The following is a 47,335-nucleotide window of genomic DNA, read 5'->3' as shown; positions in this document are numbered from 1 at the left end:
AAAGTACCATTTTTTTGTCGGGTGGTTTATTTTTACCAGTAAAAAGCTCGATCGCTATAATATAGATACGACCTTCCCAGCAGCCAAACTCCTGATTAACTATGACACTAAAAGAATTAGAACCGCAACTGCTTTCCCTGACTCCGCCCGAGAAAGCTCAAGCAATACAGATATTAGCTCAAAGTTTAGCCAACACCTGGCAGGGAATTGAAAAAACTTCCGGTATAGTCGGCGGTAATGCCAGGATTGCAGGGACTAGAATTTCTGTTTGGGGATTGGTAGAGTCTCGTCGATTAGGTGCAACTGATGCTCAACTTTTAGAAGATTATCCGCATCTTAGTGCTAGCGACTTGAAAAATGCCTGGGCTTATGCTGAAGCATTTCCTGACGAGATTGAAGCAGCGATTAAGTTGAACAATATAGACTAATATCATGGCAGGTTTGTATGCAGATTAACAATCTTCCTGCTAACTTTTGCCTAACGCTCGATAATTAATCCGTGTATCCGTGTCAAAATCCGTGTCGTGCCTTCTTCCTTCTGCTAGATAATTTCATTGCAGCCGATCGCACCAGTAACGTAAAATGTCTAACAGCGGTCTTTGTAAAATAAATTTAGCCCCATGAGCGACGAACAGGAAAAAAAACAAGTTTTGACTCAGCAACCGGAAACAATTTCCACTGCCAGCGATGAGTTCGATCGCAGTGAAATTGCCAGTAACGATTCAACTTCCGCATCAGCAGAAACTCCCGCAGAAATTGCCGCCCCCGAAGATATTTCAGCGCCAATCGACGAAGCCGAAACAATTCCAGTGGCAGCCGATATCGCGCCGGAAACAACACAACTTGCAAGTTACCCGCCTCCAACAATTCCAACTGCCCACCCCGAACCAAAACCAGCTCGCTCGTGGCAAATCTTAGCAGTTTTTCTCAGCGGAATCTTAGTCGGTTCCGTCCTTAGTCTCGGCAGTTTGCTAGCGTGGAGAATGTATCAGGAAAGAGCGAACCTTCAAATCAAACTACCCGCTGACGTACCCCTCCCCGAAAGCCCTTCGCCTGTCACAACAGCGCCCGTCAACCGTCGGCCCGGACTTCCCCCAGCCCCTGGAAATGGACAGCCTGCCACATTCCCTCCGTCGCCCCGTCCCACTCAAATCCCCTCTCTGTCTGCCGTTCCGCAACAAGCTTCCCCCTCGCCGTCGCCGTTGTCGTTGCCTTCTCCTTCTCCTTCTCCCGCTGCGGTTGAAACCCCTGTAACCGAGCGAGTTTACTTTCAAGCTGGTGCTACGGGAACTACTCTGAGCAATAGTTTGCGAGCCAACATATCCAGGCGCTACTTACTGGAGTGCAATAGCGGCCAAAGCATGACAATAAATGTTCAAGAAGGTCAAGTTAGCGCAGCAATTATTGCTCCTAACGGTGAAAATTTAGGTACTGCTGATAGCACAGGTCAGTGGCAAGGTCAACTAGCCAGTAGCGGCGATTATACTATTGAAATTTCAGGCGATCGCCAAGCAAACTACCAAGTTAAAATTGAAGTCAAATAGCAACTATAATTGTATCAGGGGGTAGTTACAAAATACATAACCCCCCCCTGTTGCTAATTACAAATTACCAATTACTTATTACCAATGATCGCACAAGTATCTGAAAACATCTACGAAGCAAAAACCCAGGAAATTGCCAAAGAAATCCTGAAGGCAACTCAAGACAAAAAGCGCTCTTTTTTCGGTCAACTGCAAGACCAAATGCGGTGGGACGACAAACTGATGGATTGGGCAATGGCTAGCCCCGGACTGCGGGTGCAATTGTTTCGATTCATCGACTGTTTGCCGGCACTCCGCAGCAAGCCGGAAATTGCCCGCCACTTGCAAGAATACCTGACGGCCCAAGAGGTAGAATTGCCCGAAGCTTTGAAAAAATTGCTCAATTTTACTAACGCTGAGTCGATTCCTGGACAATTGGCTGCGACGACGGTTGCGCCTGCGGTGGAAACTTTGGCGCACAAGTATATTTCTGGGGAAAATATCAAGCAGGTAGTTAAAACTTTAGAGCGGCTTCGCAAAGATAAAATGGGTTTTACAGTTGACCTTTTGGGGGAAGCTGTTATCACTGAAACTGAGGCGCAAATTTATCTTAACCGCTATTTGGAATTGATGGAGGAACTAGCGAAGGCAGCGAAGAATTGGCCGCAGGTAGATGCAATTGACAAAGCTGACGGCGAAACTCTGCCGCGAGTGCAAGTATCCGTAAAGTTAACGGCTTTTTATTCTCAGTTTGACCCTTTGGATGCTAAAGGTAGTGAGGAGAAAGTAAGCGAGAGAATTCGCATTTTACTGCGTCGCGCGAAGGAGTTGGGCGCTGCTGTTCATTTTGACATGGAACAGTATGCTTACAAAAGTTTAACTCTGACAATTCTCAAAGACTTATTGTTAGAGGAAGAGTTTCGCAGTCGCACGGATATTGGAATTACATTGCAAGCATATTTGCGCGACAGTGCCCAAGATTTGCGAAACCTGATTTCCTGGGCAAAAAAACGCGGAAATCCGGTAACTGTGCGGCTGGTAAAAGGTGCTTACTGGGATCAGGAAACTATCAAAGCCATGCAGAAAGATTGGCCGCAGCCGGTCTACAATGACAAAGTTGCTACCGATGCCAATTTCGAGCAGATGACGCAGTTGCTGTTAGAAAATCACGAATATTTGTATGCAGCTATTGGCAGTCATAATGTACGATCGCAAGCGAGGGCGATCGCCATTGCCGAGACTCTCAATATACCGCGCCGCCGCTTTGAAATGCAAGTGCTGTACGGCATGGGCGACAAATTGGCTAAGCTTTTGGTCGATCGGGGTTATCGCGTCCGAGTCTACTGCCCCTACGGCGATTTGCTGCCGGGAATGGCTTATTTGATCCGCCGTTTGCTGGAAAATACCGCCAACAGTTCTTTCATCCGGCAAAGTTCCGAAGAAATGCCGATCGAACAATTGTTAGCCGCACCAGTTGCTAGTGGAAATGACCAGCTAGTTTACAGCAAAGTATTTCCCAACGTTGCCGATACCGACTACGCCAATACCAAATTGCGGCAACAAGCAGAAACAGCCATCAAATCAGTGCGCGCCAACTTAGGTAAAACCTATTTACCGCTAATCAATGGCGAGTACCAAAATACTGAAGCAACAGTTAACTCACTCAACCCTTCCAATCCCACAGAAGTAGTCGGCACCATCGGATTGATTTCCGAAGAACAGGCCAAACAAGCCCTTGAAGCAGCAAAAGCAGCCTTCACCAGTTGGCGAAAAACCCCCGTCCGACAGCGCGCCGGCGTCCTCCGCAAAGCCGCAGAATTGATGGAACAGCGGCGGCACGAACTATCAGCTTGGATGGTGTTTGAAGTCGGCAAACCAGTCAGAGAATGCGATGCAGAAGTCTCCGAAGCTATTGATTTTTGTCGCTACTACGCCGATGAAATGGAACGGTTGGAACAAGGGAAAAATTACGATATTCCCGGAGAAACTAACCGCTACAGCTATCAGCCGCGCGGCATTTCTTTAATCATTTCACCTTGGAATTTCCCCCTCGCAATTCCCGTCGGCATGACAGTTGCATCGCTGGTTGCAGGTAATTGTACTTTGCTCAAACCTGCGGAAGTTTCCTCAGTAATTGCAGCGAAAATAGCTGAAATATTGCTAGAAGCCGGAATCCCCAAAGGCGTATTTCAATACGTGCCTTGCAAAGGTTCAACGGTGGGCGCTTACATGGTGAAACATCCTGACGTTCACATGATTACTTTCACGGGTTCTCAGGAAGTTGGCTGTCGGATTTATGCCGATGCTGCGATTTTGCAGCCTGGACAAAAACACCTGAAACGAGTAATTGCGGAAATGGGCGGCAAGAATGCAATTATTGTCGATGAAAGTGCGGATTTAGACCAAGCAGTTGCAGGCGTAGTTTATTCGGCATTTGGATACAGTGGCCAAAAATGTTCCGCTTGTTCGCGAGTAATTGTGGTCGAATCGGTGTACGATAATTTTGTGGCAAGATTGGTAGAAGCGACGCGATCGCTCAATGTCGGCCCTGCAGAAAATCCCGGCACTCAAGTCGGCCCTGTGATCGATGCAAATGCCCATTCGCGCATCCGCGAATACATCGAAACAGGTCGCGCCGAAGCTAAAATAGCTTTAGAAATGTCGGCACCAGAAACCGGTTATTTTGTCGGCCCAGTCATTGTTACCGAAGTATCGCCCACAGCCACTATCGCCCAAGAAGAAATTTTCGGCCCGGTTTTGTCGGTGATTCGGGCTCATAATTTCAGCGAAGCGATTGCGATTGCTAACGGCACGAATTTTGCTTTAACCGGCGGATTGTATTCTCGCACGCCTTCGCATATCGATCGAGCCGCATCCGATTTTGAAGTCGGAAACCTGTACATCAATCGCGGAATTACCGGCGCTGTGGTATCGCGGCAACCCTTCGGAGGATTCAAACTTTCGGGAGTTGGTTCTAAAGCTGGTGGCCCGGATTATTTGCTGCAATTCCTCGAACCCCGCACCATAACCGAAAATATTCAGCGGCAGGGTTTTGCACCGATTGAAGGAGTGGATGATTAATCTCAAATTCGTTTGATTAAGATTTGATACCCGACTTCTTAAAGAAGTCGGGTATATGCTATCATGGTTCCAAAAAGTCGGGGGCACCTATTCTGTTGTTCTAATTGAATTTACTTAAAATGGAATATAGAAAAAATGGTACTCGTCTAAATTCTCACAATCCTTCACTTGACAAGTGGGTGAGATTTTTAATGATAGTTATATTAGTCATGGGTATATTTTTTCGTTTCGCCAATCTCGACAAAAAAGTTTACTGGCTAGACGAAGGTTACACTTCTCTGCGGATTTCGGGTTATACAGAATCGGAATTTGTTCAAGAGTTTGGTGACGGTCAAATCAAGGAAATAAAAAGTCTACAAAAGTATCAGCGGATAAATGCAGATAAAAGCGTTTTTGACACCGTAAAAGGATTGGCAATAGAAGAATCTCAACTTACTCCCCTGTACTTTGTAGCAGTGAGATTTTGGGTGCAACTGTTTGGAGATTCAATCGCAGTAACTAGAAGTTTGTCGGCGGTTTTTAGCGTGCTGGCATTACCTTGTATGTATTGGCTATGCTTAGAATTATTTGAGTCATCGGTGACAGCTTGGTTAGCAGTTGTCATAATAGCTGTATCGCCTTTTCAGGTAGTTTATGCTCAGGAAGCTCGACCTTACAGTTTGTTTGTCATGTTAATTTTACTGTCAAGCGCGGTCTTGCTACGAGGAATGCGCCTAAAAACTAATAGTAGTTGGGCAATTTATGCTGTAACATTAGTAGTTGGGTTTTATTCTCACCTCTTATTTGGAATAGTTGCAATAGGACATGGAATCTATGTATTAATTATCGAAAAATTCCGGTTTAACAAGACGGTAATTGGCTATTTGCTAGCATCAATAGCAGGATTGATTGCTCTGTGTCCTTGGATGATAGCTTTTATAAAAAATTCGGGCAATGCCACTGATAAAACATCTTGGCTGTCTCTGAGAAGACCTGTTTCCGACTTGATGAAAAGTTGGGTATTGAACATTAGCAATCAATTTTTTGATGTGGGATTTTACTGGGAGTTGCCACGACCCTATTTGATATCTACTCTGCCAGTTATTTTAATGATTTTAATAATGGTCGGGTATTCTTTTTATTTACTTGTCAGTAAAACAGAAAGGCGAGTTTGGTTGTTTGTTGTGACCTTAACGTTCGTGATAGTAGGGATTTTATTACCAGCGGACTTAATTAGGGGAGGGATTCGCTCGGTCAACACTCGTTACATGATTCCCTGTTATTTAGGAATCCAGATATCTGTTGCTTATCTTTTTACTCAAGTTCAAGTTACAGCCCAATTACAAAAGCTGTGGAGATTAGCTCTAGTTGTTCTGCTCTCAATTGGAATTGCGTCTTGCTGCCTCTATGTGTCTGCAGATAATTGGTGGAATAAATCTGGCTCTCTTCTTAACGTTTCGATCGCCCGCACAATCAACTCAGCTTCTAAGCCATTAATCATAACAGACTTTTCAGAGTATATTGTATGGGATATCGGCAATTTACTCAGTCTGAGTCACAAACTCGATCCCAAAGCTAAATTATTACTAATGTCACCTACAAATAATCTTGACATACCGGAAAATTTTGACGAGATATTTTTGTACAGTCTTTCTCCCGAATTAAAGACCAAAATTGCCCAAAGTAATCAATATAAAATACAAACAATTTATGCAGAAAATGACGAAATTATCCTAGGCAAAATAGTCACTAAATGATGTTTTATATAGTAACAGCACTTGAGTTTGTTTAAAATGGAATCTACCAAAGATCGCGATCGACTCAATTCTCACAACCCTTCACTTGACCAGTGGCTGCGATTTTTAATTATAGCCGTATTAGTCATAGGTGTTTTATTTCGCTTCGCCAATCTAGATCGCAAATTTTACTGGCTCGACGAAACATATACTTCTTTGAGAGTTTCTGGCTACACCGAAGCCGAAATAATCACAGAAATTTCGTACCAGAAAATAACCTCGCCCTCGGATTTACAAAAATATCAGCAGATAAATTCAGAACACAATTTAACTGACACGCTACATTCTTTAGCAACAGAAGACCCCCAACACCCGCCGCTGTATTACATACTAGCGCGACATTGGGCGCAATGGTTCGGCAGTTCTGTTACAGCAATGAGAAGTTTGGCCGCCGTGATTAGCCTGCTAGTATTTCCCGCAATTTATTGGCTGGCTTGGGAGTTATTTGAATCTTCAGCCGTAGCGTGGATGGCGATCGCACTTTTCGCAATTTCTCCCTACCACATCTTGTTTGCCCAAGAAGCGAGACAGTACAGTTTGTGGACATTAACTACTATTTTATCCAGTGCAGCCCTACTGCGAGCCACGCGCCCTGACAAAAATCAAAATGCTCTCGCCCTTGTGTCTCACTGGGCACTGTACGCAGTCACAGCAGCAATGGGATTTTACACCCACTTGTTATTTGTCTGCGTCGCCGCCGCCCATGCAATCTACATCGCAATCATTGCCAACTGGCGCGATATTAAAACATTTATTGCCTATTATGTAGCAGTTGTAGTAGCATTAATTGCCTCCATCCCTCCCCTGATAAATTCTTTAGAAAACTTCAATCAAATTAGAAGCACAACAGCATGGACCGAACAAACAAATTTCTTAAGATTAGTCAGCAGGTGGGTTGGTTCCGTCACCATAGCATTTTTTGATCTTGGCATCGATGGAACTGCCAACGCCACCCAACTAGCCTTGGTAATTCCAGTTGGGATCATAATTCTAGCTTTAGTCGGCTATGCCCTTTATTATCTATGCCGACAAACACCAAAGCGAGTGTGGTTGATTGTATTGTTATTAATTGCAACCACTGCTTTATTTTTGGCAGTCCCTGATATAATCAAGGGTGGAAGGCGATCGGCAAATCCGCGCTATTTAGTTCCTTGTTATGTGGGAATTCAGCTAGCAGTGGCTTACCTGCTGTCTGCGAAAATTAGTAGCAATTTGGAGAACTTCAAACAGCAAAAACTGTGGAAAATAGTTATAGTTGCCGTTTTTTCCGCAGGTATTATATCCGGTGGAGTTAGTTCTCAAGCAGATATTTGGTGGAATAAAGGCAGCGGTTGGTTGCGTACCTTGGAAGTAGCTGGGACTGTCAATCAAGCCAGCAATCCCCTAATTATCAGCGATGCCAATATCGCACATATCATGCCTTTAAGTTATTACCTAGAACCAAAAGTCAAACTGCTAATAGAACCCCGCTGTTACACTTCTTGCTACAAAAATCGAGAATTGGCAAAGAAAAAACCCCAACCCCCGCAAATTCCCGGCGGTTTCAGCGAGTTGTTTTTATACAGACCGTCCTCTACTTTGCGATCGGCAATTCAGCAACAAAACTATCAAATAGATCCGGCTGACACTGATGTCGATCTTAATTTGTGGAAACTTACCCAAAAATAATCTAAAACATTAAGGCAAAAAACACGGGTTTGGTGCAAAAAAATGTCTTGTTCACTGCGACATATTAACCATAAACGGCCTTTGTGGAAGTATGTCGCAAGTAGAGTTCGATAGGTTGGCTTTTCGTGGTAAGCTAAAAGTTAAGAATAAAAAAATAACATCAAAAATCTCAAATGACAGTCACTGAAACCTCCAACATTCGTAAGCTGCTGTGCGATCCAGACTTAGGGCTGATTCCTCACCTAGAAAAGTGCCTGAAAGATTTGCACTCATCTGCGATCGCCAGTGGAGAGAAATTCAAGGTAGAACCTTACGATATAGAACTCAAAAGCTGCCACACCCAGAAGCATCCCAACGACCAAAAACCCCTCGTCACCCAGTCAGTGTTAATAAAAGTTCCCCTGACTGGGAAAGTTCAAGACAAGATGCACCTATATCTGATCGCAACTGAGTTGCAGAACCAAATCGACGTTAAAATTATCGACTGGAGTGCCTTAGAACGCCGCCAATACGACATTCAGGGCATCCCCTTAAAGCAGCCGATCACCAAAATTGACGGGCAGATGAATTACGAGTTAGTATTCGATCGACCAACCTACTGCTGCATCACCCTGTGTCGCCAATTTGACTTAACTTACGCCGCCAATTTTTAATTTGGCTTGTAGGGGCGGGTTTCACCAACAATATTTAGGTTAATTAACAATCTATAAAACCCGCCCCTATCCCACGGTAAACCCCTTGTACATTTTTCGCATTCAATACAAATCAATGTTGATGTAAATTGTTAGTTGTGTGGCGGCGGGTTTATGTATATTGTTAGTAGAAATTCGATATTGTTGGTGAAACCCGCCCCTACGAAATCTGGTAACAGTATGTCAATCCCATTACCAATTCCCAATTACTAATTACCAATTATCAATTAATTCAAACCGCTCGATTCGCAGTTTCCGCAAGAATCCTCTTAATATCAGCAGGAGTCAGACTCGGATTAGCTTGCAACATCAAAGCTATCACGCCGGATACTTGTGGCACTGCCATTGAAGTACCTGCAAAATATCGATAGGGAATCCCCGGTTGAGAAAGCGGCACAGTTGAATAAACATCACCAGAATCCGCCCTGCCGCCATCGCCGCCCGGAGCAACAAAATAATTAATAGTCTCCGTACCCGCCCGGTTAGAATACTCCCCAAACAAGCCATTTCGGGTAACACCACCGACAGCAATTCCTACCTCATTGGCAAACCGAGCCGGATAATCTACTTGTGGGCGAGCATCATTTCCCGCCGCCGAAATCACGATCGCGCCTTGAGCTTCAGCCGCTCGAATCGCATCCAATTCTTGAGCATTCAACTGTTGACCGCCCAAACTCACATTTATTATCTTCGCTCCATTTGCCACCGCATAATTAATCGCATTAATTTCATCCCGAATTTTACCTACCCCTGCCCGATCGAGTATTTTCAAAGGCATAATCTTCGCAGTCGGAGCCGTTCCAGTAATCCCAACCCCATCTTTTTTCGCAGCAACTAAACCCGATATATGAGTGCCGTGATTGTTATCATCCATCGGGTCATTATCGTTATTGACAAAATCCCATCCTCGGAAATCGTCAACAAACCCATTGTTGTCATCATCAACCCCGTTGCTAGCTTTATTGCGACCGATCGCATCAACGCCGGTTTCCCCCGCATTGCTCCAAATATTCCCCGTCAAATCCGGGTGATTGTAGTCAACTCCGCTGTCGATAACTGCCACCACAATTCCGTCTCCAGTCAACCCCTGGGCCCAAACTTCTGGAGCTTTAATTAAATCTCTGCCCCACTCGTCGCCGCCCAAATCGGGAACATCAGGAAAAGTTGCAGTACCTTGAGCTTTAGCAACTGCCGCCGCTGCATTCACCAAACCGAACCCAAAACGAGAGTCAAAACCTTGCAAGTTGCTCGCATTGTTAGGAGAAACAGTTGCAGGGGTTGCAGACAGATTGAGGGTGAAATCTGTACTGCCTTGGTATTGATAAACTCGAACAAAGTAAGTTCCTGCGTCTAAACCATTGATATCGATCGACTCCGGCGATAAATCCAATTCTTGAGAAGAACCAATAATGTCGGTGAAGTCAATAGAATTGTCGCCGTTAAGATCTTTAATTAGAGCAACATCAACATCCGCCGTCAAACCGCTAACAGTTAATTTAAAGTCGCTAGTTGCAGGCAAAGTAAAGCGGTAAAGGCCGTCTGGCCGGGCCTTGCTAAGCGAGTCTGCGATTGTTTGAGTGCCGCCCAAAACGCCTAAATCGCGAGCTTGATCCAGTTGGTTGCCCAATACGGTAGTTGCAGAGATGAATGTATCGGCGAGGTCTTGTGGAGATGCGTTGGCTACCAAGCCTAAAATAGCATTGGATTGGCGAATTTTAATTAATGTATTGGAAATACCCGGGGCGATCGATATTTCTTCGAGAATTAAGTCAGCTTCGGTAAGATTGTCAGTCAGTCCGATCGAATCCACAAAACTGTTAAAGTCAGTAATAACGTCTGCAGCAGCCGGATCGGAGACTGCGGAGTTGCTGCGGAGGACAAAGGTATCTGGGCCCAAACCCCCTGTCAGCGTATCTTTGCCGCCATCGCCCACTAAAACGTCGCTGCCAGAGTCACCGTTGAGGGCGTCATCTCCCTTACCTCCCTGCAAGGTATCGCTGCCGGCATCGCCAAACAAGATGTCGCTGCTGACACCACCGTTAAGTACATCGTTGTCTGCACCCCCTAACAGCGTATCGGAATTGCCACCGCCGAGAATGCGATCGTTACCATTATCACCGCTAATTATTTCGGCATCCGACGAACCGACAATAAAATCGTTGCCGCCGAGGGCAAAAAATCCGTTAGGATAAGGAGTCACAAAGCCCGGGGTCAAGGCGAAACTATTGGGGCTATCATCTAAAAGATAGGAAAGACCGTCAGGGCTCGGGCCGGGCATAGAAATGTACTCCTAGTGAGGTATATCGATCTAAATTTTAGATTTTAAATTTAAGTTTGTGGTTGAAAATGCCCTAAATACTCTGTAATGCGGGCATTACAGACAGTCTGTAGAGGTCTGCATAGGTTAGGTTAAACTGAGATGTTCCACCCTTCTCAATTACTTGTTTAGGAACAGGCAAGATGCCTGTTCCACAAGAATGTTGAGTTATTGTGGAACGGGCCGGAGAGCCCGTTTAGGAACAGGCAAGATGCCTGTTCCACAAAAATGTTGAGTTATTGTGGAACGAACAGGCAAGATGCCTGTTCCACAAAAATGTTGAGTTATTGTGGAACGGGCCGGAGAGCCCGTTCTTGACAATGGTGCAACATCTCAGGTTAAACCGATTTATTCCGTCATATCATGCCGTGTAAATCAACCACAATTCCGCCTTAGCCCCTCTAAAATATAAAATCTAAAACAGTATAACTTAATCCCAAATTCAAAATCGGGATCAGAAAATGGGAAAACAACACTTGCATCGAATTCAGAATTTTTTCAACATCGCAAAATCGCATTTAAAGCCTTATTTGCGCTATTTGATTTTAGGCGGGACGTTTTTATTTATTGCCAAAGCTTTTTTAACTCACTGGCGAGAAGTCGCGAATATCCAAATTCGAGCCGAAAGTTTTCCTTTGCTGGCGATCGCCCTTGGCGTCACTTTACTTTCTCTAATTTTCGTGGGCTGGGTGTGGATGTTGATTTTGCGGGAATTCCGCCAACCTGTAACTGCCGCCTGGGCAATTCAAGTTTTTCTCAAAACTAATATTGCCAAGTATTTGCCGGGGAATATTTGGCATTTTTGGGGTCGAATATTGGAAGCCAAAAAGGCAGGCATTTTCCCGAAAGCTGCTACTCTCAGCGTGTTGCTGGAACCGCTGCTGATGGCTTCGGCGGGCGTTTTGATTGGGTTGATTTGTTTTGACAAATTCAATTGGTGGTTGCGGATTGTCGGTTGTGCTGCTATTTTAACGGCGATTCATCCCCGCATTTTAAATCCGATCGTTCTCTTTGTAGAGCGGTTAAAGTTATCCAAGAACAATGGGGAAAATTCCCAGGCTGGGGAGGCTGCGGGCGAGAAACTGAATTTTCGTGTAGAGTCTACCTCCAATATAGCTAAAAAAACATCGAATGTCAAGTCCCGACGCAAAATTAATTTGCCAATTAAACGCTATCCTTTAGTGCCGTTAATTGGACAAATGTGTTTTATCGGATTGCGGGGCGGCGGTTTTTTGCTAACGGTAATGGCTTTAACTCCGGTGAACTTTAGCAATATTCCCAACTTATTCGGTGCTTTTTGTTTGGCGTTTGTTGTCGGTTTAGTCGTACCGGGAGCACCGGGGGGAATGGGAGTATTTGAAGCAACGGCGATCGCCCTGCTGTCCGATCGCTTTTCTACGGGTATAATTTTGAGTGCCGTGGCTTTGTATCGGATAATTAGCATTCTGGCGGATGTTTCCGGTGCATTTTTAGCTAAACTCGATCGCCAGCGCGATCGGCACAGTAAGTGAGTGGGAAAATATATGAGGCTAGCGGACTAGCCCCGATTAGGAGGAGTCCAAAATATGTATTTTTATTAAGATTTTTTGCATACGTACGTATGCTGGTATAGTTGAGCTTAGACAGAATGTTTTCAAATAATCTGTTTGAGTTCATCAAGAACAAAGCCACAAACAATATAGTCGGAATCAATAAATTTAAGACTGGCAAGCAAACCGAGTTGCTCTCATAAAAATTACAATTTTAGGTAGTTGTACCTCAAAGAAACGGGTTTTTTGAGTTCGGGTGTGGTAGTCCGGGATTTATGAAAAATTGTTAACTTTAGGATATAGGGTACACAGCCATGATGCCAGTTTTATCAGCAGGTGCGATCGAACTTCCGAATCAAATCAACGCGGGCAATGGGAGTTTTGGGGAAAAGAGCGATCGCCCCTATAACCCCAGTACAATAGTATTTATCGATACGGCAGTAGCAGACTATCAAACACTCCTAGATGGAGTGAAATTGGGAGTAGAAGCAATAGTTATCGACTCGCACAGAGATGGAGTCGAACAAATTAGCGAAGTGTTAGCGAATCGCACTAATATTGACAGCATTCATCTAGTTTCCCACGGCGAACCGGGAAGCTTGCAACTCGGTAAAACCAGACTGTGTGTGGATAACCTAGAAGCTTATAGCCAGCAATTGCAGCAATGGCGACGCGCTTTAACAATTGATGCAGACATTCTGATTTACGGCTGCAATGTAGCAGCAGCATCCCGCGCTTGTCAGAAAGTCCGCCAGGGAATAAATTCCCTGTCTCAAAGCGAAAGTCGGTTGAAACCGACTAAAAACAATTTCATTAAACAGTCCTATTTAGAGGACTTTTGCTATGAGACGGGGGTTGAAACCCCCGGCGGAATCGAGGGCGAACTAGCCTTAGAATACTTTGGTGAAACGAGAATTGAAACCTCCAGCGGACTCGATGAACAAGCCGTAGATGGTAAGCACTTCCTCCACCGCATTGCATCCCTCACTGGTGCAAATATCGCCGCATCCAAGCATCTCACAGGGAGTGCAAAATTAGGTGGCAACTGGGAACTCGAAACACAAATCGGCCACATCAAATCGCCCCTAGCATTCGACTCAAAGGCGATGCAAAACTATGCGTCGGTTTTGAATACCTATACCGTTAAAAATACTTTCGATAGCGGTACAGATTCTCTGAGAGATGCGATCGAAAAAGCTAATTTTAATCCCGGATTAGACACAATTAACTTTAACATTCCCGGCACTGGCCCTTATACCATTACCCTTAATCAAGCCTTACCTGTCATCACCAGCCCAGTTAGTATCGATGGGACATTTCAACCTGGATATGCTGGTAAACCGATAATTGAACTAAATGGCAGTTTAGTACAACAACCAGCATCTTTTTCAAACTCTTTTTATATCAATGGTTTAGAGTTAGGCAAGAATCCTTTGGGCGGCGCAGAAGATTCCAGTGGAAGTACCATTCAAGGATTGGTTATTAACGGATTCGGAAAGGGTGGAAATTCTATAGGTCACGGCATTGGGGTACAGACTAACAACAATATCATCCAAGACAACTACATTGGTACTGATATTAGCGGTACGACTGCTGTAGGCAACACTTTCACTGGGATCAGAATCCAAAGTTACACTCAAAACAATCCTCCTAACGTTGTCCCTCCCGTAACAGGTAATATTATCTCCCGCAACGTCATCTCTGGCAACGGCTTGACAGGCATATTTGTGGCGAGGGAAGGAGTCACAAATACCAAAATTACTGGCAATTACATCGGGACTGATGCCACGGGAACAATAGCTTTAGGTACCGAGGGCGATGGCATTTTGATCTTAGGCAAAAACGGGAATAATACTATCGGGGGCCCAGCACCTGGAGAAGGTAATATCATTGCTAACAATAAAGGGAGTGGCATTGAAATTAATGCACGTTCCGGCAGTAACACTATACAAGGCAATCGTATCTTTAATAACAAACGATTAGGAATTGACTTGATCGGTAATACTGGCATCACTCCCAACGATTTGGGCGATGCGGATACAGGCAGCAACAATCTGCAAAATTACCCGGTTCTGACCTCAGTTAGCGGCAACACAGTCAGCGGCATTCTCAACAGCACTCCTAACGCTAACTTCCGCGTCGAATTCTTTGCAAATAGCAGTTATGACCAGGCAGGGGCAGGTCAAGGTGAAGCTTTTCTAGGTTTCCAAGACGTTACTACAGATAGTGCGGGCAATGCTAATATCAACTTCGCCTACACTCCAGTAGCAGGGAAACCGGTTCTCGCTGCTACTGCTACTAACAAAACTACAGGCGATACCTCGGAATTTTCCCGTCGCAATCAATCTCCTATTAATTCAATACCGGGAAGAAAAACCACCACCACAACTAACCCGAATAACATTACCCTCAACAGCGGAGACTTCGTATATAACGTTTTAGCGACACCCTATCCGTCTGCTATTGACGTTTCAGGTGTAACAGGAAAAGTAGACAGCGTTACGATCGCTCTCAACAATGTTAAAACCTATGGTCAAGCCGATGCATCGCAGACAATCAACCTCTTGCTAGTTGGACCAGAGGGACAAAATGTGGTGTTAATGTCTCACGTTCCATCTGCACCACTCAACAACGTCACGCTGAAGTTGGATGATAATGCAGCCTCTTTTCTTTATGATTTTTCTAGTTCTACAGTCCCAACTATCGCTTCAGGCAACTACAAACCGAGTAACTATTCGTTAAACAATGCTCGCGATATTTATCCCTTAGCTTTACCACCCGGTACGCCGACAGGGGCACCAGAAGGGCCTTACGGTTCGACTCTTTCTGTTTTCAATAAAACTAACCCCAACGGCACTTGGAAATTGTATGCAGTTGATGCTAACCAATATAATTCTAAAGCTTCCAATGCTACTACTCCAGGAAATATTGCCAGTTGGAGTGTCAACATTACTACTGATATCGGCAAAGAAACGACGACTCAAAATACTCCTCGCATCTTCTCGGCTAGCAACGGCAATAGTATCTCTGTATCGGATTCAGATAGCGAGTCGGTGGAAGTTAATCTCAGCGTTACCAGCGGCACTCTTACACTCAAGTCGCTGACGGGAGTTACCGGATCGGGGAATGGCAGCAACAGCCTGATTTATACGGGAAAACAGGCTGATATTAATGCTGCTTTAGATGGTTTAACTTATACGCCGAATCCGAATTTTAGCGGAACAGATACGCTGACTTTGACGACAAACGATCGCGGAGCTCCAGAATTAGGCGGTGCTCAAACCGATAGCGATCGTGTGGATATTACCGTCAATCCCACAACTCCGACTCCGACAACTCCGACTCCGACAACTCCGACTCCGACAACTCCGACTCCAACAACTCCGACTCCGACAACTCCGACTCCAACCACTCCGACTCCAACCACTCCGACTCCGACAACTCCGACTCCAACCACTCCGACTCCGACAACTCCGACTCCGACAACTCCGACTCCGACAACTCCGACTCCGACAACTCCGACTCCGACAACTCCGACTCCAACAACTCCGACTCCAACCACTCCGACTCCGACAACTCCGACTCCGACCCCAACACCAACGCCTGCGGAAACTTCTACTCCGACGCCGACTCCTGCTGAAAATCCGACGCCAACACCAACGCCAACGCCTGCGGAAACTCCGACACCGACTCCGACGCCAACGCCGACGCCTGCGGAAACTCCGACACCGACTCCGACTCCAACGCCAACTCCGACGCCTGCGGAAACTCCGACCCCAACACCGACCCCAACACCATCAGTACCTGTTGTTACAACAGGAAGTGATACTGATTGCATTTGCAATACTATTGAGTATCCAACAGTCGATCGCCAAAACCAAGCTGACAACATTATCAACGGCAATGGTAGCGGTGCAATTCTGTTTGGTACACCAGAAAATGATGCTTTTTACGGCAGTCCAACTCCGAATATTTTCGATGCGGATTTAGGCGATGACAACCTCTACGGCGGTGAAGAAGACGACATCCTTTACGGCAACCGAGGCAATGATTTTATTGACGGCAAAAAGGGAGATGATATCCTTTTTGGCGGCAAGGGCAATGATATCATTGTTGGCGGTGAAGGCGAAGATATAATTTTTGGCAATAGCGGCAATGATTCAATAAATGGTAAACAAGACAACGACTTAATTTTGGGCGGTGAAGGTGATGATTTTATCGACGGTGGCAAAGGCAGCGATATCGCATTGGGAGGCAAGGGAAATGATATAATCTTCGGCAGCGAAGGCGAGGATTCTCTCTACGGCGATTATGGTAATGATACCCTCTGCGGAGGTGCTGGCAATAATTATCTGAGTGGAGGTGCTGGCAATGATTTGCTAGACGGGTGCGAAGGAAATGATACTTTGGTTGGTGGCAAAGGTAATGATACTTTGATTGGCGGTTTGGGGGATGATTGTTTAATTGGAGGTGCTGGGAGCGATCGCTTTTTACTCTCTGCTAATTCTGGTATCGATATTATTGCCGATTTTGAAGATGGAAAAGATTTGCTGATGCTAGCTAATGGCTTGACATTCGAGCAATTAACTCTTACTGAAAATAGCGGTGCAACCTTGATTCAGTTTGGGGAAACCGGAGAAATTATAGCTACTTTAAACGGAGTTTCTGCTAGCAGAATAAGCGCCAGTGATTTCACTTTCATTTAAACAGGCTCACCACTGATGCAGGTCGGGCACAAACGGTGTCCCGGAACTCAAATTTTTGTGCCGATCGAGCCTCTCCAACCTGACGCACCCTACCGCAACTTTCTCTTTCCCCTCTAACTCTCTCTGTGTCCTCTGTGTCCTCTGCGGTTAAAAACTCTAATTCTTATATGAATTAAAGCATTTTTTCCAGAAATTGCTTGGCGCGATCGCACTGAGGGTTGCTAAAAAACTCCTGCGGTGGCACATCTTCCGCCACCTTTGTGCCATCGAGAAACAATATCCGGTGGACGGCTGCCCGCGCAAAACCCATTTCGTGAGTTACAATCGCCATCGTAATTCCCGTTTTCGTCAAAGCTTTCATCACATCTAACACTTCTTTAACCATTTCTGGATCGAGTGCAGAAGTCGGTTCGTCCATCAACAAAATTTCCGGTTCCATAGCCAAACAGCGGGCGATCGCCACCCGCTGTTTTTGTCCCCCCGAAAGCTTAGAAGGATAAACCTCGGCTTTATCTGACAAACCTACTTTTTCCAGCAATTCTAACCCCTTCAGACGCGCCTCATCCGATTCAATTTGCTTCACCTTTACAGGCGCATACATCACATTTTGCAGCACAGTCATGTGCGGAAGTGGAAATGCTGAAAAACCATCCCTACTTTCTGGCGGATTTTCAGAATATCTGCCTTCGGCAAAGTAATATCCACCTGTTGTCGGTTTAGGCGTACCGGGTGCACCGGGGGGAATGGGAGTATTTGAAGCAACCGCGATCGCCCTGCTGTCCGATCGCTTTTCTACGGGTATAATTTTGAGTGCCGTGGCTTTGTATCGGATAATTAGCATTCTGGCGGATGTTTCCGGTGCATTTTTAGCTAAACTCGATCGCCAGCGCGATCGGCACAGTAAAAAAAGGTGAATTTGAAATAAAATATTTGAGGAATATAATTTGCTGCGATCGAGGAATCCCTGAATCGGGCAATTTAGTAAAAGCTATAATCAAAGTCGTGAGTGCCAACTCACAGACTTAGGTAAATTACTTGAACTTTGGTTGACCGTGTAAATCCAATCATCTCAGTGGCAGCAAATTCATTACATTACAGGTTCCTTGAAATAATGACTCTAACCTGCGGTTAGCCATGACTCATAACAACAATCGAACGACAACAATTCGTTACCTTCTAATTACATCAGGTGTACTGGCGATCGGTGGATTAGGCTATCTTGCTTATACCATGTTGCGCCAACCCAAGGAAGTACGCTACTACGCATCCGAACAGCAATGTATTGTAGATGCGATGAACCAAAGCAACGGGTTCACCAAAGAGCAGTGTCAGGCCCAGTTCCGATACGCAATGCAGGAATACGAACGCATTACGCCCGTGTATCGCACGCAGCCAGAATGCCAAGAAGACACAGCAAGCATTTGCTCGCAGGTATCGAATTCCAGCGTTGCTACCCCCGGATGGCGACCAGAGTTCGGCGGCTTCTATTTCACCGATGATGTCGATGATGATGCCCCTCCAACAGTGGTCAACGGCGGCTCCAGCGGCTCCTACACGATTTATCCAGTGCAACCCGTTTACCGCTCCAACATCGGAATTGTAACTCCAGATAGAACCCAGATTACTCGTCCCCTACCGGGCATACCGCTAGATTCTCCCTACTTTTCCTCCAGTCGCGACACCCCAAATCGCCCCCCAGGCCACGCAGCTCGGGGAACCATCAAGGGACGAGGGAGCTTTGGTAATTCTGTCCGCTCCACGGCTCCTTTGGGAAGCGGAGGCAAGTGATATCGATTCCGGTTGCACTCCTTATCATTGTTGACTGTTGACTGTTGACTGTTGACTGTTGACTGTTGACTGTTGAAGGAGGGGTCAAAAAAATGAAAATTGCGCGAATTATTTGTTGGCAGCTTGATTCGACTTTACGCCCGATGATGAAGCGCGGATTTGATATCATTTCGGCGCAGCCGGAATTGATATGATGCAAGCATTTTTGAGAGGCGATTCATCCTACAACTATTTTTTCTCTAGTTCTTTTCTCTGTTTTTGTAGCTCATTGAGTTCCACACCACTAGCAAGGCGCTTCAACCATGTATCCCTTTTTGTTTCAGCGACGACGCAACTGGCAGCAGCACGTATTAGATAACGCCTACCAATGTCAGCCTCTTGCAGACATCAAGCAACGCTACTGGGCAGAAGCCTTAGACCGTCCCTTTGGGGTGATGTTTTCGCGCCAGGAAGAGGCGAGGCTCTGGGATGCTACTGAGGCTCTTTGGGATATGTGTCGGGAGTTTTTGGACTGGTTTTTCACCGCTGATGGCCTAGAAAATCGGATGAAAAAACTCGCTATTCCTCCTGCTTTCTGGGAAGCAATTCAGGTTTCGTGGGATCGGGTTGACGAAGCAGAAGATATGTCTCTTTATACCCGTTTCGATCTTGCCGTCACTGAAGATGGAAAAATTAGCCTTCTAGAAATCAACGGCGAAACTCCTCTCTTGGGTGCAGAAACAGTCTATCAATGGCTGTGGTTAGAGGACATGAAAAAACAAAGCCGAGATTTGCGAGCGCTTCCCAACGATGCCAATCAGTTCAATAACTTTTGGGACGAAGTTGCGGGTCGATTCCGCACTCTAAGTCGTCATTATGATTTAAAGCAGTTCGGCCTGAGCTTGTTAATTGACGAGCATCTGTCAGAAGATACCGAGATGGCAGGACAACTGGTCGAAATTATTAATCAAGAATTGGGAAACGATCGCTTTTTCACCCAACTTGTAGGATTGCGTAACCATCTGGGCGTGGATGAAGAAGGATTTTTTGTCGATCAATTCAATAATCGGATCATGCGGCTGTGGAAAATCGTCGATTGGCTGGATTTGCAACTCGCAAGCGAATCTTTTAACGCAGATGAAGCCCTAGCATCGCGCCTGATAGCAGGGGACGTGAAAATCATTGAACCGCTGTGGAAACAGATTTTAAGCAATAAAGGAGCGATGGTGTGGATGTGGGAATTATTTGGCAACCACCCAGTTTACGCTCAATTCTTGCTACCGACTTTCTTCACAGATACTATCTCGATCGAATCCACAACATTACTGACCCAAATGCACGTCAAAAAGCCCCTCGTGGGTCTAGAAGGTGTTGGGGTTTCTATTGAAACAGGCGATTTTGTTGCCGGAGCCGTTCACGCCCGCGAGGCGATGGGCTACGATCGCGAAGGATTCATTATTCAGTCCTATCAACCCTTGCCCGAATATTTTGGCTACCACTTCGTCGTAGGTTCCTGGATTGTCGGCGATACTCCATCCGGCATCGTATTGCGCGGAGATACCAATCCGATCACCGGACGACATTGCTTAATTGTTCCGCATATCGTGAGCGATCGTCTAGTGAATACTTAAATTATAATCAGAAAAACTATGAAATTACAAACTCATGATGTCCGGGGAATTCCGATTCTTAGCAGTGAGTGGAGTGTAGATGAATTTATTGCCGATGAGTTTAAAATTCCCGAAGTTGCGCCTACAATTCAAGCTGGATTTATGGATCTCCTTAGCCGAGATGTGTTCTCTGAGGGAGACAGTCAGCCACTCTACGAGCATCTCCTCTCTCGCAGTTCCGAGTTCTCGTTAGAATTCATGAGTGCGATCGAACTTTGGCTGCAAGACGAATTACGGCACTACGTTGCTCTACGTAAGGTCTATCACATGGTATCAGGTTTGTCCCCAGAGGCGATCGACCAAAAAAACGAGAGTCGGGTGCATGAACTCGAACCGATCTCGTTTTTGATTGAGAACGAATTCACCATTCTAGTTGGTTTAATGTTTGACGAAATGGGTTCCGTGTGGTCTTATCACCGGGATATTAAGGAATTCTACCAACACTATGGGAAGGGCTTTGCTCGCGTAGGACATTTAGTCACGCAGGATGAGGGGCGGCATTTTAGGAATGCTGCGACTCTCATCCAACATCGCCATCCCGACAAAATCGATCGGATCGAACCCTTATTAGAAAAGATTAGCGAGATGGAAGCCGGTCTTGCTTATTATCCCAAGACTTTCTTTCTCGATCACGCTCAGGAAAGACACCGCTTTCCAAAAGATTTTAATACCCAGGTGATTCAAAGAATTCTCACGTTTTTCTAACAGAATTACCCAGTTAATCATCGGATCAAAATTATTATACTTTCCGTGGCGAGCGAGCCTCTCCAACCTGACACAGCCTACCGCAACTGTCTCTTTCTCCTCTAACTCTCTCTGTGTCCTCTGTGTCCTCTGCGGTTAAAAACTCTAATCCTTATATGAATTAAAGCATTTTTTCCAAAAATTGCTTGGCGCGATCGCACTTCGGGTTACTAAAAAACTCCTGCGGCGGCACATCTTCCGCCACCTTTCCCCCATCCAGAAACAAAATCCGGTGGGCGACTTCCCGCGCAAAACCCATTTCGTGAGTTACAATTGCCATTGTAATGCCCGTTTTCGTCAAAGCTTTCATTACATCTAACACTTCTTTAACCATTTCAGGATCGAGTGCAGAAGTCGGTTCGTCCATCAACAAAATTTCCGGTTCCATAGCCAAACAGCGGGCGATCGCCACCCGCTGTTTTTGTCCCCCCGAAAGCTTAGAAGGATAAACCTCCGCCTTATCTGACAAACCCACTTTTTCGAGCAATTCTAACCCCTTCAGACGCGCCTCATCCTTAGCCACCTGCTTCACCTTTACAGGCGCATACATCACATTTTGCAGCACTGTCATGTGCGGGAACAAGTGGAAATGCTGAAAAACCATCCCCACTTTCTGGCGGATTTTCAGAATATCTACCTTCGGCAAAGTAATATCCACTCCGTCAATGTATATGTGTCCCGAAGTCGGAATTTCCAGTAAATTCAAACACCGCAAAAAAGTAGACTTGCCGCACCCCGAAGGGCCGATAATGGCAATCACTTCTCCTTTATGAATTTCAGTAGTTATCTCGCGCAAAACCTTAAGATTGCCAAAAGATTTATACAGGCGATCGACCTTAACTGCTACTTTGGAGTCTACGTTCGAGTACATTTGCCCCCCAAGTTAAACTAAGCACCATCAAATAATAAATTGCGCCGACAAATATCAAAGGTTCAAAGTAAATATACTTTTCTGCTCCCACAATTGTAGCGCGGCGCAGCAAGTCTTCTACGCCAATTACTGAAACTAAAGCTGAATCCTTCAGCAAAGCAATACTTTCATTCACCAATGCAGGCAAAATATTTTTCAACGCTTGCGGCAAGATAATATCGCCCATCATCAGTTTGTAGGGAACGCCAAGGGATTCTGCGGCTTCTTTTTGACCTTTATCTACGGCTTGAATTCCGGCGCGGATTGTTTCGGAAATATAAGCCCCAGAATTCAGGAAAAAAGTAATCACGCCAGCTTGCAGCGCAGATATATTATAGCCCGTAAGCTGCGGCGTTGCAAAATAAACTAAAATCAACTGCAAAATTAGCGGCGTTCCGCGAAAAATTGAGGTGTAAGCAGTGGCAAACCAAAACAGCGGTTTAATGCTAGAAATCTTAAACAGAGACAGCACGATTCCCCAGATAAATCCGAGAAATGCCGACAGCAAGGTAAAAGTTAGCGTTACCCAAAGCCCGGACAAAATATAAGGCAAACTCGGCAAGATTTTGCCAAAATCTAACCCGAACTTGGGCGCTACCGCAGGCTGATTTGCTTGAGCAGGTTCTTGCGGAATCGGCCGAGAAAACCACTTAGTAGCTAGTTCCTTAATTTGACCGCTGGCTTTCATTTGCTGGAGGACTCGGTTGAATTCTGGAACTAATCTTGAACCTTTCGGAAAGGCGATCGCCGAACCGCTTTCTTCAGTATTCGGAATGGTGTTAAATTCCAAGTCCGGGTTTGCTGCGGCATAACCCGTAGCAACAGTATCCTCGATGACTCCTGCGGCGATGCGGTTCGATTTAATTTCTTGAATGATGTCAGGAATCCTATTGAGAGCAGCCAGTTGCACACCGGGCATTTTTTTCACCGCTTCCTGCTGAATGCTTCCGAGTTGAACGCCTACTTTTTTCCCGGCTAAATCTTCAGCTTTGGTCAAATTGCTGCCTTTATTGGCGACAATTGTATTTTGAGCTTCATAGTAAAGGTCAGAAAAATCAACATTTTTTTTCCTTTCTGCTGTGGGAGTCATTCCAGCCATCACAAAATCGGCTCTTCCCGCCTGCAAAGCGGGAATTAAGCCGTTAAAATCCATGCCAATTACTTTCAGTTCGTAGCCTAATTTTTTAGTAATATATTTGGCAATATCGATGTCAAAACCGATGATTTCGTTGCCGCTAACAGCCGTATCTTTAAATTCATAGGGCGGGTAGTCTGGGGAAGTCGCCAGTGTTAAAGTCTTGTTGGCTTGGGCGTAGCTGGCGATCGCAATTAAACAAATGGCGATCGCGATCGCCGCCGCCAGCATTGATTTTAATTTTAAAAGTTTCATATCGAACATTGTCCTACAAAATCCCCGCGCCAACAAAGTATGCGAAACTTCATAATTATGTCACCACTCTAAAGATAGATAAGATGGGTAGGGTGCGTCAGGTTTGAGATTCTTAGTCAGCATAGAAAGTGTGATTCTGAGGCATCATTTGTTGCAAAATGCGTTAGTTGTGAGATTGTTGGTTTGTAGGAAAAATCATGCTAACTGACGCACGCTACTTAAAAGTAAATCACGCTCAATACTTAATCCGTGTATCCGTGTCAATCCCTGTCGTCCCTGCCTTCTTCTCTAACATTTTAGGAAGTAAAGCTTGTCCGCACAACTCCCACCCATGTTGTACCGTTGTCCAAGTTGCGATCGGTATTTGTAATCATCCAGCATATTCCATTTGTATGTGGTACACGGTATTCAGTAGATCAGATCCAAAAATGAAACGTTATCAGATAGAGTTTAGTGAAAAAATAGTTAAAGCATATCAACAAGGTGATACATAAATTAGGAAAGGAGCCGCCCGTTTAGATATAAATAAAGCCTCTGTGCAAAAAGTTGGAAGTGCGATCGCTTTTATGGGAAAGCCACTCAATCCGCACATTTGACACTTTTAATACTCCCATCTTCTTTGAGAGCAGTAATCTTTACATGAACTGCTTGTCCTTCTCTCAATAAAGCTGCTTTTTTAGGCTCCTTCTCCGTAAGCTTTAAGACTTCCAACATATGATAAGTTACGTGATTGCTGTTGATGCGAGCTACAGTAGCCTCCAAAATTTGTCCAATCTCAAACTTTTTTGACTTAACAGCTTTAGCAATTTCCACTTGCCGTTCTGACTTAACTACAACACTTGGTAGCGTACTTGGTGAAAAAGTTGGAGCGACTCTGCGATTATCATCGATTCGTGCTATTTGTAACGGAGTTGGTAGCACTCTGCGCTCTTTGTACTCGTTAGGTTCAATCGTCATATACTCAGCATGGAGTGAGTTTTGTAAACCTTCACATTGCAACATTGCCAATAACATTTCGATTCGTGGCAACTGCTTTAAGTGTTGGAGTTGTTCTCTATCTCGATCTTTTGGATAATCCTGACAAGAAATCCAATCAAGTATATATTTCTCAAATGCTTTCACACATTCTTCTTCTTTTTCAGGCGTTTGAGATTGGTCTTCTTCACCAGTTTTCCACTTAGTACCGTTAAAGAGATTTTTGTAGCGTTCTTTGCGATCGCTCAAATGCAATTCATAGTCAATATTCACCGCACCCATCCCCAACGGTTTACCCATACCAAGAGAAAAACAGTATTTTTCACCCTCTTTACCAGTTTTGAGTGTTTGCGATTTATCGCTGCTGAGACTCAACACCCACAACAGCGCACCCAGTTCAACCTTACTCAGATTTTCAAAGCGAATGTAGAATTTAAAGGAAATACCTGCTTTGATTGGTTTGATATTTGTATATTGCGATTTTTTCTTCTCAATTTCCGCCGTATCAGTTTCTTCAATATCTTCGTGTCCATGTGGCTTATGCCAGTACAGCTTATGCCCGCGAAGCACTGTTTTATTTTGCTCAGGTTGAGGAGAGTAGTGTTTTAATTGTGTTCTATCGGTACTGGTTTGCACCAAATAATGCTGAAATGTAGTTGGTTTTGGACTCGCTAAAATTTTGGGTGTGGTTATCTTCTCTGAATCACCCTTCCACCAGACATTACCAGAAGACACACAAGTAGCATCGCCAACAAACACACGACTCGCACGAGCTACATCTCGTCCTTTCCCATTCACATAGCCAAAGATAGTATCAGGGAGATCCCTCACTGAATAATCTTTTAGTGATTCTGGTACTAAATCGAGTGGAGAGAGATCGTATGGAAGCCGAAACATCTGCGCTCTACCAAAAAATCGAACTGTTTTCCCATCCTCATTTAACAGAAAAAACACAGGTTCTCGCTCTCGAAGATATCCCTTTTGCTGACGACAATTAGGAGTAGGGTTATCTTTTGGGAAAGCATCTTCCTGCCACTTGGTTACTTGGTCATCATCTTGAAAACGTCTGACCATTTCATCCGAGACTGGATGTTCATTTAACTTTTCGTCTAAAAAAACAAATTCTAGATGCTTGTGCTGCATATCTCCTGTTATTACAAGCGTTCCTTTCTGTAAATCTGGTACAGGAGTAAAACTAGCAGAGTGAACTTTACGAAAGCGTAAATAAAGATTGGGATGGCGCTCCTTTCCATTGCTGTTTATTTGGCGAGGGAAGAAATAATTTTGCTCATGCTCATCCATCTCCACATAGATAGTTTGGTGCTGGTATGTCCAGCTTGGAGTTTTTCCTTGTTTAGATCCTTGATAGAGTGGTTTAGTTGGAATATTAGGGTAATTTGCCAGGTTAGGAATGACTCTATTAATAGTATGTCTATCGATACGTCCATAGCCATATTCTTCAATAACGTAATAGTTATTACGCTTGCGTAAAAAACCTGCATTAACTTTAGCTCGATAGCAGTCAGATTGAGGATGTGGCGGAACTTGTACTTTGCCAAGATTTTCAACAAAATTAGCTTGGTAAATATCCCTTAAAGCCGGATCGCCAAGTGACCGATAGAATAGTTTGTTGTCGGTTACGCGGTCAATTTTACTAAAGCTGACAATTTCCACCAAAGTTCGTAGCATTCCACGTAAGCTGCTGCCAGGAAGAACGGGTTTTTCAGATTTAGATGCTGGATCGGTGTAGAAAAAATCAGGTAAATCTTTTGCTTCTTTAATAGCTTGAAATTCTTTCGTTGTTAGTCCACAGCGAATATACAAAGGAGATTCAGTGGTCAAAGTGCATTCAATCCTTCCTGTGTGATAATCTGGATGATAGCGATCGCCCTCTGGTAAAGGTAGTTCTGCTTCGACAACTGTATCGGGAAGTTCGACAAAGTTGTAAGGTGCGATCGCTCTTCTGTGAGCGGGAACTTCACCAATATGTTTAGGATTCATAATTCAATCTCCTTATAGTTCAGTAATTTCACTTAATCTCTATTTATCTTCTGACTCTTGCTCAAAACTAACCTCTTCATACAAAAGTTCGATCGCACATTCAAACTCAATACTTTCTAGAGCGATAGCCTCCCCAGCTTCATACTCATAATAAAGCCACATTTTACCTTCTCCTCGACGATAAACCTCAACTACTATTTCTTCTGAATCCACTAAGACATATTCTTGCAAACTCGGAATCTGGCGATAATATTTGAGTTTTTTGGTGCGATCGTAATTCGCTGTACCCGGAGAAAGAACCTCAACAATCACTTTCGGTTTTTGAATAAATTCTCGTGATTTCAAGTCATCAGGATCGCAACTGACAACTAAATCGGGATAGAAATAGCGACTATTTTTACGAGCCTGAACTTTCGCATCTGACACATTAACTCGACAGCCCCTCTCACGCAAATGAGGGTACAAAGCCCTGTATAAGTTAAGAGCAATGTCATTATGAGGTAGAGAGCCTCCTGTCATCGCTACAATTTCGCCGTCAATGTATTCATGGCGAAGTTCCTGCTTGGCTTCCCATTCTAGGTATTGTGCCGCCGTCATTTTTTGATCTTGTTCACTATTGGCGATCATAATTCCCTCCTTGATGCAATGTATTCCTATTTTAACAAGTGTTTTTGAAATTACATAACTGGTTACTACAATCTACTTTTTTGGATGAGAATATAAATCTACCAGGCGACTCAGATAAATTCTGGCTACACCGCTCTCATCATAATCAATATAATGACGTACTTTCAAACGTAAGGGGCGAGAATCTTTACCTTTGAAAGTAATCCCAGTTAAAGGTACAGCGTGTTTTAATCCTTGAGAACCATCGGAAACTAAACTAAATCCATTTGATTCTTTCTCAACTTGAGTTCCCCAAAGGATTTGATCTTCATCTGGTAGACATTCTGGTTTATTGTCATCTTGAACTAGACGTGCTGTCCAGTTTTTTCCGACTTTCCAAAGCATAACTTCAGCATTTTCACCAAAGATTCGACATTGTTGGAGAGTAGGCGATCGCAATTTAGCCAATTGGGGAAATACATCCTCATCTCCTGATGTCACCAACTTGTAGTCATCGCCTCTAAATTTACCCCAAATTACTCCATCATCAGCATGAGCTAATAACCAAATTACTCTATCGTCACCATGAGATAATAAGTTTTGAAATTGATACTGCTTTGCCTTAGCTTGTAACCAGTTGTACAAAGAAGGCGTATCCATAATATCCTGAGTATCTTCAAGGGTTTTGCAATCGGGTTTATTCATTAGCATTCAATACCTCAGTTGGATAATTGACTAATTTTTGAAAAAATTTTTCTAATCTACCAGAATCGCTCACTACAAGGGGTTCTTTTTCACCTGTTTGATTGATCGTCCATACCTCTTTATGCTGTAACTTTTTTTCCCGATCCCAGATATACTGGGTCAAGGTTGCGTTTTTTCCCTGTAACCTTCCCCGCCCGATACTACTTTCACCTCCAACAGGTAAATCACTTGTCCATAAATCTTTCAGCAAGAGTAACAATAATCCAATTTCATGGTTGTATGGATTGCGTAACTCTAGTTCAATAGTGACAATGGTTTTATCACCACCAAAGATAGGTTGTTCCTCAAATAATGCACCGTGATACGCACCACCTGTAAAGCGATCGATCGCAATCCGATTTTGTACTAATTCAGTTGCATCTTTGATAACTTTTTCATGGACAACTAAACGGCTTGCTTTTGCCTGTTTGCTTTTATCCTTGCTAAAGTCAGGGCCAAATACTTCATCAATGATGCTTGTTGGCTTCTCAAGGGTATTAATAATCCTCTCAGCACGATGTCGTAATACTCCTGCTAAACTCGTACCAGATAATACTGATACTGGATTAGTTTCGTTATGTCGATGAGATTTTAAGTGTACAACATCAGGGGCGCGTCCAGTAGAATCTTGACCGGAAGGGATCAGGAGAGAACCGACTAATTTGAATTCGGCGTGGATGAGGAAGCGATCGCGCTTATCATCCTGATTCTCTAATGATACTCCCAGAGCTGTAGCAATTGATGAATAAGTTTCGCGATCGGGAAATAAACCTGTATGCCAATGTTCAAAACTTAACCACGAAGTGCGATCAATCGCATCTTCCAAGTTAAAATTCCAAACCTGCCATTCTTTGACATGACAGCGACCAAAACCGCGCCGCTTTTTCATGCCAATCCCGATTTCACCTCGTTCTAAACCTTCTAAGGCTAATGCTAAACAATTAATTAATGGTTGCTGTTCTGTTTGAGCTTTATTTTTTTCTATGAGCAATTCAAAGTAGAGCGGAAATTCTGTTCCTGCCGCTAACAGTTCCAAGTCATATTTATGGCCGGGTTTGGCTGTGCCAGTTGTGAGTTCAATTTCTACACCATCTCTTAATTCCACAGTCGGGATAGTGCTGCTAATAGCATCATTGACAATTAATGGACTTTGTTCGCCTTCAGGATCGCGACGAGTACCACCAAATAAGTTAGTAGCCCGATCGCCATTTTGTTCTTCCTCTACACCGTATCCGTGTTGGTACTCCCGCAAGTAGTTTCGCAAAGCACCTGCAATCGATGCACCAGTTAAAAGCGTACAGTCGCTCACGCTATCTCTCAGCAATGCGATATCCGTTGGACTCTCTGCATCACCGCTTCCCAAGCAAGTCGGCGTATCTAAGATTAACGTACCCCGTACAATGATGCGTTGGGCGATCGGGCGGTGACAGCGCTTTAGACGTTCTTGAGTCATCATTTTTTCTCCTTAGTTGCCTTCTTCGCTACCGCCATAATCAGCCGCAGCGTGTACTTTTCAGCTAGCTTATCTTCTCTGGCGCGATCGTCATCAAACTTGCGATCGATATTAGCAATTCTTACTTCTATTCCATTAATCCAATCAGTTGGGTTACTCAACCACTCATCTAGCTGTTGTCTGAATGATTTATCGCCGATTTTTGTGCGATCGAACTGACTCTTAGCATTCGATGGTAAATTGTTGAGCAGCGAGATCACTAAACTACAATCGCCATTGGGAAGTCCTTGTCGTGCCACAGATTGTAGTCGTGACAGTTGGCTGTTAGTGATGCATTCATCCAATTTGAAACGTCCCACCTTTGTTTGAAGATATTGCTCTAGCTTTTGCTCTAACAATCTTTGTGCCATTTGTTCAGCCAAAAGATGTGAACTTTCTTTTTTCAAAGAAGTATAGCTACTAGATGGTTTAGCTAAACTGGCTGAAAACTCTTCTTTTTTTAACCAATTTACAGCAATTCGACCAAAACCATCTTCTCTTCTCTCCCCAATTCCATAGGCTTCAAGTTGTTTAATTTGTGATTCATTTATCTCAATATCTTTGAAAACGATCGCACTTCCTGCTGCCAATGCTGGTACTTGAGGCAAAGGCAATCCCCATTTACGGTTAAATCCACCAATTAAAGTGCTAGCCACAAAAACATTGCTAGGTTCAGGTAATGAGATATTTAACACTTCCTCAATAGCTTGTTTAATTATCCTTGGATCTGCTACAGCTTGACCGCATTCATTCCTTAAAAGCGTGTCGCTTAAAAGTGTAATATTTAAAATTTCCTCATTATTTTCACGGTTTTCTGCTGGATCTCCAATTTCATCCCAATCATTAAGAGATTTTACATCTATAATCTTGGTATGTCCGTATCCGGCACTTTGAGAACCCCCTAGCCAGATGTTTGGTTCGGTGACTAATAACATCTGAATTGCGATCGCGTCTCTATCTTCGCAGAGGATGACTGATTGAAATGTTTGTCCCGCCTCTAGGGCATCGTAGCGGAAAAGTTCACCTTGATTATCTGTAGAACGTCCTTTTTGGCGATCACGAAAATTATGAATATTAATCCGCCGCTTTTCTTTGTATAGTTTGACAACTCCCCGTTCCTTTCTCCAGAAGTATTCACCAACAGACTTTGGAGTTTCTGGATTGTCTCCTCTCTCAATACTGAAATCATAGACAGTAATAGGCGAATCCTCCTTAAGTTCTTCATCCTTATCCTTGAACCAACATAAAGGCAGGGGAAGAGTACGTTGCGGTTGCTTTTCATCACTCAAAAGATAAGCATTTAAGTAGCGCGTACTGTTGGCATCGAAAAATAATCGCTTCACTTCCTTATTGATTAAATCCAGTTCTGCTAACTGATTCTGCCTCATATAACGTCCAATCATTGCACCGCGAATCATGCTACCAGAAATGTAAGAATACGATACATCACTGTTGGGATCGCCTTGAAATGAAGTAGCGAGAATTGGTTGCTGAGTTTGTAATGTTAAAGTAATTGCTTTCATGCAACTTTCTCCTTAATTCCTTGTCCAAAATAGTTGGCATAGTGATGCGTGATATCATTACCATCTGCATCATTTAACGTACATTGCACATGACCGCGACCTCGATTTCTGCCACTTCCTAAGCGCCGGAGTGCCAACGCACCAACTGCTAAAAGCGATAGCATTTCATCACTTGGCATCTTTTCAAAAATTAAGTCAGCCGTGAAACAAAGGTCGCGCAAAACTACACGAAATGAACGCAAACTCCCCTCATCTGGTGTACCGGATTGTGAGTCGATAGAAGTTTGACGACGGATAGTTGTTAGAGAGTAAAGTACATCTTTTTCTGTTAATCTTTTCTCTTGTTCCTTTTCTTGTTGAATCTGATGAGCAACTGCTTGGCGTAAATCCTCTGGCAAGGAAGCATCGCCTACATGAACTGCTGCAATTGTGCCGATGGTACTCCCCAACGTACCGAACAAATTGCAAGCAACTGTTTCCCAATCCTGTTTATGATTAGTTAACACAGCAATTAAGTTATCGGATTCTTCACTCAGCAATCCCTTGAGAGTACGCCCCCGCAAGTAGGGAAAACCAAAAGAATCGTGTTCGACTTCTTGGTCAATTAAACCTGCGACTCCATCTCCCCGTCCAAAAGTTGTATCACTCAGCAGTTTTATTTTCAATCTGTAAATCGGCATCTGATTCTTCCCTCAGTGAGATATAAAAGTCCATCGCTTCAATGGCATCAAAGTAACCACATACTCCATCTAGCCAACCATCTTTAGCTAAATTATCACTACGACCACTAGATTCTGGGAAAGTTGGCAGTTGCTCATCCTTTATTCTGTAGTTTTTGAGAAAATTCTGAGTTGCTTCAATTCCTTGACGCAGTACATCTCGTAAAGCAATCACCTTATTTCGACGACCTTTCCAATCTTCATCTTCATTTAAGTGCTTGACTACTTTGGTGAAACCTTGCCAAGTACGCCAATCGCTATCTATTTCTTGTTTTAAACTAATAGGTCGCATTGCCAAATTACCTGCAGGTACTTGAAATTCGCGATCGCGAATTTCAGAAATCGATCCACTTAAGCCACTGGCTGCTAGATGCCAATCCAAAGCTGAGAAATCTCCTTTGTCTTCATCTTTAACAAATTTTTTAGCTTTTCGGCACAAATCTTCGCTAAGTTGATAAGCGCGTGCAAAGGGATAATGAGTTTTCACAACACAAATTCCTGCACAAGCTTTAATATCCTCATTATCTGCAATTGGCTGGTTTTCGAGTGCTTCAAGATACATAGCAGCCAGTTCTAAACCTAAGCGTCCATCACAAACGAACGTGACATCATCACCACCATAGACTAGAGGACGGAAGGGTAAATAATTATTTCTTATTTCAAACTTACCTTTTACCTTTCTCTTCCCATCTGTATCTACCTCAATCGATTCAACCAGTATTTTTATTACTTTTTTCAGTGCATTAATACCGGCCTGATTAACGCTGTGGGAAAGTTTACGCATATCGATAATGTAGTCCCGGTTGCCTTTATCCTTGCCAAAATTTTGAAACCGCTTACCCATACCATTGGCATCAGCATGAATCACAGCAACATAGCTAGAATCTCCTTCAGAACGCCCCATTTTGTCGGTTCTCAGAGGGAATTCATAGGCATCTAAAGAAGTGGAAAACATTGCTTGCAGTTTATCGTTAGCTTTAGAAACAACTTTAATTTTTGCATCAATCTCTGTCGAAATAAGATAGGGTTCGTCATCTTCAAATTTTTCACTTTCACCTACAGCGACTAACTGAGTCGATCGACAAGTTGCAGTCACACCCAAACCCAGCAATGGTGCAGAGGGTATCCGGCTGCGCTTTTTGGCATCCAAGTCATTTTTCATCAAATTCTGAACGACATCATATAGAGATTGACTATCCCAATCAAATTCTTGATGAACAGCTACAAGATTAATTCCTGGTGCTTCTTCTAAGATTCGCTTGCTCAAAATTTGAGTAAATTGCACGGCATATTTCTTATCTGAAAACAGCAAGATTGTATTGCCACCACCTGCATAAACTAATTCAGCAGCTAGTCCATCATCTTCGATGCGCGGTTTTGCATCTGGTTGATGTTGTTTAGGAGCGAATGCGTAAACTTTTCGATTTATATCTTTGCGCGCGAAAGTATCTAAAGCTTCTCTAGCCCAGTCATCTGTTGCCTGAGAAACTAGGTAAGATGCACCAATATTTTCGCGCAGGCGGTTGCTACCGAAAATGTAGGGTTGAATTCCTGTTGTATCTAGTACAGTGACAGTAAAATTTTTCATCTTGCATCCTTATCATTTTGCTTAATCCATTCTGCAATCCTGCTCGCTAAATCCATTAGGTCATCACGTCCAAATACAGCAATCTTTTTGTCATCTAGCACTGCTACCTCTGCTTTGAGAGTATCTGGTTCGTCAGTACAGCAAATTAAAGCGACTCTTGCTTCATCACCGCCCATTTGTCGCGCTCGTAAGTAGGCTTCAAACAGCTTTACTTTGCATAAGTCTCTTTTGCTAGTTGTTGAGACAGATATCGCAAAAAGCTGATAACCTCGTGTAAACGCTACATCAAATTCAAATCCATTTCTAGTTCCTTTAAGAGGAACTTCAAAATTAAGTCCATAGTCCTTGATGGAATGCAAATCGGCAATATTTTTGACTTGCTGCAAAACATAATGCTCTAACCACAAACCATCCAAGTATTTACAAAAATGTTTGATTTCCGGAAAAATTCCTTTTTGTTGTACTACTTGTAACGATATTTTATCATCCGGTGTAACCAAGTTTTCTCTTTTTAGGTATTTAATGACTGCTGGCGGTGCTGTTTCGACAGATATCGATAATCCCGCTAGCTCAGACTTGCTTTTCCAATCACCATAATTACTATTTTTCTTCTTGCGTGCCTCTTGGCAGAATACGTTGTAGTACCAATCAAACCAACGCTTTGCTTGATTTTCATCCTTAAATACTGTTGCTAGTCCTGCTGCTAATTCCGGTAAGTGTGCTTTTTTTGTAGGATTTCCGTCCAACTCTAAGCCGTGAATTTGGAAAAGTTTTGCAAGTTGAACTTGCAACATCTCTGGTTTCACTTTGATTGGTTCGATGGGAGTGTTCTCGCTGTCTATGCACATCTTTAATTTACGCGGGTCAAGATAGCTAAACACAGTCTGGGGACGCTCTTTGCTAAAAACTGCTCTGTAAGCGTGTACAGCCATCGCCTTCGTACCGCCCGTATAATTCAATCCAATTTTTCCATCCTTGATAGTTTCTAGCTTGGAGCGAATTGCCTTTTGAATCTGATAGGCATCAGCTTCGCCATCGTTGAGCGACACAAGTTGAGCTGTCTTTAAACCAATTGGTTCGCTACTCAATATTGTTTGCAGACGCTTGGCTGGCTTCTCTGTACCAGTCGTGTACACAAGGTAGGGCGTACCTCCTGGATTTAACAAAAGTCTCGCCGCAACATAATTCGGCAAAGGGTTCTCGCCAATCAGCAAAAACAGGTGGTCAACTTTGTACTTGTCGAACTCAGATGTACTCATAAAGCCTGTCTCTCCGTCTTGCTCAACTTGTACGCCAATTATTGCATACTATCGGAAACACCCCCTTCCGATCGCCCTTACGCTATAAAAAACAACATAAATTCACCAAACGACAGTGAACCCAACCTTTCGCAATCCCCCCAACCCCAAAATTTTACAGCAGCTAGCCAACGGCTCCCTCGACCAAATTCACAATCTCACCCGCGCCATCAGGTTATGGGTTTTGTTAAGTTGGCTGTACAGCGACGAGGGATATATTGCCCTTAGCAGTCCCTTTACCTATGCTGATTGGCGCGCAGCTTTCTTTGGCGAGAATTACAAAGATGAAAAGCAAGAAGATATTGCCAACTATCCAGATCCAAATTGTGCTTGCAACAAAACAACGAAACAGTGGTTGATTAAAGAGGACGTGTCTGTAAACGAGTGGCGGCGCTCTTTACGAAAACAGATTGCAATTTCCGAACTCGATTTAGACGAGCTATTGGCAGAAAAGTTATTTGCTCAGGTGCGAAAATCGCTGCAAAATGACTTCGATTTATTGGTGGATAGGCATTTGCTGCAACGGTTAACCAGCGTGACGGGTAGAAGTAAAAACTACCGCCGAGTTGAACAAATACCGCCACTTTCCAGTCAAACAGAAAACCCCAATACAGACAGCAACTTGACTCCAAAAACACAGGCTTATCTCGCTGCTACTTTGGGGATGTTTAGTTTTCTCGACCCAAGTTTGCCTTTATTAGCCGACCAATTTTCAGAAGAGGTAGTTGATGAAGATAATCACCGCGTCTTTTTGTACGTTGATTATCTCGTACCCGAATCTAGTCCCATGCAAGATGCTGTCGATCAATTTCAGAGCGAAGTGCAGGAAATGTGGGATTCTCAAAACATCGCTCCTTTGCTATTAACTTATCGCAGCGCTCATCTAGATCAGATTAAAGAGTGCGTTGTTTATCCTGTTTGTATTTACTTTATGGATCGAGCTAAATATTTGTGTGCCTACGGCAGCACCCCCAGAGGTGAAATTAATTGGTACAAATATCGGCTCGATCGCATAATTTCAAAACGTCTAGAATCCTTGGATTGGCAAGATTATCGGGTTCCGCAATTACTCAAAGAAAAATATCAGGAAAATAACCTGCCAACTCCCAAAACAGTTAACGATATGTTAAAGGAAGCTTGGGGCTGCGATTTTTATAAAGAAACTGCGCTGATGGTATTACGGTTCGATCGCACTTTTCATCAAAGTTATATGCAGGGAATCAGCATTCACCATACCTGTACCGCCATAGATATCGATCGCGCCGCCACATTAATCACACAATACACTCCCAACCCAGAACATCGATCGGCACTTTTACAAATCCTCCAGTCTCGCCCAACCGACGATGCTTACTACCAAGTCACTTACCGAGAGACAGACTACTACCCGCTGAGGTGGTTGCGCGCTTTAGGTTCAGAAGTCGAAATTCTGCTTCCTTGGGACTTGCGACAGAAAATGGCCGTAGAAATCCAAAAAACTCGGAACTTGTACCAATAGTCTTTTGCTCGATAATTATCAAAGCTATTGTGGAAAACTTGCTGATTTCTGTGGAAAACCCCCCTTTTCCTGTGGAAAACTAGCACTAAATTAAGTGCGATCGCTTTAATTCCCTTGATAGCATTTAAAAAATTGGAGGAATTGCGATCGCAAAAACCGCCTTCCTCCTTCATCCCTCAAGCTGCTGTTTGCTTGGCATACACCCTACATTTTTCCTCCTTCCTGCTTCCTCTTTCCTTCTTTTTTTTCTTCAGAATCGTAGCTAATTTGGTCGGAATGGTAAGCCGGCGGCTCAACGTGAATTAAGATGCGTACAGGGCTAAAACGTTCTTCCAAACGGGCTTCTACTTCTTCTGTAATCCGGTGAGCTGTTTCTACATCGACAGCATCCACAATCATGTGCATCTCAATAAATACTTGACGCCCTACAACGCCACGGGAGGCGATCGAGTGACAGTTGACAACCCCCGGTACATCGATCGCGATCGCGTGAATAACTTCCGGTGCGATCGCCATTTCATCCACCAACCAAGGCAGATTTTCCCTTAAAACCTTCCAACCGCTGCTAAATACCAAAACAGCCACAGGAAAAGACAAAAACACATCCAGGAATTGCAGTTGAGGTATATTCCAAACCTGCCCTTGCCAAACACCAATCAACCCGCCGATAACCATAATTGTCACCCAAACATCGCTCATCGTGTGCTGAGCGTCAGCCACTAAAATCGCGCTACCGAGACGTTGGCCAACTCTGCGCTCGTAAAAAGTGACAAAAATATTAATCCCCAGTACAATCAGCAAAATCCACAATTCATTTGGGGATATTTTGACAACTTTACCCCCGTTAATCAGCCTTTCGACAGCACCGCTGAGAATTTCAAAACAGGCAATTCCCAGAAAAGCAGCAATTCCCAGAGCTCCAAGAGCATCAAATTTTTGGTGTCCGTAGGGATGATCGCGATCGGGCTGCGGATTGGCATAATGATTAGTTACCAATCCTAAAATATTATTAGCGCTGTCCGTGACGCTGTGCAAAGCATCTGCCAGCAAACTGAGGGAACCAGTCAGCCATCCCACGGCTGCTTTAATTGCCATCACCAGCAAATTTAGTAATAAAGTAATTATTAAAACCTTGCGGACTTCGGAACGGTTATCGGCAACCATAAAATATCCTCGCTCAGCCGTCAAGTTTTCTGGCTTCTAGTTTAAAGCTTATCAAGTCATAAAAGGTTAAAAGTATTGCTGAATCTAGCTTGCGACTAGATTTATATTCATTAATTTAGCCTAGCTTCTTGAGACAATTTTTAATTAATACCAGTTTCGCCGTCCAATTGAGCTGGAATGTACTTCTTTTGGGTTACTATATTTTTTATCATTAACAATAGTATGTTAAATTTCATTGCCCATGTCTCTTTCTCCGCTGACACTGAATTTAGTCGAAGGTTCTGTCTCCTTTAGCTTTTCCCCGCAAGCCGCGCGGGATTTGCAAAGCGAAATTGCAGCTTTGATGGAAAGCTTGAAAGCTGTAGCAGCCAAAACCGCTGGCGCTAAAGCTTCTCCCCAAAAACCGATGGAATATCGGTATGCAGGAGATGTATTTTTGGAAGTTTTCTGCAACCCGAATATCTGGCCAACTCCTTTTGCTGCAAAAGTGCTGATTACGGTTAGGGACGATCGCGTGCGCGTCACCACCGAAGCCGAACTCAGCCGCCTGCGCGACGATCTCGCTCAGTATATCGAACAAGTCGGTTGAAATTCTCAACCTCAAGCCCGCGCGTTTGTCAAGGTTAAATTCCCATTAGAATCATGGGCGTTTTGGCTTCAGTAGGGTGCGTCAGCTAGGGTTCTTTTATCGGTAATTGAGAGACTCTCTTCTGACGCACCCTAGGACTAATTGGCTTAGTAAGGTGCGTCAGCTAGGTTTCTTGTATCGGTAATTGAGAGACTCTCTTCTGACGCACCCTACGACTGACATACCCTACGACTAATTTCTAATTGCTAGCTTTAATTTTTTGTCAGGGGATAGCTATCGGCTGGCGAAGCCGACCATTCCCACATTGAACCTGCATAATTCTTAGCATTAAATCCCACATTTGTCAAGACACAAGTCAACCATGCAGAGCGAATTCCCCCAGTACAATAACTCACAATTTGAGTTGACTGCGAAACTCCTTTTTGCTGCAAAATAGCGACAATTTCCCCACGACTCAGCAGTTTTCCCTGTTTGTCCATTAACTGTTTATAGTAAAGGTGAACCGCACCGGGAATGTGGCCGCCCCGCTGTTCTCCGTAAGGCGTTTTACCTGCATATTCTCGCGGCTCTCTGGCGTCAATAATGACTAAATTATCATCTCCTAAAATAGCTTTCAATTCATCCCGCTGAATTTCCCAATTCGAGCGGCGAGATATTACAAAATCTCCTGTTTTCTGTCGATTGTTTGCAGCTTTTACTCGATTAATTCCAGCTTTGATTAAAGCCCGATATCCTCCATCGACAAAAACTGCTTTTTCGTGTCCCAAAGTCCGCAACATCCAAACAATTCGCCCGTCTTCGCCCCACCCTTTCACGGAATCGGCAACGACTATGACCGGTTTGTCTTGACAAATACCAATTGCTTGCAGTTTTTGAGTTAAAACTGTGTTGTTTTCGAGAATTTTTCCCCTGTGGGGAAAGTCGGAACGCGAAAATTCCTGCCAAGTTACGGGAATAGCTGGTGGGAGACGACAAAACCACTTTAAAATAGGTGCGCGAGCATCTAGTAAAGTAGCTTCTTGTTCCAGCAATTGCTTAGCTAAATCTGCATTTACTATCCAGTTATTTGCTAAATTACCCAGTAAATTAGACATGATTTATTGAGCAACTTTGGCTGTATTAGCACCGCAGGCTAAAACCCCTTTGGTATTAGTTGGATTAGCTGGTTTAGTCTTGCCAGGAGCAGCATTTATACACAAGATTGTTTGGGTATTGTTTCCTACCAAAAATACTCCCCCCACAAAACTTTTGAGATTAGCTTGCTTCGATACTCCGTAGTTAAATACAGCACCTTTTTTCACCATGCCGATCGAGTAGCTGTAATTGGCTGAGTTAGGTTTAACTTGGAGACCGAGATAAACCAATAGATTGGAAACAGAACTTGTAAAGCCTGCTTTTTCAGCATAGTAAACTTGCTGGGCTTTATTCATCGAACCCACAAAATTTTTCGCTTGTGATTCCTTAGCTTTAAGCGTTTGTGACACTTGAGCTTCCGAGACAGGACTGAAAACAACTGGCAGAGTTAGAGCTGCGATCGCAACTTTGAGCTGCCAGTTGCGGCTGCTAGAAATCATGCTTAATTTCACATATAACAGGCGGAATGAGCGGTTGAGAAACATACAATTAAACTAATTGTTTTGCCTGAAACTGTTTCAACGCCCCAGGAGCAACCGTGCCGTGTTCAGTAATAATTCCTGAGATTAATTCCGCCGGAGTTACGTCAAAAGCGGGATTGTAAAATTCTACTCCCACAGGACAAATTCGCGTAGTTCCAACTTGATACATTTCAACTGGATCGCGTTCCTCAATGGGGATTTTGCTGCCGTCGGAAAGTTCAAAATCAATTGTTGACAGAGGCGCGGCAACAAAGAAGGGGACATTGTGAGCTTTGGCAACAATTGCTAAACTGTAAGTGCCAATTTTATTAGCAGCGTCGCCATTAGCAGCGATTCTGTCTGCACCGACAACTACTGCGTGAATCATGCCGAGTTTCATGCAGTGGGCTGCCATATTGTCGGCTATTAATGTGACAGGAATTCCTTCTTGCACGCATTCCCAAGTGGTTAGTTTTGCACCTTGGAGACGGGGCCGAGTTTCGTCTGCAAAAACTCTTCCGAGTCTTCCTTCTCGCCAAGCAGAACGAAATACACCTAAAGCAGTACCGTAGCCTGCTGTTGCTAATGCACCTGCATTGCAGTGAGTTAGTAAGTTCAATTTTTCCGGTGTAGCTGGGAGAACTTCTAAACCTTTGTCGCCGATATCTTTACAAGTTTGCAAGTCTTCTGCTTGAATGGTTTTGGCCATTTCTAACAATGTTTTTTGCACTTGTTCGACAGAACCGCTAGTTCTCTCGGCAGTTTTGAGCATTCGCGATATTGCCCAAAACAAATTAACCGCAGTGGGACGAGTGGAACGCAATAACTCGCCAACTTGTTCTAATTTAGCGAGAAATTCGGTACGATCGCCCGTTTCGATTTCTCGCGCCCCCAAATACATCCCGTAGGCTGCTGCAACCCCGATCGCCGGAGCACCTCGGACTATCATAGTTTTAATCGCCTCAGCCATATCTTCGCAGCGACTAATTTCGACTACCCCGTATTCTTTCGGCAGCCGGTTTTGGTCAATTAGCAGAACTCGGTCTTCCATCCAGGTGACGGGCGAAACAGGGGAGTTTTGAGCGGTCATCTATTTCAATTATGTGAGGGACAAGTTTCTATGATGCCATGAAGGCGACTATTCCCGCCACTTCGATCGACAAAACCCGCCTAATTAAGCGGGTTTTGTAGTTTCCCTAAATAGTTTCACTCTTTGCCAATGATTAAACAATCACTCTCCACTTTAGAAAGCATATCTGGAAAAGCTGATGTGTAGTTGCCATCTTTGTCTACAATCCTGCGGAGTATATATCCGCTCTCAGCAGGTCTGCCGAAAAACGAGTTTGTGCGATGCCAGATATCTCCATTCGGAGTGTTCGGATCTCGATCGATCAAAAAATCTACAAGCCACTGCGGCACACACCATCCAAACACTATCGGCGAAATGTGTCCGTGCTGCAAAGTTGCATCAGAGAATCGAAACAAGTAGCTGAAGCGAGAAAATTTGACAAAATAAATTAACATCCGTCCCGCCATTGATGAATGAAATGTCCAGATAACAGGGGCAAAAACGCGCAGCAATAACGTCAGTTGGTCAGCATTCCAGTCTGAACTGTGCATCGTCAGACAATGGTCTGGTAAAACATTCCCGTCCATAAAAAAGATACCTTGCAGGACTTCAGGTAACTCGGCTGGATGTTCTACTTTCATCCAATTCGCGATGTCTTTTAGTTGCTTTTGTTCGATTAACATGGTATTATTTATCCTCAAAATTGTTGTGCTTTGGTTTCCTATTAGATACCCCCTTGATTTCTGAGTCGATCGATCGGACTTCGTTTGTGTGGCGTGCGGTTTCAACTCACATCTTGCACCATTCTCAATAAGGCTTTTATGTGCGGGCAGGATGCCCACCCCACAAGCAATTAATTCTTTGTGGAACAGGCATCTTGCCTGTTCTTGAGAATTGTGTAATATAGCGGTTCTCAAGCGTGGTGAGGTATGCCCGATGCCCGATGCCCGATGCCCGATGCCCGATGCCCGATGCCCGATGCCCGATGCCCGATGCCCATGAGTACCTCATATGAGAGATCGAAAGGCTATATCTCAGTTTCAACCGCTATCTGATGCGAGCTTTTGGATTAATTACCCCTGCAAATTCGGCTCAGAGGTTCGTCGCACTTTGCCTACCGTACTCACAACATCCACGAGCATCTTGAGTGCGATGTCTTTACCGGGGCAAATCCGTCCCGCACTCCGATCGCCCACGGAATGAAATCCCATATGAAAAGGGCACAGATTCTCCCGCTTAGCGTTGAATTCGTATACCGTAGAACCCCAGAAACTCTCGTCTAGCAGCCCCAAACTGAGCGGTATCAGTACCTTGGTTCCGGCAGGGAAAGTGCGATCTTTGCCCGCTACCGTTGCGGTGAAAGGCTCTGTCGCGACTCGGTGCGTGGCGCTGACGGGAGCCCAGAGGCGGGCGCATTCCAGGAGGAACAGCTCGATCGACTGGCGATCGTCCAAATCGAGCTCGTCCCAAAAATCAGTCGGGTTAATTTCGGCCGTCTGCTGTCCTTTATAGGCGGGGAGAGGCTGGTATCCCATTGCCGTGTAGCCTAGGTGCAGGGGGCCTTGCAGTCCCGCTATGCCCATAATTGATGTCATCAGCTTTGCCAATTCCCGCTTAGTCATGCCGTTGTTTTCCGAGCTCTCCTGGAAGTCGGCTAAAGCTGGGGAATTTTCATAGATAGTCGCTGCACGCTCGATTAGAGTAGACAAATCCCCGTGTCCAAACAGGTTCAGGCTTTGCAGCAGGTTGCCGATGACTGCGAAGTAGTGCAGCGGGCTTTGGCGAGTGTAATGTAATTCGGTGAGAAGTTCGATCGACTCTGAATCGTCTGGATTAATCCCAAAGATGACGTAGTGCAGATATCGGACTAAAAATCCCATCCAACCCCGCTTGACATCGGTAAAAAACGCTCCCCCCGCACCGTGCGACATCTCGGCATAATCTGCAGCTAGCCTCAGCAGCAACCGTCGGGCGATTTCGTCCCCTTGGCGATCCGTTGTCGCACTGTTGAATAGATATTTCTGCATACAGCTTCGGAATGCTGCGTGGTTGCTGGTATCGTCAGTGGCGCGATCGGACAAAGACAGCAGGAAAAGGTTCCTACCGCCGACATCTTGGTTGGGCGCGCGATCGGGATCGAGTACAGAAGTACCAAGCCGCCATCCGCGCGCCTGGGGCGATGTGAGTGCTTTTTCCAGCGTGTCAAACTCTCCCATCACGACTTGCCCCGCGCAGCAAAAGTTCGCTCCAAAAGCCAGCCGTTTTATCGGCAAATACGTGGGTTCGTTGGCAATCAAACCCTCAATCAGGGCGATCGGAGGTAGCATCGTTTTGCTGAGACTCTCCTCCGGGTTTTGCAAAGCCCAAACCTGAAACTCGTTCAGGGCCGGGTTCATCAGCGATGAGAAAATAGTATCTAAATTTAGGTTCATCATAATTCCTCCGAGAATCCTTCGCCATAACGCGCTTCGCATTTAGCAGCAAGAGGGTATTGAGCGGCAATTGAGCCGGTATTCAATCCCACTTAATTGCCAAAATAAGTAAGTATAACTATAGCCATCTTTATTGGTGCACGCAGTGGCAATATAGATATAGTTTTACTGAATATGTATGCGCCCAAGTCTAGCCTTGTCCCGGAGATTGAGTGGAATTTATAACGATTTCTGGTAAGTATATCTACTTTCTGCATCTAAACTATTAGCCCCACTCTCTGATAGCCGCACATAAATACGATTTATGTGCGACTACTTGCTATTAAAGTTAGCCGAAATTTGCGACATTAATTAGAGTGGACGATACCCCATTAATAGAAGCTAAAATTTCTCCGGTTGCAGCCAACCGGATTAAAGTTGAACCGCTATCTTGGACAATCGCCAATTGCGAGAAAATCAGTCCGTTACCCAATACTAACAAATCTTTACCGACTTCAAAGTCAGTAATCGTATCAGTACCGGAATTCGTAGAGAGTAAAAACTTATCTACTCCCATGCCTCCCGTCAAAGTATCAAGTCCCAAACCGCCCGTCAGTAAATCATCTCCCTTACCTCCGTAAAGCATATCATTACCATCATCGCCATTCAAAATGTCAGCACCACGGTTGCCAAATAAGGTATCATCACCGCTACTTCCGAGCAAAGTATCGCTACCTTTGCCACCGAAAACCGAGTCATTCCCCAGAACTCCATTGAGGGAATCATTGCCCCTCATGCCCATCAGCAAATTATTCGCGCTGTCGCCAGTCAGGATATCGTCGCCATTGGTACCAAGAATTGCATTCGGGGAATTGCTGCCCAAATCTACATCGCCGCTGACAACAGGAGTTGCAATCACAGCCGGCAATACTACAGCTTCAATTCTCCTATCTAAAGCAGTACCTGTATTGTCAGCAACTACCTGGGAAATAGGTTTATTTCCGCTACCAACTGATTTGAAGTCTTGAGTAGTTGGGCCTAAAGCTACTTGTTGGACGCGGGCAAGTGATTCAGGAATTGAGGTTCCTGTTGGGTTGGAGACAGCGCTATCAATGCGCTGATTGGCTGTTGCCATTACAGTCGCAGCTTGGGAGGTAATTTGGGTAACAGTTTGGCTGTTAAAACTGGGGTCTATTTGCTGGATTTTAGCTGCTGCTTGCTGAATGATTGGTTCTAAGGCTGCTGCATTACTGAGGTTTAAAACTGTACCGGATTGAATTTGAACGGTAATTGAACTGACAACAGCTTTGACAATATCCTGACTAGCTGCACTGGAAGCACCGTCAATCAAACCGCTGGTTTGAGTGATGAAGTTTTGGACTTTGACCATTTCGGATAAGACTTGGACTCCGCCCGGTTGATTGTTGTTGGTAGCGTCGATCGGGTCGAAATCGGTGATGTCAACATCAGGGGGAATCGCCAGAGAAGATTTGACAAGAGATTGCGCTGTTTCCGGTGCAACTCCCTTATCAATTAAATCCACTACCAAACTCGTTAACAGCGTGACAACAGTAGCATCCGCAGGTGCTGTGACGGGTGTTTCTAGTGGCAAACCAGTAGCGGTGTCAGTGCCTCCAAAAGCAACTATATTGCCTTCCTCTGGATCAACTTCCCCATTCTGATTTTTGTCAAAGGTTTCCAAGGGAATATCGAGTTCGTATTCACCTTTAGGGCCCGTTATTGTAGAGGATTCGTTCGCATCCTTTACCCCATTCTTGTTACCATCAAAGAACACAGTAGCGCCAGCAATGTAACCGTCGATTACAGAACCCCGACCTTGATTGTAAACATCGAAAAATGCTATATCCGATGCACCAGCAGCATCCCTGGCTGTTACCCGAATCCAGTAGTTTTGACCGCGCGGCAAGTTATTGTCAACCCTGAAAGTGCGGCTGCTGGCGTCGAAACTCATTCCTGTTGGTAAGGGACTAATGCGGTTCCAACTTGTCGGGATTGGCGATCGCCCCCCGCTGACATTTCGCCACTCGAAATTGCTCACATTTTCATACCAATCAGCAGTGTAAGTCAGCGTATCGCCGGGATCGGGGTCAGTGAAAGTGTTGTTTTGAAAAGTAAACTGCAAGTTGCCAGGACTCGAACCCGGTTGCAAGCTCAAACCTTGTTCACGGAACGGAATGGTCAAGACTGGCGGACGGTTGACGCCAGGACTCAGATTCAGATTAATATAACCTGACGATCCGCCGAAGCCATCTACTGCTATTTTGTAAGTCGTACCGGCAGTAGCAGTAAAATTGACTCGACTGGTTTGACCTCCAGCAGGGTCGTTATTATTGCTAGCAACAGTCGCCAAACTAGAAACTGAACTGCCAGTGTAAACCCCTAGCAAAGTATCGAAGGAACTGCCCGCCGTAGAAACTGTTACCGGGCCAGAACTTGGGGCTGTCCAAGACCACCAAATAGATTTACCACCGCTGTTACCTGCGTGATTTAATTCTCCTGTCTGTTTAGTGCCATTGACATTTAAGCCAGTTGTGGAAAAAGAACTACCGCTGACAGTTTTTGCCTTCTCAAGATTATCATTTGAGTGCCGCCAATTAGCACCGTAAATTGCAGTATTGTTCAGCGTGCGAGCATTATTTGTGGAACTCGTTCCTGTGGGTTCGCCGAGATATGTGCGATCGGGATTAGACCAGCGATTAATCCGCGTAGTGGGAGGATCGCTTTGGTAAGACATTACGGTGCGGAAAGTGTTTGGGCTGGCGGTATCCCGATAGCCGTAAGAATAGGGATAAGAAACAGCACTAAAAGCGTTTTCTGAATTGTGGTCAGCACCTAGGTTGTGTCCTAGTTCGTGGGCAAAGCTGTAATTTCCTGCTGCACAACTCCTCTTGACTACAGTAAAGCCTGAATTTGCAAACCCATAGCTAGGACTTGTCATTACGTAACCCAGACCGCAGTAATCTAAGCTATTAACAAATAAGCTCACCATGTCAGCCGAATAGGTGTCCCGCAGTTGGTGAACATTGTCTAAAAAACCATCGGAAGTATTGCGGAGTCTGCCTAAATCTGTGCTGGCATTGCCACTTTCGGTGTAGGATATCTCCTGTCTGTGTACTATTCGTATCCGCTGGTTGACGCCACTGTTTTCGTAACCTAAATTTGTTTCAGATTCGGCCAGGTCAATCAAGGTATTCATGGCATCAGTACCCCCCTCGGCGTCTTTGGCTGACGCGGTATAAACGACCATGACATCTATTACCGCAGGGTCGTCGCCAGTCAAATCGTAGCTGATGTCTGGAAGGTCAGCCAAACTGTCGCTGGGGACGGGAACTGCATCGCTTTCTTGGTTAAATTCGGCAGGATCGGGAAAGGCTGCTTGGTCGATTTCTCGAATGCTGTGCAGACCGTTACCTGCATAACGAATTTGGTAAAATTTGTCTTTATACCTGATATTGCCGATCGCCACGCCATCCTTTTTACTGTTGGTCAAGATGACTTCACTGTCATCTAAAGCACCTTGAATTCTGCCAATCCGCACCCAACTTTGTCCATTGGATGAGGTTTGTACTTTGTCAATGATTACGTCAAAAGACGTATCGTTGAATAAGTTAAGGTTGAGCGGCCCTTCGTCTAAACTCTGTTGTGGGTCGTCTATTAAGTCAAATTTGACGTTAGATAAGCGCTGTCGCTTAACAGTGGGGTCGTCAAGGTCAGCTTCTGCGACAACTTGCCCGGGTGACAGGGGAATGAATAAAGAATTGCGTTTGTTGGCTAGGGTATCATTATCGCTATTGGTGACAGCGACATCGGCTGCATTTAAGCCGTTATAATTGTTGTCCGCACTAACAGCAGGGGCAGTAACAATCGTGTAAGCTTGCTCGCCGTCAACAACATTATCATCAACACCTGTTAATGTTACCGTTTGCGCTGCATTCCAGTTACCAGAATTGAAAGTCAGCGAGACAGGTGAAACTGTTCCTTCTGTTGTATTTGAACTTCCTAAATCTATTTTGACATCAGCAGTAGGTTGGCTGTTGAGTTTGACATTAAATGTGGCTGTTTGGCCTGCTTCTGTCGTGGTTAATCCACTTGCAGCATTAACACTAATTCCAGCAGGTGTCGGTGTTGGTATTGGAGGTGTTGGGGTTGGTGTTGGGGTTGGTGTTGGGGTTGGTGTTGGTATAGGAGGTGTTGGAGTAGGAGGTGTTGGAGTAGGAGGTGTTGGAGTAGGAGGTGTTGGGGTTGGAGGTGTGGGAGTAGGAGGTGTGGG

At 44.5% G+C, this 47,335-nt stretch carries 34 protein-coding genes; 13 read left to right on the top strand and 21 right to left on the bottom strand.

All coding sequences use genetic code 11. The features are described 5' to 3' along the window. Window positions 1-101: 101 nt before the first annotated feature. From QUA00_RS01200 to QUA00_RS01175, 6 genes are all read left to right on the top strand, one after another. Window positions 102-428 (top strand): DUF433 domain-containing protein, encoded by a 327-nt coding sequence (locus tag QUA00_RS01200; RefSeq protein WP_333408430.1) that lies wholly within the window; start codon window positions 102-104, stop codon window positions 426-428. Between the two features lie 192 nt (window positions 429-620). Beyond that, window positions 621-1,544: a hypothetical protein gene (locus QUA00_RS01195; protein WP_333408429.1), complete on the top strand. Its 924-nt coding sequence runs from the start codon at window positions 621-623 to the stop codon at window positions 1,542-1,544. Between the two features lie 84 nt (window positions 1,545-1,628). Then, on the top strand, window positions 1,629-4,604 hold the full coding sequence (pruA, locus tag QUA00_RS01190; RefSeq protein ID WP_333408428.1) for an L-glutamate gamma-semialdehyde dehydrogenase: 2,976 nt from the start codon (window positions 1,629-1,631) through the stop codon (window positions 4,602-4,604). 191 nt (window positions 4,605-4,795) lie between these two features. Further along, on the top strand, window positions 4,796-6,340 hold the full coding sequence (locus QUA00_RS01185; RefSeq protein WP_333138550.1) for a glycosyltransferase family 39 protein: 1,545 nt from the start codon (window positions 4,796-4,798) through the stop codon (window positions 6,338-6,340). Window positions 6,341-6,376: 36 nt separating this feature from the next. Then, the gene (locus tag QUA00_RS01180; protein WP_333408427.1) at window positions 6,377-8,047 is read left to right on the top strand and encodes a glycosyltransferase family 39 protein; all 1,671 of its coding nucleotides are present in this window, start codon (window positions 6,377-6,379) and stop codon (window positions 8,045-8,047) included. A gap of 173 nt (window positions 8,048-8,220) precedes the next feature. Then, entirely contained in the window at window positions 8,221-8,700 is a 480-nt protein-coding gene (locus QUA00_RS01175) for a hypothetical protein (RefSeq protein WP_333101727.1), read from the top strand. A 271-nt stretch (window positions 8,701-8,971) separates the two neighbouring features. On the opposite strand, the gene QUA00_RS01170 is transcribed toward QUA00_RS01175, so the two are convergent. After that, complete coding sequence (locus QUA00_RS01170) at window positions 8,972-11,017, bottom strand: S8 family serine peptidase (protein ID WP_333138546.1); 2,046 nt, start codon at window positions 11,015-11,017, stop codon at window positions 8,972-8,974. A 500-nt stretch (window positions 11,018-11,517) separates the two neighbouring features. Between QUA00_RS01170 and QUA00_RS01165 the strand changes: the two genes are divergently transcribed. Further along, complete coding sequence (locus tag QUA00_RS01165) at window positions 11,518-12,567, top strand: UPF0104 family protein (RefSeq protein WP_333408426.1); 1,050 nt, start codon at window positions 11,518-11,520, stop codon at window positions 12,565-12,567. 332 nt (window positions 12,568-12,899) lie between these two features. Continuing rightward, window positions 12,900-17,291: a DUF4347 domain-containing protein gene (locus tag QUA00_RS01160; RefSeq protein ID WP_333408425.1), complete on the top strand. Its 4,392-nt coding sequence runs from the start codon at window positions 12,900-12,902 to the stop codon at window positions 17,289-17,291. Window positions 17,292-17,463: 172 nt separating this feature from the next. On the opposite strand, the gene QUA00_RS36725 is transcribed toward QUA00_RS01160, so the two are convergent. Both QUA00_RS36725 and QUA00_RS01145 read right to left on the bottom strand, forming a co-directional pair. Next, window positions 17,464-18,132 carry an amino acid ABC transporter ATP-binding protein gene (locus QUA00_RS36725; RefSeq protein WP_445305713.1) on the bottom strand — a complete coding sequence of 223 codons (669 nt, stop codon included), beginning with the start codon at window positions 18,130-18,132 and terminating at the stop codon, window positions 17,464-17,466. Window positions 18,133-18,157: 25 nt separating this feature from the next. Continuing rightward, the gene (locus QUA00_RS01145) at window positions 18,158-18,304 is read right to left on the bottom strand and encodes a hypothetical protein (protein WP_333408424.1); all 147 of its coding nucleotides are present in this window, start codon (window positions 18,302-18,304) and stop codon (window positions 18,158-18,160) included. A gap of 121 nt (window positions 18,305-18,425) precedes the next feature. Here QUA00_RS01145 and QUA00_RS01140 point away from each other — a divergent pair, with 121 nt between their 5' ends. From QUA00_RS01140 to QUA00_RS01130, 3 genes are all read left to right on the top strand, one after another. After that, window positions 18,426-19,079 carry a DUF1190 domain-containing protein gene (locus QUA00_RS01140; protein ID WP_333408423.1) on the top strand — a complete coding sequence of 218 codons (654 nt, stop codon included), beginning with the start codon at window positions 18,426-18,428 and terminating at the stop codon, window positions 19,077-19,079. A 302-nt stretch (window positions 19,080-19,381) separates the two neighbouring features. Then, window positions 19,382-20,689 (top strand): glutathionylspermidine synthase family protein, encoded by a 1,308-nt coding sequence (locus QUA00_RS01135; RefSeq protein WP_333408422.1) that lies wholly within the window; start codon window positions 19,382-19,384, stop codon window positions 20,687-20,689. 18 nt (window positions 20,690-20,707) lie between these two features. Beyond that, window positions 20,708-21,433 (top strand): hypothetical protein, encoded by a 726-nt coding sequence (locus QUA00_RS01130; RefSeq protein WP_333408421.1) that lies wholly within the window; start codon window positions 20,708-20,710, stop codon window positions 21,431-21,433. A gap of 160 nt (window positions 21,434-21,593) precedes the next feature. Here the strand turns inward: QUA00_RS01130 and QUA00_RS01125 are convergent, their stop codons facing one another. The 10 genes from QUA00_RS01125 to QUA00_RS01080 form a co-directional block, all read right to left on the bottom strand. Continuing rightward, window positions 21,594-22,343, bottom strand: a complete 750-nt coding sequence (locus QUA00_RS01125) for an amino acid ABC transporter ATP-binding protein (protein ID WP_333408420.1) — start codon at window positions 22,341-22,343, stop codon at window positions 21,594-21,596. Next, a complete protein-coding gene (locus QUA00_RS01120; RefSeq protein WP_333408419.1) occupies window positions 22,309-23,772 on the bottom strand; it encodes an ABC transporter substrate-binding protein/permease in 1,464 nt (487 codons plus the stop codon). The genes QUA00_RS01125 and QUA00_RS01120 overlap by 35 nt, the downstream gene beginning before the upstream one ends. A gap of 579 nt (window positions 23,773-24,351) precedes the next feature. Next, window positions 24,352-26,748 (bottom strand): TIGR03986 family type III CRISPR-associated RAMP protein, encoded by a 2,397-nt coding sequence (locus tag QUA00_RS01115; protein WP_333408418.1) that lies wholly within the window; start codon window positions 26,746-26,748, stop codon window positions 24,352-24,354. A gap of 39 nt (window positions 26,749-26,787) precedes the next feature. Further along, a complete protein-coding gene (locus QUA00_RS01110; protein WP_333408417.1) occupies window positions 26,788-27,375 on the bottom strand; it encodes a Uma2 family endonuclease in 588 nt (195 codons plus the stop codon). 72 nt (window positions 27,376-27,447) lie between these two features. Next, window positions 27,448-28,065, bottom strand: coding sequence for a type III-D CRISPR-associated protein Csx19 (gene csx19, locus QUA00_RS01105; protein WP_333408416.1), 618 nt, complete (start codon window positions 28,063-28,065; stop codon window positions 27,448-27,450). Next, on the bottom strand, window positions 28,052-29,551 hold the full coding sequence (locus tag QUA00_RS01100) for an RAMP superfamily CRISPR-associated protein (RefSeq protein ID WP_333408415.1): 1,500 nt from the start codon (window positions 29,549-29,551) through the stop codon (window positions 28,052-28,054). The genes csx19 and QUA00_RS01100 overlap by 14 nt, the downstream gene beginning before the upstream one ends. Then, window positions 29,551-31,113: a CRISPR-associated protein Csx10 gene (locus tag QUA00_RS01095; RefSeq protein ID WP_333408414.1), complete on the bottom strand. Its 1,563-nt coding sequence runs from the start codon at window positions 31,111-31,113 to the stop codon at window positions 29,551-29,553. Before QUA00_RS01095 ends, QUA00_RS01100 begins: the two co-directional genes overlap by 1 nt. After that, a complete protein-coding gene (locus QUA00_RS01090) occupies window positions 31,110-31,793 on the bottom strand; it encodes an RAMP superfamily CRISPR-associated protein (protein WP_333408413.1) in 684 nt (227 codons plus the stop codon). Before QUA00_RS01090 ends, QUA00_RS01095 begins: the two co-directional genes overlap by 4 nt. Continuing rightward, window positions 31,756-33,420 (bottom strand): Cas10/Cmr2 second palm domain-containing protein, encoded by a 1,665-nt coding sequence (locus QUA00_RS01085; protein WP_333408412.1) that lies wholly within the window; start codon window positions 33,418-33,420, stop codon window positions 31,756-31,758. Before QUA00_RS01085 ends, QUA00_RS01090 begins: the two co-directional genes overlap by 38 nt. Beyond that, complete coding sequence (locus QUA00_RS01080) at window positions 33,417-34,679, bottom strand: Card1-like endonuclease domain-containing protein (RefSeq protein ID WP_333408411.1); 1,263 nt, start codon at window positions 34,677-34,679, stop codon at window positions 33,417-33,419. Before QUA00_RS01080 ends, QUA00_RS01085 begins: the two co-directional genes overlap by 4 nt. 115 nt (window positions 34,680-34,794) lie before the next feature. On the opposite strand from QUA00_RS01080, the gene QUA00_RS01075 reads away from it, so the two are divergent. Next, a complete protein-coding gene (locus QUA00_RS01075) occupies window positions 34,795-36,216 on the top strand; it encodes a TIGR03985 family CRISPR-associated protein (RefSeq protein ID WP_333408410.1) in 1,422 nt (473 codons plus the stop codon). A 204-nt stretch (window positions 36,217-36,420) separates the two neighbouring features. Here QUA00_RS01075 and QUA00_RS01070 read toward each other — a convergent pair whose 3' ends face one another. Next, window positions 36,421-37,380 carry a cation diffusion facilitator family transporter gene (locus QUA00_RS01070; protein ID WP_333408409.1) on the bottom strand — a complete coding sequence of 320 codons (960 nt, stop codon included), beginning with the start codon at window positions 37,378-37,380 and terminating at the stop codon, window positions 36,421-36,423. 241 nt (window positions 37,381-37,621) lie between these two features. On the opposite strand from QUA00_RS01070, the gene QUA00_RS01065 reads away from it, so the two are divergent. Continuing rightward, window positions 37,622-37,969 carry a hypothetical protein gene (locus tag QUA00_RS01065; RefSeq protein ID WP_015174783.1) on the top strand — a complete coding sequence of 116 codons (348 nt, stop codon included), beginning with the start codon at window positions 37,622-37,624 and terminating at the stop codon, window positions 37,967-37,969. A gap of 251 nt (window positions 37,970-38,220) precedes the next feature. Here QUA00_RS01065 and QUA00_RS01060 read toward each other — a convergent pair whose 3' ends face one another. The 7 genes from QUA00_RS01060 to QUA00_RS01030 all read right to left on the bottom strand — a co-directional run. Then, a complete protein-coding gene (locus QUA00_RS01060) occupies window positions 38,221-39,063 on the bottom strand; it encodes a rhodanese-like domain-containing protein (protein ID WP_333408408.1) in 843 nt (280 codons plus the stop codon). Window positions 39,064-39,066: 3 nt separating this feature from the next. Beyond that, complete coding sequence (locus tag QUA00_RS01055) at window positions 39,067-39,588, bottom strand: type IV pilin-like G/H family protein (RefSeq protein ID WP_333408407.1); 522 nt, start codon at window positions 39,586-39,588, stop codon at window positions 39,067-39,069. Between the two features lie 4 nt (window positions 39,589-39,592). Next, window positions 39,593-40,654 carry an S-methyl-5-thioribose-1-phosphate isomerase gene (mtnA, locus tag QUA00_RS01050; RefSeq protein WP_333101759.1) on the bottom strand — a complete coding sequence of 354 codons (1,062 nt, stop codon included), beginning with the start codon at window positions 40,652-40,654 and terminating at the stop codon, window positions 39,593-39,595. Between the two features lie 116 nt (window positions 40,655-40,770). After that, on the bottom strand, window positions 40,771-41,316 hold the full coding sequence (locus QUA00_RS01045) for a hypothetical protein (protein WP_333408406.1): 546 nt from the start codon (window positions 41,314-41,316) through the stop codon (window positions 40,771-40,773). Window positions 41,317-41,452: 136 nt separating this feature from the next. Continuing rightward, a complete protein-coding gene (locus QUA00_RS01040) occupies window positions 41,453-41,644 on the bottom strand; it encodes a hypothetical protein (RefSeq protein WP_333408405.1) in 192 nt (63 codons plus the stop codon). Between the two features lie 62 nt (window positions 41,645-41,706). Beyond that, complete coding sequence (locus QUA00_RS01035; RefSeq protein ID WP_333408404.1) at window positions 41,707-43,068, bottom strand: cytochrome 450; 1,362 nt, start codon at window positions 43,066-43,068, stop codon at window positions 41,707-41,709. A gap of 325 nt (window positions 43,069-43,393) precedes the next feature. Then, the coding region (locus tag QUA00_RS01030) for a M12 family metallo-peptidase (RefSeq protein ID WP_333408403.1) at window positions 43,394-47,335 on the bottom strand (3,942 nt) is incomplete at its 5' end.

This window comes from Microcoleus sp. T2B6, assembly GCF_036700475.1.
Taxonomy (GTDB): Bacteria; Cyanobacteriota; Cyanobacteriia; order Cyanobacteriales; family Microcoleaceae; genus Microcoleus.
Note: the sequence above shows the minus strand (reverse complement) of the source record. Positions and strands in the feature narration are given on the sequence as shown.

What these genes read in the sequence shown, in the direction of transcription:
- QUA00_RS01065 (WP_015174783.1), top strand. Translation starts at nt 37,622, where the DNA reads ATGTCTCTTTCTCCGCTGACACTGAATTTAGTCGAAGGTTCTGTCTCC.
- QUA00_RS01055 (WP_333408407.1), bottom strand. Translation starts at nt 39,588, where the DNA reads ATGTTTCTCAACCGCTCATTCCGCCTGTTATATGTGAAATTAAGCATG.
- QUA00_RS01090 (WP_333408413.1), bottom strand. Translation starts at nt 31,793, where the DNA reads ATGCCGATTTACAGATTGAAAATAAAACTGCTGAGTGATACAACTTTT.
- QUA00_RS01100 (WP_333408415.1), bottom strand. Translation starts at nt 29,551, where the DNA reads ATGACTCAAGAACGTCTAAAGCGCTGTCACCGCCCGATCGCCCAACGC.
- QUA00_RS01125 (WP_333408420.1), bottom strand. Translation starts at nt 22,343, where the DNA reads ATGTACTCGAACGTAGACTCCAAAGTAGCAGTTAAGGTCGATCGCCTG.
- QUA00_RS01135 (WP_333408422.1), top strand. Translation starts at nt 19,382, where the DNA reads ATGTATCCCTTTTTGTTTCAGCGACGACGCAACTGGCAGCAGCACGTA.
- QUA00_RS01200 (WP_333408430.1), top strand. Translation starts at nt 102, where the DNA reads ATGACACTAAAAGAATTAGAACCGCAACTGCTTTCCCTGACTCCGCCC.
- QUA00_RS01060 (WP_333408408.1), bottom strand. Translation starts at nt 39,063, where the DNA reads ATGTCTAATTTACTGGGTAATTTAGCAAATAACTGGATAGTAAATGCA.
- QUA00_RS01110 (WP_333408417.1), bottom strand. Translation starts at nt 27,375, where the DNA reads ATGATCGCCAATAGTGAACAAGATCAAAAAATGACGGCGGCACAATAC.
- QUA00_RS01035 (WP_333408404.1), bottom strand. Translation starts at nt 43,068, where the DNA reads ATGATGAACCTAAATTTAGATACTATTTTCTCATCGCTGATGAACCCG.
- QUA00_RS01165 (WP_333408426.1), top strand. Translation starts at nt 11,518, where the DNA reads ATGGGAAAACAACACTTGCATCGAATTCAGAATTTTTTCAACATCGCA.
- QUA00_RS01140 (WP_333408423.1), top strand. Translation starts at nt 18,426, where the DNA reads ATGACTCATAACAACAATCGAACGACAACAATTCGTTACCTTCTAATT.
- QUA00_RS01180 (WP_333408427.1), top strand. Translation starts at nt 6,377, where the DNA reads ATGGAATCTACCAAAGATCGCGATCGACTCAATTCTCACAACCCTTCA.
- QUA00_RS01170 (WP_333138546.1), bottom strand. Translation starts at nt 11,017, where the DNA reads ATGCCCGGCCCGAGCCCTGACGGTCTTTCCTATCTTTTAGATGATAGC.
- QUA00_RS01120 (WP_333408419.1), bottom strand. Translation starts at nt 23,772, where the DNA reads ATGAAACTTTTAAAATTAAAATCAATGCTGGCGGCGGCGATCGCGATC.
- QUA00_RS01085 (WP_333408412.1), bottom strand. Translation starts at nt 33,420, where the DNA reads ATGAAAAATTTTACTGTCACTGTACTAGATACAACAGGAATTCAACCC.
- mtnA (WP_333101759.1), bottom strand. Translation starts at nt 40,654, where the DNA reads ATGACCGCTCAAAACTCCCCTGTTTCGCCCGTCACCTGGATGGAAGAC.
- pruA (WP_333408428.1), top strand. Translation starts at nt 1,629, where the DNA reads ATGATCGCACAAGTATCTGAAAACATCTACGAAGCAAAAACCCAGGAA.
- QUA00_RS01175 (WP_333101727.1), top strand. Translation starts at nt 8,221, where the DNA reads ATGACAGTCACTGAAACCTCCAACATTCGTAAGCTGCTGTGCGATCCA.
- QUA00_RS01095 (WP_333408414.1), bottom strand. Translation starts at nt 31,113, where the DNA reads ATGAAAGCAATTACTTTAACATTACAAACTCAGCAACCAATTCTCGCT.
- QUA00_RS01195 (WP_333408429.1), top strand. Translation starts at nt 621, where the DNA reads ATGAGCGACGAACAGGAAAAAAAACAAGTTTTGACTCAGCAACCGGAA.
- QUA00_RS01130 (WP_333408421.1), top strand. Translation starts at nt 20,708, where the DNA reads ATGAAATTACAAACTCATGATGTCCGGGGAATTCCGATTCTTAGCAGT.
- QUA00_RS01045 (WP_333408406.1), bottom strand. Translation starts at nt 41,316, where the DNA reads ATGTTAATCGAACAAAAGCAACTAAAAGACATCGCGAATTGGATGAAA.
- csx19 (WP_333408416.1), bottom strand. Translation starts at nt 28,065, where the DNA reads ATGCTAATGAATAAACCCGATTGCAAAACCCTTGAAGATACTCAGGAT.
- QUA00_RS36725 (WP_445305713.1), bottom strand. Translation starts at nt 18,132, where the DNA reads ATGCTAATTATCCGATACAAAGCCACGGCACTCAAAATTATACCCGTA.
- QUA00_RS01185 (WP_333138550.1), top strand. Translation starts at nt 4,796, where the DNA reads ATGATAGTTATATTAGTCATGGGTATATTTTTTCGTTTCGCCAATCTC.
- QUA00_RS01040 (WP_333408405.1), bottom strand. Translation starts at nt 41,644, where the DNA reads ATGAGGTACTCATGGGCATCGGGCATCGGGCATCGGGCATCGGGCATC.
- QUA00_RS01080 (WP_333408411.1), bottom strand. Translation starts at nt 34,679, where the DNA reads ATGAGTACATCTGAGTTCGACAAGTACAAAGTTGACCACCTGTTTTTG.
- QUA00_RS01160 (WP_333408425.1), top strand. Translation starts at nt 12,900, where the DNA reads ATGATGCCAGTTTTATCAGCAGGTGCGATCGAACTTCCGAATCAAATC.
- QUA00_RS01070 (WP_333408409.1), bottom strand. Translation starts at nt 37,380, where the DNA reads ATGGTTGCCGATAACCGTTCCGAAGTCCGCAAGGTTTTAATAATTACT.
- QUA00_RS01115 (WP_333408418.1), bottom strand. Translation starts at nt 26,748, where the DNA reads ATGAATCCTAAACATATTGGTGAAGTTCCCGCTCACAGAAGAGCGATC.